The 55,052-nt window shown below is 74.5% G+C and carries 54 protein-coding genes and 4 pseudogenes (1 of these 58 running past the window's edge); 28 read left to right on the forward strand and 30 right to left on the reverse strand.

What is annotated here, in order from left to right:
* Positions 1–138: 138 nt before the first annotated feature.
* Genes BJF77_RS05995 through BJF77_RS06005 form a run of 3 tightly spaced genes read right to left on the reverse strand, consistent with a single transcriptional unit; the run spans position 139 to position 3,492 of the window.
* On the reverse strand, positions 139–837 hold the full coding sequence (locus tag BJF77_RS05995; RefSeq protein ID WP_075871586.1) for a glycosyltransferase family 2 protein: 699 nt from the start codon (positions 835–837) through the stop codon (positions 139–141).
* Entirely contained in the window at positions 834–2,471 is a 1,638-nt protein-coding gene (locus tag BJF77_RS22305; RefSeq protein WP_075871587.1) for a carbamoyltransferase C-terminal domain-containing protein, read from the reverse strand. The genes BJF77_RS05995 and BJF77_RS22305 overlap by 4 nt, the downstream gene beginning before the upstream one ends.
* A gap of 49 nt (positions 2,472–2,520) precedes the next feature.
* Entirely contained in the window at positions 2,521–3,492 is a 972-nt protein-coding gene (locus BJF77_RS06005) for a polysaccharide pyruvyl transferase family protein (RefSeq protein WP_075871588.1), read from the reverse strand.
* 172 nt (positions 3,493–3,664) lie between these two features.
* Here BJF77_RS06005 and BJF77_RS21455 point away from each other — a divergent pair, with 172 nt between their 5' ends.
* Both BJF77_RS21455 and BJF77_RS06010 read left to right on the forward strand, forming a co-directional pair.
* Positions 3,665–3,787, forward strand: coding sequence for a hypothetical protein (locus tag BJF77_RS21455; RefSeq protein WP_255396155.1), 123 nt, complete (start codon positions 3,665–3,667; stop codon positions 3,785–3,787).
* On the forward strand, positions 3,784–4,056 hold the full coding sequence (locus tag BJF77_RS06010) for a hypothetical protein (RefSeq protein ID WP_047801467.1): 273 nt from the start codon (positions 3,784–3,786) through the stop codon (positions 4,054–4,056). Before BJF77_RS21455 ends, BJF77_RS06010 begins: the two co-directional genes overlap by 4 nt.
* On the opposite strand, the gene BJF77_RS06015 is transcribed toward BJF77_RS06010, so the two are convergent.
* Together BJF77_RS06015 and BJF77_RS06020 are read right to left on the reverse strand one after the other, a co-directional pair.
* Positions 3,986–4,846, reverse strand: a complete 861-nt coding sequence (locus tag BJF77_RS06015; RefSeq protein WP_083664999.1) for a cytochrome c oxidase assembly protein — start codon at positions 4,844–4,846, stop codon at positions 3,986–3,988. The genes BJF77_RS06010 and BJF77_RS06015 overlap by 71 nt on opposite strands.
* Positions 4,843–5,268 (reverse strand): DUF2243 domain-containing protein, encoded by a 426-nt coding sequence (locus tag BJF77_RS06020; RefSeq protein WP_047801472.1) that lies wholly within the window; start codon positions 5,266–5,268, stop codon positions 4,843–4,845. The genes BJF77_RS06015 and BJF77_RS06020 overlap by 4 nt, the downstream gene beginning before the upstream one ends.
* 173 nt (positions 5,269–5,441) lie before the next feature.
* On the opposite strand from BJF77_RS06020, the pseudogene pepN reads away from it, so the two are divergent.
* A pseudogene (gene pepN, locus BJF77_RS06025) lies at positions 5,442–8,053 on the forward strand (aminopeptidase N).
* A 25-nt stretch (positions 8,054–8,078) separates the two neighbouring features.
* Here pepN and BJF77_RS06030 read toward each other — a convergent pair.
* Positions 8,079–8,282 carry a hypothetical protein gene (locus BJF77_RS06030; protein WP_047801466.1) on the reverse strand — a complete coding sequence of 68 codons (204 nt, stop codon included), beginning with the start codon at positions 8,280–8,282 and terminating at the stop codon, positions 8,079–8,081.
* A 66-nt stretch (positions 8,283–8,348) separates the two neighbouring features.
* Positions 8,349–9,767, reverse strand: a complete 1,419-nt coding sequence (locus tag BJF77_RS20465) for a hypothetical protein (RefSeq protein ID WP_075871590.1) — start codon at positions 9,765–9,767, stop codon at positions 8,349–8,351.
* Positions 9,768–9,992: 225 nt separating this feature from the next.
* Between BJF77_RS20465 and BJF77_RS06040 the strand changes: the two genes are divergently transcribed.
* The 4 genes from BJF77_RS06040 to BJF77_RS06055 all read left to right on the forward strand — a co-directional run bounded on the left by BJF77_RS06040 (position 9,993) and on the right by BJF77_RS06055 (position 14,781).
* A complete protein-coding gene (locus BJF77_RS06040) occupies positions 9,993–11,150 on the forward strand; it encodes a hypothetical protein (RefSeq protein WP_075871591.1) in 1,158 nt (385 codons plus the stop codon).
* Positions 11,147–12,829: an AarF/ABC1/UbiB kinase family protein gene (locus BJF77_RS06045; RefSeq protein ID WP_075871592.1), complete on the forward strand. Its 1,683-nt coding sequence runs from the start codon at positions 11,147–11,149 to the stop codon at positions 12,827–12,829. Before BJF77_RS06040 ends, BJF77_RS06045 begins: the two co-directional genes overlap by 4 nt.
* 262 nt (positions 12,830–13,091) lie before the next feature.
* Positions 13,092–13,907, forward strand: coding sequence for a carbohydrate-binding protein (locus tag BJF77_RS06050; RefSeq protein WP_139318459.1), 816 nt, complete (start codon positions 13,092–13,094; stop codon positions 13,905–13,907).
* A gap of 166 nt (positions 13,908–14,073) precedes the next feature.
* Positions 14,074–14,781 (forward strand): BTAD domain-containing putative transcriptional regulator, encoded by a 708-nt coding sequence (locus tag BJF77_RS06055; RefSeq protein ID WP_075871594.1) that lies wholly within the window; start codon positions 14,074–14,076, stop codon positions 14,779–14,781.
* An 86-nt stretch (positions 14,782–14,867) separates the two neighbouring features.
* Here the strand turns inward: BJF77_RS06055 and BJF77_RS06060 are convergent, their stop codons facing one another.
* Positions 14,868–16,262: an aldehyde dehydrogenase gene (locus BJF77_RS06060; protein ID WP_075871595.1), complete on the reverse strand. Its 1,395-nt coding sequence runs from the start codon at positions 16,260–16,262 to the stop codon at positions 14,868–14,870.
* Positions 16,263–16,482: 220 nt separating this feature from the next.
* Here BJF77_RS06060 and BJF77_RS06065 point away from each other — a divergent pair, with 220 nt between their 5' ends.
* From BJF77_RS06065 to BJF77_RS06090, 6 genes are all read left to right on the forward strand, one after another.
* The gene (locus tag BJF77_RS06065) at positions 16,483–17,184 is read left to right on the forward strand and encodes an SDR family oxidoreductase (protein ID WP_047802163.1); all 702 of its coding nucleotides are present in this window, start codon (positions 16,483–16,485) and stop codon (positions 17,182–17,184) included.
* A gap of 185 nt (positions 17,185–17,369) precedes the next feature.
* The gene (locus BJF77_RS06070; protein ID WP_075871596.1) at positions 17,370–18,044 is read left to right on the forward strand and encodes a hypothetical protein; all 675 of its coding nucleotides are present in this window, start codon (positions 17,370–17,372) and stop codon (positions 18,042–18,044) included.
* Between the two features lie 204 nt (positions 18,045–18,248).
* The gene (locus BJF77_RS06075) at positions 18,249–19,139 is read left to right on the forward strand and encodes an oxygenase MpaB family protein (RefSeq protein WP_075871618.1); all 891 of its coding nucleotides are present in this window, start codon (positions 18,249–18,251) and stop codon (positions 19,137–19,139) included.
* Between the two features lie 105 nt (positions 19,140–19,244).
* Positions 19,245–20,168 carry an ABC transporter permease gene (locus BJF77_RS06080; RefSeq protein ID WP_083665002.1) on the forward strand — a complete coding sequence of 308 codons (924 nt, stop codon included), beginning with the start codon at positions 19,245–19,247 and terminating at the stop codon, positions 20,166–20,168.
* 3 nt (positions 20,169–20,171) lie between these two features.
* Positions 20,172–21,236 carry a glycine betaine ABC transporter substrate-binding protein gene (locus BJF77_RS06085; RefSeq protein WP_083665003.1) on the forward strand — a complete coding sequence of 355 codons (1,065 nt, stop codon included), beginning with the start codon at positions 20,172–20,174 and terminating at the stop codon, positions 21,234–21,236.
* Complete coding sequence (locus BJF77_RS06090; RefSeq protein WP_083665004.1) at positions 21,233–22,087, forward strand: ABC transporter ATP-binding protein; 855 nt, start codon at positions 21,233–21,235, stop codon at positions 22,085–22,087. The genes BJF77_RS06085 and BJF77_RS06090 overlap by 4 nt, the downstream gene beginning before the upstream one ends.
* Before the next feature lie 109 nt (positions 22,088–22,196).
* Here BJF77_RS06090 and BJF77_RS06095 read toward each other — a convergent pair whose 3' ends face one another.
* The 11 genes and pseudogenes from BJF77_RS06095 to BJF77_RS06145 all read right to left on the reverse strand — a co-directional run bounded on the left by BJF77_RS06095 (position 22,197) and on the right by BJF77_RS06145 (position 33,826).
* On the reverse strand, positions 22,197–23,978 hold the full coding sequence (locus BJF77_RS06095; protein WP_075871597.1) for a glycosyltransferase family 4 protein: 1,782 nt from the start codon (positions 23,976–23,978) through the stop codon (positions 22,197–22,199).
* A gap of 81 nt (positions 23,979–24,059) precedes the next feature.
* The gene (locus BJF77_RS06100) at positions 24,060–25,091 is read right to left on the reverse strand and encodes an LCP family protein (protein WP_075871598.1); all 1,032 of its coding nucleotides are present in this window, start codon (positions 25,089–25,091) and stop codon (positions 24,060–24,062) included.
* A 122-nt stretch (positions 25,092–25,213) separates the two neighbouring features.
* A complete protein-coding gene (locus BJF77_RS06105) occupies positions 25,214–26,281 on the reverse strand; it encodes a biotin/lipoate A/B protein ligase family protein (protein WP_075871599.1) in 1,068 nt (355 codons plus the stop codon).
* A 160-nt stretch (positions 26,282–26,441) separates the two neighbouring features.
* Positions 26,442–26,702, reverse strand: a complete 261-nt coding sequence (locus tag BJF77_RS06110; protein WP_047802707.1) for a type B 50S ribosomal protein L31 — start codon at positions 26,700–26,702, stop codon at positions 26,442–26,444.
* Positions 26,703–26,894: 192 nt separating this feature from the next.
* A complete protein-coding gene (locus BJF77_RS06115) occupies positions 26,895–27,449 on the reverse strand; it encodes a hypothetical protein (protein ID WP_047802708.1) in 555 nt (184 codons plus the stop codon).
* 148 nt (positions 27,450–27,597) lie between these two features.
* Positions 27,598–28,419: an RNA methyltransferase gene (locus tag BJF77_RS06120; protein ID WP_075871600.1), complete on the reverse strand. Its 822-nt coding sequence runs from the start codon at positions 28,417–28,419 to the stop codon at positions 27,598–27,600.
* Positions 28,420–28,509: 90 nt separating this feature from the next.
* Complete coding sequence (locus tag BJF77_RS06125) at positions 28,510–29,376, reverse strand: sulfite exporter TauE/SafE family protein (protein ID WP_047802756.1); 867 nt, start codon at positions 29,374–29,376, stop codon at positions 28,510–28,512.
* A gap of 12 nt (positions 29,377–29,388) precedes the next feature.
* A complete protein-coding gene (locus tag BJF77_RS06130) occupies positions 29,389–30,174 on the reverse strand; it encodes an ABC transporter ATP-binding protein (protein ID WP_075871601.1) in 786 nt (261 codons plus the stop codon).
* Positions 30,175–30,234: 60 nt separating this feature from the next.
* On the reverse strand, positions 30,235–31,152 hold the full coding sequence (locus BJF77_RS06135; protein ID WP_075871602.1) for an enoyl-CoA hydratase/isomerase family protein: 918 nt from the start codon (positions 31,150–31,152) through the stop codon (positions 30,235–30,237).
* Complete coding sequence (locus BJF77_RS06140) at positions 31,149–32,384, reverse strand: CaiB/BaiF CoA-transferase family protein (RefSeq protein WP_075871603.1); 1,236 nt, start codon at positions 32,382–32,384, stop codon at positions 31,149–31,151. The genes BJF77_RS06135 and BJF77_RS06140 overlap by 4 nt, the downstream gene beginning before the upstream one ends.
* A gap of 57 nt (positions 32,385–32,441) precedes the next feature.
* A pseudogene (locus BJF77_RS06145) lies at positions 32,442–33,826 on the reverse strand (SLC13 family permease).
* Between the two features lie 208 nt (positions 33,827–34,034).
* Here BJF77_RS06145 and BJF77_RS06150 point away from each other — a divergent pair.
* The 5 genes from BJF77_RS06150 to BJF77_RS06170 all read left to right on the forward strand — a co-directional run bounded on the left by BJF77_RS06150 (position 34,035) and on the right by BJF77_RS06170 (position 38,904).
* The gene (locus tag BJF77_RS06150; protein WP_047802712.1) at positions 34,035–34,733 is read left to right on the forward strand and encodes a FadR/GntR family transcriptional regulator; all 699 of its coding nucleotides are present in this window, start codon (positions 34,035–34,037) and stop codon (positions 34,731–34,733) included.
* Positions 34,734–34,798: 65 nt separating this feature from the next.
* On the forward strand, positions 34,799–35,734 hold the full coding sequence (gene serB, locus BJF77_RS06155; protein WP_075871604.1) for a phosphoserine phosphatase SerB: 936 nt from the start codon (positions 34,799–34,801) through the stop codon (positions 35,732–35,734).
* A 137-nt stretch (positions 35,735–35,871) separates the two neighbouring features.
* A complete protein-coding gene (locus BJF77_RS06160) occupies positions 35,872–37,674 on the forward strand; it encodes an ATP-binding protein (protein ID WP_075871622.1) in 1,803 nt (600 codons plus the stop codon).
* A complete protein-coding gene (locus BJF77_RS06165; RefSeq protein WP_255396156.1) occupies positions 37,671–38,417 on the forward strand; it encodes a response regulator in 747 nt (248 codons plus the stop codon). Before BJF77_RS06160 ends, BJF77_RS06165 begins: the two co-directional genes overlap by 4 nt.
* 67 nt (positions 38,418–38,484) lie before the next feature.
* Complete coding sequence (locus BJF77_RS06170) at positions 38,485–38,904, forward strand: hypothetical protein (RefSeq protein ID WP_075871605.1); 420 nt, start codon at positions 38,485–38,487, stop codon at positions 38,902–38,904.
* Between the two features lie 36 nt (positions 38,905–38,940).
* Here BJF77_RS06170 and BJF77_RS06175 read toward each other — a convergent pair whose 3' ends face one another.
* On the reverse strand, positions 38,941–39,357 hold the full coding sequence (locus BJF77_RS06175; RefSeq protein ID WP_047802716.1) for a hypothetical protein: 417 nt from the start codon (positions 39,355–39,357) through the stop codon (positions 38,941–38,943).
* An 81-nt stretch (positions 39,358–39,438) separates the two neighbouring features.
* On the opposite strand from BJF77_RS06175, the gene BJF77_RS06180 reads away from it, so the two are divergent.
* Positions 39,439–40,197: an amidohydrolase gene (locus tag BJF77_RS06180; RefSeq protein ID WP_047802717.1), complete on the forward strand. Its 759-nt coding sequence runs from the start codon at positions 39,439–39,441 to the stop codon at positions 40,195–40,197.
* 49 nt (positions 40,198–40,246) lie between these two features.
* Here the strand turns inward: BJF77_RS06180 and BJF77_RS06185 are convergent, their stop codons facing one another.
* The gene (locus BJF77_RS06185) at positions 40,247–40,801 is read right to left on the reverse strand and encodes a dihydrofolate reductase family protein (protein WP_075871606.1); all 555 of its coding nucleotides are present in this window, start codon (positions 40,799–40,801) and stop codon (positions 40,247–40,249) included.
* Positions 40,802–40,939: 138 nt separating this feature from the next.
* Between BJF77_RS06185 and BJF77_RS06190 the strand changes: the two genes are divergently transcribed.
* Both BJF77_RS06190 and BJF77_RS06195 read left to right on the forward strand, forming a co-directional pair.
* Complete coding sequence (locus BJF77_RS06190) at positions 40,940–41,353, forward strand: VOC family protein (protein WP_047802719.1); 414 nt, start codon at positions 40,940–40,942, stop codon at positions 41,351–41,353.
* A 131-nt stretch (positions 41,354–41,484) separates the two neighbouring features.
* Positions 41,485–41,877 carry a VOC family protein gene (locus BJF77_RS06195; RefSeq protein WP_047802720.1) on the forward strand — a complete coding sequence of 131 codons (393 nt, stop codon included), beginning with the start codon at positions 41,485–41,487 and terminating at the stop codon, positions 41,875–41,877.
* 60 nt (positions 41,878–41,937) lie between these two features.
* Here the strand turns inward: BJF77_RS06195 and BJF77_RS06200 are convergent, their stop codons facing one another.
* The 6 genes from BJF77_RS06200 to BJF77_RS06225 form a co-directional block, all read right to left on the reverse strand.
* Positions 41,938–42,447, reverse strand: coding sequence for an SRPBCC domain-containing protein (locus BJF77_RS06200; protein ID WP_075871607.1), 510 nt, complete (start codon positions 42,445–42,447; stop codon positions 41,938–41,940).
* Positions 42,448–42,563: 116 nt separating this feature from the next.
* Positions 42,564–43,130, reverse strand: coding sequence for a class I SAM-dependent methyltransferase (locus BJF77_RS06205; RefSeq protein WP_158041195.1), 567 nt, complete (start codon positions 43,128–43,130; stop codon positions 42,564–42,566).
* A gap of 17 nt (positions 43,131–43,147) precedes the next feature.
* Complete coding sequence (locus tag BJF77_RS06210) at positions 43,148–43,984, reverse strand: ABC transporter permease (RefSeq protein ID WP_075871609.1); 837 nt, start codon at positions 43,982–43,984, stop codon at positions 43,148–43,150.
* The gene (locus BJF77_RS06215) at positions 43,981–45,006 is read right to left on the reverse strand and encodes an ATP-binding cassette domain-containing protein (protein WP_255396157.1); all 1,026 of its coding nucleotides are present in this window, start codon (positions 45,004–45,006) and stop codon (positions 43,981–43,983) included. Before BJF77_RS06215 ends, BJF77_RS06210 begins: the two co-directional genes overlap by 4 nt.
* A 207-nt stretch (positions 45,007–45,213) precedes the next feature.
* The gene (locus tag BJF77_RS06220; RefSeq protein WP_047802723.1) at positions 45,214–45,972 is read right to left on the reverse strand and encodes an SDR family oxidoreductase; all 759 of its coding nucleotides are present in this window, start codon (positions 45,970–45,972) and stop codon (positions 45,214–45,216) included.
* Positions 45,973–46,069: 97 nt separating this feature from the next.
* Positions 46,070–46,798, reverse strand: a complete 729-nt coding sequence (locus BJF77_RS06225; protein ID WP_047802724.1) for a beta-ketoacyl-ACP reductase — start codon at positions 46,796–46,798, stop codon at positions 46,070–46,072.
* Between the two features lie 175 nt (positions 46,799–46,973).
* On the opposite strand from BJF77_RS06225, the gene BJF77_RS06230 reads away from it, so the two are divergent.
* From BJF77_RS06230 to BJF77_RS06240, 3 genes and pseudogenes are all read left to right on the forward strand, one after another.
* Entirely contained in the window at positions 46,974–47,495 is a 522-nt protein-coding gene (locus BJF77_RS06230) for a DUF3099 domain-containing protein (RefSeq protein WP_075871610.1), read from the forward strand.
* Between the two features lie 80 nt (positions 47,496–47,575).
* Positions 47,576–47,829: pseudogene (locus BJF77_RS06235) on the forward strand (hypothetical protein).
* A complete protein-coding gene (locus BJF77_RS06240; RefSeq protein ID WP_075871612.1) occupies positions 47,826–48,818 on the forward strand; it encodes an SURF1 family protein in 993 nt (330 codons plus the stop codon). The pseudogene BJF77_RS06235 and the gene BJF77_RS06240 overlap by 4 nt, the downstream one beginning before the upstream one ends.
* Before the next feature lie 27 nt (positions 48,819–48,845).
* On the opposite strand, the gene mgtE is transcribed toward BJF77_RS06240, so the two are convergent.
* From mgtE to BJF77_RS06255, 3 genes are all read right to left on the reverse strand, one after another.
* Positions 48,846–50,183, reverse strand: coding sequence for a magnesium transporter (gene mgtE / locus BJF77_RS06245; RefSeq protein WP_075871613.1), 1,338 nt, complete (start codon positions 50,181–50,183; stop codon positions 48,846–48,848).
* 67 nt (positions 50,184–50,250) lie between these two features.
* Positions 50,251–51,849: an ABC-F family ATP-binding cassette domain-containing protein gene (locus BJF77_RS06250; RefSeq protein ID WP_047802727.1), complete on the reverse strand. Its 1,599-nt coding sequence runs from the start codon at positions 51,847–51,849 to the stop codon at positions 50,251–50,253.
* Positions 51,850–51,943: 94 nt separating this feature from the next.
* Positions 51,944–52,654 (reverse strand): histidine phosphatase family protein, encoded by a 711-nt coding sequence (locus BJF77_RS06255; RefSeq protein ID WP_075871614.1) that lies wholly within the window; start codon positions 52,652–52,654, stop codon positions 51,944–51,946.
* A 166-nt stretch (positions 52,655–52,820) separates the two neighbouring features.
* Here BJF77_RS06255 and BJF77_RS06260 point away from each other — a divergent pair, with 166 nt between their 5' ends.
* The 4 genes and pseudogenes from BJF77_RS06260 to BJF77_RS21465 form a co-directional block, all read left to right on the forward strand.
* A complete protein-coding gene (locus tag BJF77_RS06260; RefSeq protein ID WP_047802729.1) occupies positions 52,821–53,789 on the forward strand; it encodes a glucosyl-3-phosphoglycerate synthase in 969 nt (322 codons plus the stop codon).
* Positions 53,786–54,172, forward strand: a pseudogene (locus tag BJF77_RS22525) (glycosyltransferase); the annotation flags it as partial. The gene BJF77_RS06260 and the pseudogene BJF77_RS22525, both read left to right, overlap by 4 nt.
* A gap of 370 nt (positions 54,173–54,542) precedes the next feature.
* Positions 54,543–54,923 (forward strand): glycosyltransferase, encoded by a 381-nt coding sequence (locus BJF77_RS21460; RefSeq protein ID WP_255396158.1) that lies wholly within the window; start codon positions 54,543–54,545, stop codon positions 54,921–54,923.
* Positions 54,920–55,052, forward strand: the 5' portion of a protein-coding gene (locus BJF77_RS21465; RefSeq protein ID WP_255396159.1) for a Gfo/Idh/MocA family protein. It continues 383 nt past the right edge of the window; the window shows 133 of its 516 coding nt (coding positions 1–133); its start codon is at positions 54,920–54,922; its stop codon lies off the right edge, out of view. The genes BJF77_RS21460 and BJF77_RS21465 overlap by 4 nt, the downstream gene beginning before the upstream one ends.

The raw sequence follows: 55,052 nt of genomic DNA on the forward strand, positions 1-55,052 counted from the left end.
CCCAGGGCCGCGGCCCCGGCGGCCGCCGCGGCCCCGGCCCGCGGTGACCCCAGGGCGCCGACGGTGGCGGCGTGCCACGCGAAGCCGCCGCGGGCGCCTCCGCCGCGGCGCGCCAGTCCGGTCCGTGCAGCCGGCGCATCAGGCGTCGTCGGCGTTGCCGGCCTGCACGCGCAGGCTCACCAGGTCGTCGGCCGGGCGCACCGGGTGGGTGATCCGCCGTTCGCCGCGCACGAGCTGCCAGCCCGCCCGGCGCACGCGCAGGGCGAGGTCGGCGTCCTCGCGGTAGGCGCGCGGGAACCGCTCGTCGAAGCCGGCGACGGCCTCCAGGGCCGCCACGCGGTAGGCCATGTCGGCGGTGGCCCAGTCGGCGTCCTCGAGGGAGGCGGTGTTGCGCTCCCAGTCCGTGGGCCGGCGGGTGTCCGGCAGCGGGACGTCGATGCGGCCCTGGGTCGCGCCGGTCTCGGGCCCGCACGCGGCGAGGTCCTCGGCCAGCCGCTGCGCCCAGCCGGCGGGCAGCTCGACGTCGTCGTCGAGGAACGCGATCCACTCGGCGCCCGAGCGCCGGGCGGCGCGCCAGCCGCGGTTGCGGGCCGCGGCGGGTCCGCGCCCGTAGCCGCGCACGGTGCGCACGGTCCAGGCGACGGTGTCCGGGACGCTCAGCCGCAGCGGCGCCACGTCCCCGTGGCGGTCGTCGACCACGACGACCTCCAGGGGGCCGGGGTGACGGGCGTCGACGTCCTGGGCGGAGAGGGTGTCCAGCAGCCACTGCAGGGTGGGCCGGCCCACCGAGGGGATGACGACGGCGTAGGTGGCGGGCTCGGTGGACGCCGGCGTCATCGGGCCTCCTGGAAGAAGGAGGCGCGGCGGACCAGGTGCGGGCCCAGCACGAGCGCGGCCACGGGGGCCGAGCCGAAGAGCTCGAGGGCGTCGCGGGGGTCGTCGACCATGGGGCGGCCGGCGGTGTTGAGCGAGGTGTTCACGACGACGGGCACGCCCGTGCGCTCGTCGAAGGCCCGCAGCAGCGCCGCGATCCCGGCGTTGTCCTCGTCCGTGACGGTCTGGATGCGCGCGGTGCCGTCCACGTGGGTGACGGTGGGGATCCTCTCCCGCCACTGCGGGGCCACGTCGTGCACGAAGAGCATGAACGGGCTGGGCATCGGTCCGCCGCTGAAGATCTCGGCGGCGCGCTCCTCGAGGACCATGGGCGCCACGGGGCGGAACTGCTCCCGGCCCTTGACGTCGTTGAGCCGCTCGAGGTTCTCCTGGTGCATCGGGTTGGCGATCAGGGACCGGCGGCCCAGGGCACGGGGGCCGAACTCGCTGCGGCCGTCGAACCAGGCGACGACCCCGTTGTCCGCGAGGACGTCGGCGACCTCCCCGGCGAGGTCCTCGGGTGTGGTGAAGGGCACCTGGGCGGTGCGCAGCCACTGCGCGAGCTCCTCGTCGGACCAGCTGCGCCCGAGGGCGGCGGTGGGCTGCGGCTCCCCGAGGTCACCGGCCTCCTGGGCCAGGTGCAGGGCGGCGCCGAGGGCGGTGCCGGAGTCCCCGGAGGCGGGCTGGACCCAGACCTCCTCGAAGGGGGTCTCCCGCCAGATGCGGGAGTTGGCCACGCAGTTCAGGGCGGTGCCGCCGGCCATGGTCAGCACGCGGTCGCCGGTCTGGCCGTGCAGCCAGGTGGCGAGGTCCACCAGGACCTCCTCGACGACGGCCTGCACGGAGGCGGCGAGGTCGGCATGGTCGCCGCCCCAGGTGCCGTCGTCGATCCGGCGTGGGGCGAAGCGGGTCCAGTCCGGGGCCTGGGCGGTGAACCCGCCGTCGCCGGTGGCACGGACGATCTCGCGCAGCTCGGGCAGGAAGCGGGGCTCGCCGTAGGAGGCCAGGGCCATGACCTTGAACTCGTCGGAGGAGCGCAGGAAGCCGAGGTGGTCGGTGAGGGACTCGTAGAGCAGGCCCAGGGACTCCGGCAGGGCCTGGCGGTGCAGGATCTCCAGCTCGCCGTCGCGGTAGCGTCCGGCCAGGTGCGAGTGCGCCTCGCCGCGGCCGTCGACCACGAGCACGCTGCTGGTGCGGGAGGGGGCGGCCAGGCCCGCCGATGCCGCGTGCGCGACGTGGTGCTCGACGAAGCGGACCTTGTCCCGGTCCAGGCCGGGCAGGGCCTCGGCGAGAAAGCCCGGGGCCCGGCGGGCGTAGTCCACCCGCACCGGGTCGTACGGGTCGTCCGGCATCTCGGCGGCGATCGCCGGGTCGAAGGAGTAGCCGACGGCGTCCAGGTCCGCCGGGGTCAGCCCGGCCTCGGCGAGGCACCAGCGCATCGCCTGCTCGGGCAGCTCCCACGCGGAGAACGGCACGGGCCGCTTGCCGTGCTTGCGCCGGGAGAAGCGCTCCTCCTCCGCCGCCGCCACCACTCTGCCGTCCACGACGAGAGCCGCCGCGGGGTCGTGAAAAATCGCGTTGATGCCCAGGTAGTTCATAGAGCGGAGTATTACACAGACTGATCAGGCGGCTGATCTTGGGGGCGTGTCACCGCTGGTGCGCAGGGGTTCCGGCCCGCTCGAGGAGCCTGTCGCCGGTCTCGGCGCCGAGCGGGCCGGCGGTGCCGGGGCGGGGCGTGCCGCCCAGCTCCCGGACGAGGTCGTGGAGCTGCTCGGCCCCGCTGGGGTCCTTCACGGAGCGCGCCTGGGCGGCCTTCCGCCCGTCCTCCGACAGGCACCAGCGCAGCTGCTCCTCGAGCAGGTCGGCGCCGAGCTCCTCGGGCCCGACGACGGCCGGCCAGTCCCAGGCCCGTGCCTGGGCCGTGACCTTCCCGCCCCCGGCGACGGGGTCCACGGCCAGGACGGGGACCCCGGCCCGCAGGGCCAGGACGAGACCGTGCATGCGCATGGTCACGACGGCGTCGAGCCGGGCGATCACGGAGCCGACCTGCGCCGCGGTGGCGGGCAGCCGCCAGTCGCGCGGGTCCAGCCGGGTCTCCAGCGGCAGCCGGGCCGCGTCCAGCCCGCCGAGCCACGCCTCGAGCCCGGACCGCGTCGTCTCGTGCCGGCGTCGCGCACCGTACTCCTGCTGCCCGGAGGTGAGGTAGACGCCCAGCACGGGCACCGCCTGCGGCACCGGGCGGGCCGCCAGGTCCCGGTGCGCCCCGGCCCCGGGGCGGTCGCGGGCGATCACCCGGTGGAACCCGGCGGTCACCGGGTCGCCGGGGTCGAGCACGCTGACCCCCACCGCGATCCGGCGACAGTGGACGAAGCGCTCGTGCAGCTCGGCGATGGAGCGGCCGGTGGCCGGCCCGCAGACGAAGACGAGATCGGTGTACCGTCCGGGGTCGGCGTCGTCGAGGCGCAGCCCGCCGGGCGGGCACATCACCGCGCTCCAGGCGACGTCGTGCGGGACGCCGGCCGCGCCGAGGGCGTCGGCGACGGCGTCCATGGCCAGGACGTCACCGGCCGTCGCCTCTCCGTGCAGGACGCTGGACCAACCGACCACGAGTGTGCGCATGCCCCCGAGGCTACCGGTCGGCGGCCCGGGGTCCGGCGCACCGCACCGCGTCCGGGTCCCCGGCCCGGGCACGGCCGCGCGTCCCCCCTGGTGGCGGGCGGACTACCGGTCTAAGCTCGACCTCACGGGTCAAGCAGCCGGCCATGTCATCCCGTCGTGGAAGGAATCCTCCATGGACTCCCAGCTGACCGTCGTCGCGCGAATCGACCCGGTCGCCCGGTGCCGCACCGGTGCCGCCCCCGTCCCCGTCTCCCGGCCCTCCGGCAGCATCGATACCAAGGCCGTGGCGGCATGAGCGGCCTCGACACGGTCCCGTCCCCGGCCGGCCCCGCCGCCGGGGGAACGTCCGGCTGCGACACGTGCCTGGGCCCGGACTGCGCCTTCCCCGCCGAGCTCTCCGCCCTGTCCCTGGTGGAGCTGCAGGTGCTGCACAGCCGGGTGGTGTGCCAGCTCGAGCACGAGTACCTGACCGCTCCGGACGGCCCGCACCCCGTCACCCAGGACCGGCACGACGAGCTCGTCGCCGAGCTCGAGGCCCGGGGCGGCTCCGCGCCGGCGGCCTGAGCCCGGCCGTCCACGCCGCCGCCGGGGCGGCCCGCGTCCGGCCGGCGGCATACCACTGGGCGAAGAAGACCACGAGCAGGGCCACGTCCACGGCGTCCCCGCCGTAGTACATGATCCGGGACCCCAGCTGCGCGTCGGCGGTCCCCACCCCGGCGGGCGGGTCCCCGTAGAGCCGCTTCGCCAGCACCGCGTGCACGGTGAGATACCCCACCAGCACCGCCGCGCGCAGCCGGAGGGATCCTCGGTGCGGGTCGGTGTCCACCCCGACGACGGCCGCGGTGAAGAGGTACCCGGCGAGCAGGACGTGGGCGTGCACGGCGGCGTGCACCGGCGCAGAGGCGTCCATGGCGGCGTACAGGCCGGTGCTGTACAGCACCCAGAGGCCCCCGGCGTTCAGCGTTCCCGCCACCACCGGGTGGCTCAGCACCCGGACCGGACGGCTGCGCAGGAGCCGGGCCAGACACCGGGCGCCGGCCACCGGCAGCGCCCGCAGCGCCAGGGTCACGGGCGCGCCGAGCACGAGCAGCAGCGGCGCCGCCATCCCGAGCAGCAGGTGCACCACCATGTGGGCGGCGAAGCTGCCGTGGGCGGCGGCGGCCAGGGGGCCCAGCAGAGAAGCCCCCGCGCAGCCGAGCCCGGCGAACCACAGGACGGTCCGCCGGACCGGCCACGGACTGCGGTGCCGTGCCGCCCACAGCGCCGCGGCGTAGCCGGCCGCGCCCGCCGCCAGGGCGAGCACGGCCACGGCCTCCACGGCGGCCCAATCCGCACCGCCGTGGTGCGGGCTCACCGTCCGGCCCGGGCGGACCGGGCGCGGTGGAGCACCCCCAGCCCCACCGCGAGCGCGAGCACGGCCGTGCCGATCCAGGTGACGTCGTAGAGCAGCAGGTCCACGTCGTAGCGGACCTGGTGGATCCGGAGCACCTTGTGCAGCACCACGCCGTCGAAGAGCTGGAAGGCACCCAGGCCGGCCAGCAGCGCCCCGGCCCAGCGTCCCCAGGACAGGGCCCCGCGCCGCCGCACGTCCGCGAGCAGGAAGAGCGAGCCGACCGTCACGAACCAGCCGAAGGCGTGGAAGAGGCCGTCCGAGAACAGCGCGACGCCGGTGGTGGACAGGTCGTAGAAGTGGTGCCAGTGCAGGATGAGGTGGAACACGGCGAGGTCCACCACGGAGGCGGCGATGCCCGCGCCCAGCAGCGCGCCGGCGAGCACGGTGCGGCGGTCCTGCCCGGCGGGACCCGCCGGCTCGGGGCGCGCCCGCTGGGGGCGGCGGGGCGTCGGCCATGGGGGGCCTCCTGGGGTCGAGGGCGGCGGTCGCCTCCAGCCTAGGCACCGTCAGCCTGCTGTCCAGGGCGGGGCGGCGGCCCGAATGGTTCAATGGCACCGTGCGCAACGACAACCTGACCCGCCGCGAGGCCGCCGACCGCTCCGCGCTGATCACCGTGGAGGACTACGAGGTGGTGCTCGACCTCTCCGCCGCCGCCGATCCGGCCGAGGACTCGTTCGGGTCGGTGACCACGGTGCGCTTCCGCGCCGAGGAGGGCGCGCAGACGTTCCTGGACTTCATCGCGCACTCGGTGGAGTCGGTGGCGGTCAACGGCCTGGCCCTGGACCCGGACGACGTCGTGGAGGGCTCCCGGATCCGGCTGCCCTCGCTGGCGGCGGACAACGAGGTCACGGTGGCCGGCCGGGCCCACTACTCGCGCTCGGGCGAGGGCATGCACCGCTTCGTGGACCCGTCCGACGGGCGGACCTATCTCTACACGCAGTACGAGCCGGCGGACGCCCGCCGGGTCTTCGCCGGCTTCGAGCAGCCCGACCTCAAGGCGTCGTTCCGGTTCACGGTCCTGGCCCCGGAGGCTGGGAGGTCTCGTCCAACGGGGTGCGGATGGTGAGCTCCCCCGCCCCGGAGGCGGAGCGCGGCGGGGCGCTGCGGCACGAGTTCTCCGCCACCGAGCGGATCTCCACGTACATCACCACCGTCCTGGCCGGGCCCTACCACCGGGTGGCGAGCGAGTGGCGGCACTCCTTCGAGGACGGCAGCCGGATGACCGTGCCGCTGGCCCTGTACTGCCGGGCCTCGCTGGCCGAGCACCTCGACGCCCGTGAGCTGTTCGACCTCACCCGGCAGGGGCTGACGTTCTTCACCGAGCTCTTCGACCACCCGTACCCGTTCGGGAAGTACGAGCAGGCGTTCGTGCCGGAGTACAACCTGGGGGCGATGGAGAACCCGGGGCTGGTGACGTTCACCGAGGAGTACCTGTTCCCGGACGGGGCGACCCGTGCCCAGTACCAGGGCCGGGCGAACACGCTGCTGCACGAGATGTCCCACATGTGGTTCGGGGACCTGGTGACCATGAGCTGGTGGGACGACCTCTGGCTGAAGGAGTCCTTCGCGGAGTTCATGGGCGCCCACGCGTCGGTGCAGGCCACCGACTTCGAGGAGGCGTGGATCGCCTTCGCCGACCGGCGCAAGGCCTGGGCGTACCAGCAGGACCAGCTCCCGACCACGCACCCGGTGGTCGCCGACATCCCGGACCTCGAGGCCGCCCGGCAGAACTTCGACGGCATCACCTACGCCAAGGGCGCGGCGGTGCTCAAGCAGCTCGTCGCGTTCGTGGGCTACGGCCCGTTCGTCGACGCGTGCCGCTCCTACTTCCGCCGCCACGCCTACGGGTCCACCACGCTGGAGGACTTCCTGGCGGTGCTCGAGGAGGCCTCCGGGCGGGACGTGCGCGGGTGGGCGGACTCCTGGCTGGCCACCTCCGGGGTCGGCACCCTGAGCCTGGACCTCGCCCGGGACGACGACGGGGCGGTGACCTTCGCCGCGCTGCTGCAGGAGCCCGGCCCCGGGGTGCTGCGCCCGCACCGGCTGCTGCTCGGCGGCTACGAGCGCGGGCCCGGGGACGTGCTCGTGCGCACCGGCACGGTCAGCGTGGACCTGCCCGCGGCGGCCTGTGTGGAGGTCCCGGAGCTCGTGGGCTCCACCGCGCCGCTGCTGGTGGTCAACGACGAGGACCTGACCTACGCCAAGACCCGCCTGGACCCGCTGTCGCTGACCACGGCGCTGAGCTCGCTGTCCTCCGTGGAGGACGCCATGGCCCGGGCCCAGCTGTGGTCGGGGCTGTGGAATGCCGCCCGCGACGCCGAGCTGGACCCCGGGGACTGGGTGGGGGCCGTCCTGGACCACGGGTTCGCCGAGCCGCAGGCGGGGATGTTCGTCAACGCCGTGGAGCACGCCGTGCAGGCCGTGGAGCGCTACACCCCGCCGGCACGGCGGGACCGGCTGCGGGGGCGGCTGCTCGACGTCGCCGTGCGCGAGCTGCGCGGGGCGGACCCCGGCAGCGACCGCCAGCTCGCCCTCGCCCGGCAGACCGCGCGCCTGGCCCGGCGCGACCGCTCCCACGACGGCTGGCTGCGGGACCTGCTCACCGGGGCGGACGCCCTGCCGGGGCTGACGCTGGGCCCCGAGCTGCGCTGGGCGCTGTGGACGGCGCTGGTGGCCACCGCGCACGGCCCGGACCCGGAGCTGGAGGCCGCCGTGGAGCGGGAGCACGCCGCGGACCGCACCCGCACCGGGCAGATCGGGTGGGCCCGCACCCGCGCCGCCCGGCCCACTCCGGAGGCCAAGGCCGAGGCGTGGGAGGCGATCACCGGGGAGGGGCTGTCCAACGACCTGCTGACGGCCACGATCGCCGGGTTCCGGCTCGGCCCGGAGGAGCTCGTGGAGCCCTACCGGGAGCCCTACTTCGCCATGCTGGAGGAGGTCTGGGCGCGCCGGTCCATCGGGATGGCCACCCGCACGGTCGAGGGCCTCTACCCCTCGGACGCCGATCTGGAGCCGGGCCGCGACCCGCAGCACCACCCGGTGGTGGCGCGCACGGAGCTGTGGCTGAGCAACCACGCCGGGGCGCCGGCCGCGCTGCGCCGGATCCTGGCCGAGGAGCAGGACCACCTGCTGCGGGCCCTGCGCGCCCAGGCGGCGGCCCGCCCCTGACGGCGCGCCTCCGGGCGGCGTCGCCTCAGCCGGCGCGGCGGGCGGCCCGGCGCAGCACGCGCTCCACCGCGCGCTGGGCGTCCTCGTTGGACTTGAAGACCCGCCGGTCCAGACTCTGGCCCAGGGACATCGACGAGTTGCCCAGCTGCAGCACGTTCACCTTGGAGTCGTTCGGTCGCGTGCGGCGCGGCTGGGGCTCCTGCGGGCCGGTCCGTGCGTCATAGGCCATGGTGGATCCTTTCCGTGACCTCTCCAGTGTAGGAGGCCACCGTCCCACTGAACAGAGCGCCGCCGGTCACGGCCCGCGCCGTCGCGCCCGGGCGGTGTAGCGGCCGCGGTCCACGGCCCGGCGCACCCACCAGGTGCGCACGACCAGCACGAGGGACAGCGTGTGCAGGAGCAGCAGCAGGGCCCAGTAGGCCCCGGCGGCCCCCGGGGTGAAGGGCACCGACGCCGCGCCGGCGAGCATGAGCATGACGAACGCCTCCAGGTTCAGGGCGTAGCGCAGCGGGCGCATCACGCGCACCGAGAGGTCGTGCTCGGGCTGCCGGTTGATCCAGGAGAGCAGCACCGCGACCACGGACATCACGATCGACGCCGCCGCGGACGGCACCTGCCAGCCCGGCCCCAGCACCCGCTCGGGCGCGGCCGCCACGACACCCACGAGCAGCAGGACCGCGGTGATCAGGCTCACCGCCACGGACGCGAACGCCGTGATCCCCTGCCGGGCCGGCAGGATCACCATCTCGCAGAAGGCGTCGTCGAAACGGGACGTGGGCCGCAGGGCCAGGTGGCCGCGGACGGCACCGGGCCATCGCTGCACGATCCGGTCCTCGGCGAGGACGCGGTCCACCGCCCGGTCCGGGACCGTGCCGCTCCTGTCGTCCTCGGCGGAGAGGACCGTGAACTCGTGCAGCCGGACCTCCGCGGGCACCGTCAGCTCCAGGTGGAAGCTGCGGCAGGAGGCGAGGTCGTGCAGGCCCACCCGGCCGACCCAGGGCTTCCAGCAGTGCCGCAGCCGGTCCTGCGCCCGCGACCGGCGGCCGGCGGCGTACTGCTCGTCCATCGCGTACTTGAGCACGAGCCGCCGGCCCGCGAGCTCGGCGGGCAGCACGAAGGTCAGCAGGAACCCGCGCGCCAGCTGGTCGGCCACCGTGGTGAACAGGGCGAAGTCGCCGTCCCAGTTCTCGGCGTCCTCGGCCGAGAGCCGGCCCAGCGCGATCAGCTCGTGCACGACCGTGCGCAGGTGCTCGCAGTGGGCCCAGAACCGGTCGAGGGCGTCCTCCACGAGCAGCTCCGGCACGTGCACGATCGCGGGCACGTGCTGCTCGGCCAGCAGGGCGGCCTCGGCCAGCGGCAGCTGCTCCGGGATGAGTCCGCGCAGCAGCAGCTCGGCGAGCGCCCCGTTGTCCTCGGTGCCGAGCACGGGGGCGGGCTCCCCCTCGCAGACGGCGTCGAAGTTGCGCAGGGGCTGCTTGGCCTGGATGGTGACCGGCACCAGCAGCCGGCCGGCGGCGTCGGCCGGCCAGGGGTCGTGGGCGGCGAGGTCCACGTCGAGGGAGACCTTCCGCCGGGTGACGCCGTCGGGGCTCATCAGCACGGACTCCACGCGGCGGTGGATCCAGCCGGCGGGGCTGAGGAACAGCGTGCGGAGCACGTCGACGTCCACGGCCGTGCCGGCGGGCTCGGGCGGGGGGACCTGGCCCTGGGGCATCCGCGCCTCCTCTCCGGTCCCGGTCCGGCTCTCGTCCCGGGGCGGCCACCGGGGCCCGCCCGGTGTCCTGATCAGCGTCCTCATCGGTGTCCGCACGGGACTCCTGATCGGTGCTCATTGCACCAGTCGGCCCGGACACCGTAGGGGCCGGGGCTTGAACCGGCCGTTCCGGGAATCGTGAGAAGCTATTGACGACTTGCCGCCCCAGCTCCACCGAGGGAGACCATGACCGACTACGCGCTCAACGACCGCGGCTCTCTGGAGATCGTCACGGAGAACTTCTACGACACCGAGATCATGCGGGTGTTCGGCGGTCTGTCCTTCGGCAAGCTGCGGACCTGGACGGGCAACGCGGCGCTGGTGCCGGAGCCGGACAACCCCTTCGACCCGCACACGGTCTCGGTCCGGATCGGCCCCAACAAGATCGGCCACCTCGCCCAGCAGGACGCGCAGCGGTACTGGCCCTACCTGGCCCGGGTGATCGCCTCGGGCTTCACACCGGTGGCCCCGCTCAAGCTCGACGCCACCGTGCTGCGCCAGGACGGGCAGGCGGAGGTCGACGCGACGGCGCGGCTGTCCATCGCCGCCCCGGACCTGCTGTTCCCGCTCAACACGCCTCCGACCCACGCGACCGTGCTGCCGCAGGGGCCCTCGATCAAGGTCCTGGACGAGCAGGAGTTCGCCGAGTACCTGCACAGCGTGGTGCCGCCCTCCGGCGAGGGCCGGGTGATGCTGACCCTGGAGGCCAACAAGGTCAAGAACCACCACGGGCAGGTCGTGGACACCGTGGACGTGCTCTACGAGCGCCGGCAGGTGGGCCGGCTGTCGACCCAGATGTCCCAGCAGTTCATCCCGATCATCAACCACGCGTTCCAGCACGAGCTGCTCACCGCGGTGTGGGGCACGATCCGCGGCTCGGCCTTCGAGGTGTCGATGACCATCCAGGCCGCCCGCCCGGAGGAGATCCCGGCGGAGTGGTTCGAGCGGCTGCCCAACGACGTCCCCGAGCTGCTCCCGCCCACCGACGGCCACCCGGTGCCGGACGCCTACGTCCCCGCGGAGGCCGACCGCTCACGCAACGCCAAGAAGTGGCGCAAGGGCCTGACCGTGGCCGGTGCGGGGGCCGCCGGCGCCGAGCGCTCGGGGCCGGACGAGGACGTCTCCGCGCAGCGCTCCTCCGCCCGCCCCCGCGGCGGTGCCGCAGGGCGGGTCGGCGTGGCCGTGTGGGCGCTGCTGGCGGTGACCGTGCTGCTGGCCGGGGTCGGAGCGGTGTTCCTGGGGATCGAGCCGCTGGTCAGCGCGCTGTGCTTCATCGTGGCGGTGGCCACCGGCTTCATGTCCTTCTACCTGGCCCGGATGAGCACCGGAGTGGCCGGCCGATGATCAGCCGCCGCGAACGCTTCCTGCAGATCCTCGAGGTGCTCTCCAAGCACGGCTTCGGCTTCGCCCTCGGCGGGATCAAGGAGGAGTGGCGGGCGCCGCTGGCCCGGGTGCGCCTGATCGACCCGAACAAGCTCTACAGCCAGCCGGTGCACCTGCGGCAGGCCCTCGAGGAGCTCGGTCCCACCTTCGTGAAGCTGGGGCAGCTGGTCTCCACGCGACCGGACCTCCTGCCGCCGCGCTACGTGCAGGAGCTCACCCGGCTGCAGGACAACTCGCCGCCGGTGCCCCCGGAGCAGATCCGCGCGATGATCGAGTCCGAGCCGGACTCCGCCGCGGAGGAGATCCTCGCCCAGATCGACCCCACCCCGCTGGCCACCGGCTCGATCGGCCAGGCGCACGCGGCCGTCTACCACGGCGTCGACGTCGTCGTGAAGGTCCGCCGGCCGGGCGTCGTCGAGGAGGTCAACCGGGACCTGGAGATCCTCGCGGAGCTCGCCAAGCTGCTGTCCACCTACTGGCCGGCCGTGGAGCACTTCGACCTCGCGGGGCTCGCGGACGAGTTCGCCCAGTCCCTGCGCGATGAGCTGGACTACCTCACGGAGGCCCGCAACGCCCAGCGGATGGCGGAGAACTTCCGGGGTGACCCCCGGGTGCACATCCCGGAGATCTTCTGGGAGGCCTCCACCTCCCGGATCCTCACCATGGAGCGGGTGCGCGGGATCAAGATCAACGACTACCCCGCGCTCGAGGCCGCCGGGCTCGACCGGCACCTGCTGGCCGTGGAGTCCACCGAGGCCATCTGCCGGATGATCTTCGAGCACGGCTTCTTCCACGCCGACCCGCACCCGGGCAACCTCTTCGTGGAGACCGGCGGGCGGATCGGCATCATCGACTTCGGCATGATGGGCACCCTCACCGACGAGTTCCGCGACCACCTGGTCACCCTCATGCTCGGGGTGGTGCAGCAGAACCCCCGGCGCGCGGCGGCCGGGCTGCTCGGCATGACGTCCCAGGAGGAGGACGTCAACAAGCGGGAGCTGGACCGCGACGTGGGGATCATGCTGCGCCGCTACGCCAACAAGCCGCTGCAGGAGGTGCGGGTGGGCCACCTCATGGGCGACCTCATCGGCCTGCTCCGCCGCTACCGGATGCACCTGCCGCGCGAGTCCGCCCTGTTCCTGCGGATGCTCGTCACGGCCGAGTCCGTGGGCACGGGCCTGGACCCGGACTTCGACCTGGTCACCGTCCTCACCCCCTACGCCCAGCGCTTCGTCCTGCACCGGCTCTCCCCCGAGGTCCTGGTCAAGCGGCTGCGGGACGTCGTGGAGGACGCCGTGCAGATGGGCGTGGAGGCCCCGGAGTACCTGCGCCGGCTGATCGTGGTCCTGGAACGGGGCGGCTTCGACGTCCACCTGCGCGCCGACGAGTTCGAGCCGCTGCTCAAGCGCGGGGAGAAGATCGGCCACCAGGTGGTCGCCGGGGCGGTGATCGCCGCGTCCATCAACGGGATGGCGCACATCCTCGCCTCGGACCCGGAGCGGTGGCGCCGCTACCACACGCCGCTTATCGCCGGCGGGGCGACCACCGTGGGCACTCTCACGGGCTACCTGGTGCTCTCCACCAACGTGCCCAAGGTCCGGCGCCTGGCGAGCACCCTGCGGGTCCGGCGCCGCTTCTGAGCCCCGCCGGCCCGGCCGCCCGGTCATCGGGCCGCGCCGGGCCCCGGCGTCCCGCCCGGGCGCGCCCGGGGTGCCCGAAGTGCCCCGGAGGTAGTCATACCGGGATAACGCCGCAGGCCGGATCATGGCCGTGCGACCGGCGGACCGTGCCCGCACCACCCCGGACGGAGGGCGGGACGGCGCCGGCCCGGTCGCGGCCACCATCCACCGCGGCGGGAGCCCGTGCGACCGGCCGGTCCCGCCCCGCGTCGAGGAGCACACCATGACCACACGGGACCTTCCGCACGAGCGGACCGCCGCCGCCCCCGGCGGCATCTCACGCAGGAACCTCATCACGGCCGGCGCCGTGCTGGGCACAGGGGTGGCCCTGGGGTCCGCGCCGGCCGGCTCCGCCGCGCCCGTGACCACCACCGCCTGGTCGGGATGGGAGGACCTGGGCGGCGACTGCCGGTACGGCACCGGCGTGTCCTCCTGGGCACGGGGCCGGCTCGACACCTTCGTCGTCGGCACCGACGACGCGCTGTGGCACAAGTGGTACGAACGCGGCTGGAGCGAGTGGGAGAGCCTCGGCGGACGGCTGAAGTCCAATCCCGCGGCGGTCTCCTGGGACCGGGACCGGATCGACTGCTTCGGCATCGGCCGCGACGACGCCCTGTGGCACAAATGGTGGAACGGGCGCCGCTGGAGCGGCTGGGAGAGCCTGGGCGGCCGGTGCCGCGGCGGCGTGGGGGTCTCCTCCTGGGCGCGCAACCGGCTGGACTGCTTCGTGCTCGGCACGGACGACGCCCTGTGGCACAAGTGGTGGAACGGGCGCCGCTGGAGCGGCTGGGAGAGCCTCGGCGGGGTCTGCCGCGGCGGGACCGGCGCCTCGTCCTGGGCCAGGGGCCGGCTCGACTGCTTCGTGGTCGGCACCGACGACGCCGTGTGGCACAAGTGGTACGACCGCCGCTGGAGCGACTGGGAGAGCCTCGGTGGGCGGGTCAAGCACAACCCCTCGGCGGTCTCCTGGGCCCGCGACCGGGTCGACGTGTGCGCGATCGGCAGCGACGACCGCCTCTACCACAAGTGGTGGGACTGACCCCTCCCGAGCGCCCCGGCCCGGCCCCGTCACCGGGGTCCGGGCCGGGGCGGTCGCACTCGTCGCCGGGCGCGACATGTCGTTGACTTCCCCGGGGCCGCGGCCCAGCATGGCGGTGAGCGCACGGCGCGGACATCGTGCCTGGTCAGCCGGGGGGAGACAGCTCATGGGCGAGCGGGGGACGATCGCGCTGCGGCTGCTGGGGAGCTGGGACGCCACCGTGCGGGGCGCCCAGGTGCCGACGGGATCGCGGCAGCAGCGGCTGCTGGCGGCCCTGGCGATCCACGGCCCCCGGTCCCGGGCCTACCTCGCCGGGCTGCTGTGGCCGGAGGTCCCGGAGGACCACGCGCTGGGCAGCCTGCGGGCGGCCGTCTTCACGCTGTCCCGCCGCCTGCCGGGGGCGGTGGTGTGCCAGGGAGGCAGCCTGGCGCTGGCCGAGACGGTGGACGTGGACCTGCACCACCTGCTCGAGCTGGTGCGGCGGCCGGTGGCCTCCTGGTCCGCGGCACGGGACGACGCGTGGGTGCTGGACCGCCCCGGGGTGCAGCTGCTGCCGGGCTGGTACGACGACTGGGTCCTCGCCGAGCAGGCGCGGCTGCAGGAGCTCTACGTCAACGCCGTGGAGGAGCGGGCCGAGTTCTGCCTGGCGCACCGCGACGTCCACCGCGCCCTGGCCCTGGCCCGCACCGTCCAGGACGCCGCTCCCCTGCGGGAGAGCGCCGTGTGCCTGCTCATCCGCGCGCACCGGGGCCTGGGCAACGAGACCGAGGCGCGGCGGACGTTCGAGGGCTTCCGCGCGCTCGTGGCGCGGGAGCTGGGCGAGCAGCCCTCCGACCGCGTCCGCGGGCTGCTCCAGCCGCTGCCCGGGGCCTGACCCCCCGGCGCCCCGGGCACCGGTGTGCCCGGGGCGCCGTCCGCACCGGTCGTGCCGGACCAGGCCCGGGGGGCCGTCCGCGCGGCTCAGCCGCGGGCCGGGGGCATCTCGATGTGCACGACCTTCACCTGGGTCATCTCGTCCAGCAGCTCCGGCCCGTAGCCGAAGCCCGCGCCGCTGGCCCGCCGCGGCTGCGCCGCACCGCCCGGGGCGCCGCCGAACACGTTGTTGACCTTGAGCGTGCCGACGGGCAGCTCCGCCACGGCCTGCTGGGCATGGGCGATCCGGCCGGTCAGGACGGTCGCGGCCAGCCCGTAGCGGTCGGCCGCCGCCAGCCGCAGGCCCTCCGCGAAGCTGTCCACCACCTGGACGGGGGCCACGGGCCCGAAGGTCTCCTCCGCCATGACGGTCATCCCCGGGGCGCACTCGCCCAGCACGGTGGCGGGGTAGAAGGCGCCGGGTCCCTCGGGCACCCGCGCCCCCTCCAGCACGACGGCGCCCGCGGCGACGCTGTCGGCGACCTGGCGGTGGACCTCCTCCCGCATCCGCTCGTCGACCAGGGGCGCGAGCGCGCCCTCGGCGTTGCGCCGGCGCGCCAGCTCGGTGAGGGCCTCCAGGAACGGCTCGGCCACGGCGCGGTGGACGTAGATCCGCTCGACCGCCACGCAGATCTGCCCCACGTTGGCGAAGGCCCCGAGGGCCGCCTGCTCCGCCGCCCAGACCGGGTCGACGTCGTCGTCGATCACGAGGGCGTCGTTGCCGCCGTTCTCGCGGATCACGTGGGCACCGGTCCCCACGGCGGCGCGGGCGATGGCCTCGCCGGTGGCGGTGGAACCGACGTGGGCCAGGACGTCGACGCCGGGCAGCCCCGTGAGCAGCTCGCCGACGGCCGCCCCGCCGCTGACGGTGCCCAGCACGCCGGCGGGCAGGGCCTCGGCGAGGATCTCCCCGAGCCGGGCGCCGACGTGCGGGCAGCGCTCGCTGGGCTTGTGCACCACGGTGTTGCCCGAGACCAGGGCGGCCCCGAGCAGGCCCGCGGCCACGGCCACGGGGTCGTTCCAGGGGGTCAGGGCGACGACGACGCCGCGCGGCTCGGCCACGGTGTAGTCCGCCGCCAGCACGTCCCCGCGCAGACTGCGGCCCCGGTGCACGGGGCCGAGCTCGGCGTACTGGTAGAGGGTGCCGATCCCGGCCTCGACCCCGCCCAGGGCCTCCTCGAAGGGCTTGCCCGTCTCGCGGGTGTTGAGCTCGGCGAGCTCCCGGGCGTGCTCGGACAGGCGGTCCGCGGCCGCTCGCAGGGCCTTGCCGCGCTGTTCCGGGGCCGTGCGCGCCCAGTCCCGAGCGGCGGCGCGCGCGGCGGCGACCGCGGCGCGGACCTCGTCCTCGGTGGCCGCGGCCACGGTGCCCACCACGGACCCGTCCCGCGGGTCCAGCACGGTGAGCTCGGTGGTCGGGTCGGTGGTGGGTGCTGCGGTGGTCATGGATCTCCTGTTCCGTCGGGCGGACGCCCTCCGGCCGCGAAGGCGCCGGAGGGCCGGGGCTGTCCCGATGAGCATACTTACCGATGGCCCGGGACCGGTTACGGTAGCAGTGACCAGGCCGCCGCGTCCGCGGGGGCCTGCCCCTGTTCCGACGAGGAGCAGCACGTCCGCCCGCGGCCCCGTCCGCGGGCGGGGCCGTGCCCAGCAGAGAGGAAGTTGCATGAGTTTCCAGCCCACCAACCCCGGCCGCGTCCTGATCACCGGCGGGGCCTCCGGGCTCGGCGCCGCGGTGGCCGAGGCGGTCCGCGACAACGGCGGCACCCCCATCGTCCTGGACCGGGACATCAGCGCGCTGAACGGCGTGACCGCCTACCAGGTGGACGTCGCCGACACCGCCGCCGTCACCACGACGGTCCAGCGGGCCGTGCAGGAGGCCGGAGGGCTGGACGCGGTCGTCACCGCCGCCGGCATCGACCGCTGCGGCCGGCTCGAGGACGTGGAGACCGCCGAGTGGGAGAAGGTCGTCCAGGTCAACCTCTTCGGCACGGTCTCCACCGTGCGGGCGGCGCTGCCCGCGCTGCGGGAGTCGCGCGGACGGGTGATCACGGTCGCCTCGACCCTGGCGCTGAAGGGCGTCTCGGACGCCACCGCCTACTGCGCGTCCAAGTTCGGGGTGCTCGGCTTCAGCCAGGCCCTGGCCGCCGAGCTCAAGGGCGAGGTGGGTGTCACCCAGCTCATCCCGGGCGGCATGAAGACCCGGTTCTTCGACGACCGCGACGAGCAGTACAAGCCCCAGGACGACTCCCAGCTCAACGACCCGGAGAACGTGGCGAACGCGGTCCTGTTCGCCCTCGCCCAGCCCGCCGGCTGCGAGATCCGCGAGCTGTTCATCGCCCACGCCGAGGAGGGCTCCTGGCCGTGACCGGCTGAGCCGAGGCGGCGGCCGCCGGGGACGGGACGAGCGGCCCCGTCCCCGGCGGCCGCCGCGTCACCGCTGACGGGAGGGCTGTTGTCCCCACAACCGGCCACAGCAACCACGGTGCGGCGGATGCATGCGCATCTAGAATGGGAGGCATCCCGATCCCGGCAGAAAGGCGCGATCCCACCGTGGACACTCCCCTCGTCACCGCGGTGGCCGGCGTGCCGCGCGTCGTGCGCTGCCTCGACGCCCACGGGCGCCCCGTGAGCCTGTCCGGGCGCACCCTCAGCCGATCCTCCACCCAGCTGCAGGACCTGCTCCGCAGGGCCTACACGGGCGTTCGCCGCGACGCGCCCACCGAGGAGGTGACCGTGTCCTTCCTCGAGGAGCACGACGGAAGCCTGCAGCTGGAGTACCTGGTGGTGGACCGCACCCGGCCGCGCCGTGGGGTCCGCGGCCGGCGCCGCGCCCGGGAGCGCGCCCGGGACAGCCAGACCGCGCTGACGCAGGCGGCGCTCGTCGTGGCCGGCGCCGTGGACACCCTGGGCGTGCTCTCCTCCGCGACCGCCGTGCGCTGGACCGACAGCGACAACCCGGACTTCGCCGACGTCGTCCTCGACGGTGTGCGCACCGTGCGGGTGCCCGCCGCCGTGCGCACCCTGCTCCGGGACGAGACCGCGCTGGAGCTGCTGCGGGGAGTGCTGGCCATGTTCCTGGACGACGACGTGGACCGGCTCGTGATCGGCAGGGACCCGGAGCTGCTGGGCCGCTACCACGAGACGGTCGTCGCCCGCTCCCCCGCCCTGCTGCGCTTCCTGGAGGGCGCCCCGCCGGTCGCCGGGGTGGAGCCGGAGCGCAGCTGACGGTCCGCCCCGACCGCCGCACCGTCCCGGCGGGCCTCGATCACCGCGCGCCCGCACACCGCCGACGGGGCCGGACCCGTCGGTCGTGCGCCCCGTGCCGAGGCGCCCGCCCCGGAGTGCCCCCGGGTCCGGCGCACCGGGTGTCGGAGCCGGAGCGCATACTGGGGCCGAGGCACGGGACGGGAGGACGCGCACGTGGGACTGATGGCGCCGCTGCAGGATCGGCTGCGGACCACCTTCGCGGGCCAGGCGGACGGCATCCCCGCGTGGGAGCTGGCGCTGGCCGACGGCGAGGACGCCGGCCACTTCCGGCCGGGCTCGGCGGTGTGGGCCGTGCACGGCTCCATGGCCACCATCCCGGCCGGAGTGCGCGCGCTGCTCACCCAGGCCCTCCACCCGGGCGCGCTGGCGGGCGTGGTGGAGCACTCCGACTACCGGCGGGACCCGCTGGGACGACTGGCCGGGACCATCCGCTGGATCTTCACCGTCACGTACGGGGACACCGCCGCCGCGCAGCGCGCCTCCGCCCACGTGCGGAGACTGCACGAGAGCGTGCGCGGGACCTACACCGGGGCCGACGGCCTCCGGCGGCCCTACTGCGCCAACGACCCCGACCTCGCCGAGTGGGTGCACCTGGCGTTCACGGACGCGTTCCTGCGCTGCCACCAGCGGTGGGGCGGTCCGATCCCGGGCGGAGCGGACGCCTACGTCCGGGAGTGGGCCGTGGCCGGCCGGCTGATGGGAGTGGTGGACCCGCCGCGCTCCGAGGCCGGGCTCGAGGAGCGGATCCGGGCGTTCGGCCCCCAGCTCGCCGGCGGGCCGCGGGTGGACGACGTCGTGGGCTTCCTGCGCCGCCCGCCCCTGGACCCTCTGCTGCTGCCGGGCTACCGGGCGCTCTTCGCCGCCGTCGCCGACTCCCTGCCCGAGGAGCGGCTGGCCCTGCTGGGCCTGCGCCGCCCCCGGCTGGGACCCGTGCCCCTCCCCACCCGGGGCGCGGCCGGTCTCACCCTCGCCGTCGTGGGGCGGGCCCTCGGCGAGACCGGGCCCAGCGAGGCCGCCGCCCGCCGGCGGCTCGCGCGGCTGGGCGTGCTCTGACGGAACCGGTCAGCGGACATACCGGTAAGGTGGTGCGCCACAGCGCCTTCGCCTGAGGCAGGGCCGTTGCCGCGGAGCACCATCACCACGATCCGGAGAGCGCAGATGACGGAGAACGCGACGACCAGAGAGCCGCCCGTGCCGGGCGCCGCTCCCCTCCGGACCGACTCGTCCCGCGAGAGCTCGCAGGCCGTGGCCGCCGGGGCCCGCAGCGCCTCGCGGCGGACGCGGAGCCGGCGGCTGATCCTCCAGGTGGGCGTGCTGGTGGTGGTCGTGCTCCTGTGGTGGGTGGTCGCGGCGCTGCAGCTGGTCCCCGCCCTCTACCTGCCCTCCCCCGGGGCCGTGCTCAACGCGTTCGTGCAGGCCAACACCTGTCGGCCGGTCGCGGAGGGCCTGTCCCGGACCGTGTGCGGTGAGCAGAACTACTACCTGTGGGAGCACCTGGTGGCCTCCCTCCAGCGGATCGCCGTGGGCCTGGGCGCGGCGGTCGTCGTGGGCCTGGCGGTCGGCTTCCTCATGGGCTCGTCCCGATGGCTGCAGGTGGCCTTCGAGCCCTACCTCAACTTCCTGCGCGCCCTCCCGCCGCTGGGCTACATCGGCCTGCTGATCGTCTGGCTGGGCATCGGCGACGCCTCCAAGAACGTGCTGCTGTTCCTGGCGGCGTTCCCGCCGATCGTCATCGCCACCGTGCAGGGCGTGGCCGGTGTGCCCGCGGACCGGATCAACGCGGCGCTGTCCCTGGGGGCGTCCAAGGTGCAGAGCATCCGCTACGTGATCCTCCCCTCGTCCCTGCCGAGCATCCTCTCCGGCATCCGGCTGGCGGCCGGCTTCACCTGGACCACGGTCGTGGCCGCCGAGCTCAACAACGGCATCCCCGGCATCGGCGGACTGGCCTATCTCTCCGGCACCCAGCTCAACACCGCGCTGACGATCGCCTGCATCATCACGATCGGCATCGTCGCGGTGGCCCTCGACGTCCTCATCGTCCGGATCAGCCGCTGGCTGGTTCCCTGGCAGGGAAAGGCCTGACCCGTGCCCCACGCCTGGAAGCGCCCGGCCTGCCTGGCCGCCGTCCTCACCGCCGTCGCCACGACGACGGGCTGCGTCGAGTCCGGGCGCACCGTGCACCCGGACGCGGTGCAGGCCGCCGCGGTGTGCCCGGTCGAGCCCGACCCCTCGATCACCACCACGGCCCGGATCGCCTGGCAGGCGATCCCCAACGGGGACCTCGCGGTCAAGGACCTGCGGATGCTCGAGACGTGCATGCCCAACGCCGACATCACCTGGTCGAAGTTCGACTCCGGCGGGGACGTGGTGCAGGCCTTCGGCGCCGGGTCCGTGGACCTCGGCCTGGTGGGGTCGAGCCCCGCCGTGCGCGCCGTCTCCCCGCCCCTGGACATCGACCTGCGCGTGGTGTGGCTGCAGGACGTCATCGGCGCCGCCGAGTCCCTGGTGGTGCGCGACGAGTCCATCACCTCGGTCGAGGACCTGGCCGGCCGGACGGTGGCCGTGCCCTTCGGCTCCACCGCCCACTACTCCCTGCTCAGCGCCCTGCGCCGGGCCGGTGTCGACCGCCAGACCGAGCTGATCAACCTCGCGCCCGACAAGATGCTCGCCGCCTGGCAGCGCGGCGAGGTCGACGCCGCGTGGGTCTGGGACCCCACCCTCTCCGAGCTGCAGGCCGACGGCACCGTCATCCTCACCAGCGCGGAGACCGCCGAGGCCGGTCAGCCCACGTTCGACATGGGCGCGGCCACGGCCGACTTCGTCGAGCAGAACCCCGAGTTCATGCGCATGTGGACGGCCACCCAGGACTCCGCGGCCCGCCGGCTGGCCGCGGGGGACGACGCCGCGATCGAGTCCCTGGCCGTGCAGCTGGGCCTGTCCCCGGACATCGTGCGCAAGCAGACCGAGGGCCTCACCTACCTGAGCGCGCAGGAGCAGGCGGAGCAGTACTTCGACGGAACGCTCGGCCGCGTCCTGGCGGACACCGCCGAGTTCCTGGTGGACGCCCGGGAGATCGACACCACGGCACCCGCGGAGGTCTACCAGCAGATGCCGTACGCAGAGGCGATCGAGGAGGTGGCGGGACGATGAGCCAGCCGGTGGAGCACGGGAGCACGGCGGCGACGACAGCTGCGACGACGGCGGGAGCGGCGACGGGGCCGGGCACGGCCACCCGGCAGCTCGTCCTCGACGGGATCAGCCACCACTACGTGACCGACGCGGGCGATGTGGTGCACGCGGTGGCGGAGACCGACCTGCACGTCCCCGGCGGGCAGTTCGTCTGCGTGGTGGGCCCTTCCGGCTGCGGCAAGACCACGCTGCTCAAGGTGCTGGCCGGCTTCCTCCCGCCCTCCGCCGGCCAGGCCCGGTACGGGGAGCAGGTGATCACCGGCCCCTCCCCGGACCGGGGCGTGGTGTTCCAGCAGGCGAACCTCTACCCCTGGCTGTCCATCCGCGGCAACGTGGAGCTCGGGCCGAGGTTCCGGAAGGTGCCCGCGCGCGAGCGGACCGCCCGGGCCGACGAGCTGCTCGAGATGGTGGGGCTCGCGCAGTTCGGCGAGGCCAAGCCGTACGAGCTCTCGGGCGGCATGCAGCAGCGCGCCCAGATCGCCCGGGTGCTGGCCAACCAGCCCGAGGTCGTGCTGATGGACGAGCCCTTCGGCGCCCTGGACGCCCTGACCCGGGAGCGTCTGCAGGCTGACCTGCTGCGCATCCAGCGCAAGCGGCGGCAGACCGTCTTCTTCATCACCCACAGCGTCGAGGAGGCGGTGTTCCTCGGCGACCGGGTCCTGGTGATGAGCCCGCGCCCGGGACGGATCCTGCTCGACGAGCGGGTGGACCTCGCCTCCACGTACGGACCCGACGTGGGCCCCGAGATGAAGTCGACCCCCGAGTTCATCGAGCTGCGGGACCGCGTGGCCGCCGCCATCCAGGTGTCCTGAGCCCGCGCCGGCGCGGCGTGCACCACGGAGGCGACCGCGCGGCCCGGGCGGCCCGCCCGCACATCGGCGCTCACCGGAGCACCGGTCCGCAGCGGGTCCCCCCGCCGGCTCAGGCGGTGGCCTCCCGCGGACCGGCCCGGCCGGTCAGGTGGTCGTAGACCTCGGCGGCGTCGGCCGCCACGGCCTGCCAGGTCCGTGCCGGGACCGCCCGGCGCCGGGCCTCCCCGCCCAGGCACCGGCGCACCACCGGACACTCGAGCATCATCTGCAGGACGGTGGCGAGGGTCTCCGGGTCCTCCGCCGGGGTCAGCAGCCCGGTGATCCCGTCGGCCACCGTCTCGGCGAGCACCGGCAGCCGGGAGGCGACCACCGGGGTCCCGGTGGCCAGGGCCTCCACGGCCGCGGTCGGGACCGTGGAGCGGGTGACGGGCTCGTCCCGGCGCGGGACCACGAACACGTCGAAGGCCTGGTGGTGGAGCAGCACCTCCTCGTCGGTGAGCCGCCCGGCGAACCGCACCCACCCGGCCGGTCCCAGCCGCCGGGCCAGCGCCTCCAGCTCCGCCCGGGCGGGGCCGTCGCCGACGATCACCACGAGCAGCTCGGGGACCCGCTCGGCCACGAGCGCCGCGGCGCGCAGCAGGTCGTCGAGGCCCTCCCGCTCGAGCAGGTCCGCGACGGCGCCCACGACCGGGGCGGACTCGGGCAGCCCGAGGACCCTGCGGGCCTCCTGCCGGGGGCGAGGGTCGGCGAGGTAGGGTCCCTCCACGGCCGGGGGCGCGACACGGGCCGGCACCGGTCCGGTCGGCAGGGCGCGCGTGAGCTCCCGGAGCCGGTCCTGCATGGCCCGGCTCGGGGCGACCACGTCGTCCGCGGCGCTCAGGAGCTCGGCCTCCCGCGCGCAGCACATCCGGTAGCGCTCGCTCGCGGCGGCCTCGGCGGGGCGGGTGGCCGCCCACCGGTCGGCCGGCAGCTCCCCCACCTCGTACACCCACGGGATCCCGAGGGCCTGCGCGACCGCCCGGGTGACGAGGGCGTTGTCGCCGTGGCTGGTGGTGCGCAGCACCGCGGGCCGAGCCCGCAGCGCCAGCTCCAGCAGCGCCTGGGCCTCGTGCTGCAGCCGGGCCGTGGCCGTGCCCGTCCGCTCGGCCGGGGGGATGCGGTGGTAGGCGACGCCGTCCACGGTCCACGCGCCCGCGGGGCGCCGGGCCGGGGCGTCCGGGGACGGGCCGGGGCGGACGACGGCGGTCACGGTCCAGCCCGTGGCCGCGGTCGCGGAGAGCAGCGCGTGGACCCGCGGGGCACGGCGGCGCGGCCGGTCCCCGGTGAGCACGTGGAGCACCGAGGCGGGGTCCGGCCGGTAGCCGACCACCGGTGTCAGGGCGGGACGCCAGCCCGAGAGCAGCCGCAGCTCCTCCTCGTAGCGGTGCAGCTGCCGGCGTTCGCGCGGCGTGGCCAGGCCCGCGGACACCGCGCGGCGCAGCCCCACCACGGCCTCGGAGACCCGTCCCACGTGCCGGTGCCGCCGGGCCCGCGTCCCGGCCAGGCCCCGCGTACCGGGGGGCACCAGGGCGAGGTAGCGGTCCGCCTCGGCCACCCGGCCCGCCGCGAGGGCGAGCTCGGCGAGCTGGTGGGCCGAGCGGGGCGTGGGGCGCCCGCCCTCGGCGCGCCGCAACCGGGCGGCGAGGTGCCGGTCCATGCCCGGACCCGCGGCCGGGCCGCGTGCCACCGCGGCACCGGCCTCGGGCCAAGGGCTGCGCAGCAGCACCCGGGCGGCCGGGCGGGCGGCCAGGGCGGTCAGCAGGCGGGCGGCCGACAGCCGCGCGGGCGCGGTCCCGTCGTCCAGGGGGAAGGGGCGGGGGGTGTGCCGGCATGGCTCTCTCGGGGGGGTCAAGAGGGGCCGTCCCGGTCGATCACGGGGCGTGCTGCGGGCGGGGAGGGGAACCCGCCGGTGCGGGGGGCTTCCGGCGGGGCACTACTGATCGTCTGCGCTCAGCGTAGCAAGATATCCCCCCAGATTGTCCTCCGAAATGGCCTCGCCGAGGCCGGCCATCGCCTCGAGGTCCGGCACCACCACCGACTGCCCGTCCGGGGACCAGCCGAGGCCCTGCTGCGGCGCGGTGGCCAGGTGCAGGTTCCCGGCGGAGAGGCCGGCGAGGTCGGGGGCCAGCCCGGCGATCCACCCGGCGTCGAGGCCCTCGCTGACCACCAGGTAGGGCGAGAAGTCCTCGACCACGGCGTGCAGCCGGAACGGGTTGAGCAGCGTCTGCGGGGCCAGGGCCCGCTCCAGCGCCGCCCGGAGGTAGGTGCGCTGGTTGGCCACCCGCTGGAAGTCGCCGTCGGCGAAGGCCTTGCGCTCCCGGACGAACTCGAGGGCCCGCTCCCCGTCCATGTGCTCGGGGCCCTGCTCGAAGGTCATGCCCTCGTTCGAGACGAAGTCCTGGGGCACGTCGACCGTGACCCCGCCCAGGGCGTCGGTGAGCGCCTGGAAGCCGGCGAAGTCCACCTCGGCGACCTGGTCGATCCGGGTGCCGACGAGGTTCTCGACCGTCTCGACCATCAGGGGCACGCCGCCGAGGTCGAGGGCCGCGTTGATCTTGGCCTCCCCGACGCCGGGGATCGGCACCCAGGTGTCCCGCAGGATCGAGAGCACGTAGGCCTCGCCGCCGCCCTCGGGCAGGTGCACGAGCATGACGGTGTCCGCCCGCTGCCCTTCCACCCCCACGTCCGCGCGTCCGCCGGGCTGGGTGTCGGCGCCCAGCACCAGCACCGTGGTGCCGCGGTCCTGGGCCGAGCCCGCGGCCGGGCGGGCGGACTCGGCCGGGAAGGCGTCGTCCAGGACCTGCGTGCGGGCGTCGAAGGTCCGCCCGAGGGTCCAGAGGAACAGTGCGGCGGCCACGGCCAGCACGAGCACGAGGCCCAGCAGCACGAGCAGCACCCGCCGCACGGCGTGCCGGGGACGGGGCGGGACCGGCGCGGGGGCGCGGTCGTGGTCGGCGAGGGACATGGGGTGCTCCGGGGTCGGCGGGGACGGCGGGCGGGGGTGCCGCGCCGGGCGGCGCGCCTCCCCCGCGGGCCATGCTAGGCCTCCGCCGCTGCGGAATCCCTGGGAACGAGGACCACCCCGGCTCAGGGCACGCGGGTGAGCCACTCCCGGGTGCCGAACTTCGTGTCGACGAGCTCGCGGGCGGCGGCGAGCTCGTCCTCGCCGACCGCGCCGGGCACGGCCGCGTAGCGCCCGGTGAAGACCTCCAGCAGCTTGTCCACGACGTCGGCCCGCGCCATGCCGGTCTGGCGCCGCAGCGGGTCCACGCGCTTCTTGGCCGAGCGGTGTCCCTTGTCCGAGAGCTTCTCCCGGCCGATCCGCAGGACCTCGGTCATCTTCTGGGCGTCGATGTCGTAGCTCATCGTCACGTGGTGGACCATGCCGCCGCCGGCGAAGCGCTTCTGCGCCGCGCCGCCGATCTTGCCGTGCTCCGTGGCGATGTCGTTGAGCGGGACGTAGAAGGCCTCCAGGCCCATCTCCTGGAACGCCTGCATCACCCACTGGTCGAGGAACGGGTAGGACTCCGAGAAGCTGAGCCCGTCCACGAGCGTCTGCGGCAGGTAGAGGGAGTAGGTGATGCAGTTGCCGGCCTCCATGAACATGGCGCCGCCGCCGGACACGCGCCGCACCACGGAGATGCCGTGCCGCCGGGCCCCCTCCGCGTCCACCTCGTTGCGCAGGGACTGGAAGGAGCCGATCACCACGGACGGCTCGTCCCAGTCCCACAGCCGCAGGGCGGGCCGGCGCCGGCCGGCCCCCACCTCCCGGGCCAGCACCTCGTCCAGGGCCAGGTTCTCCACGGTCGGCCGCACCGTGGGCGGGATGACCTCCCACACGTGGTCGTCCCACGTCGTGGCCCGGGCCAGGGCGCGGCGCACCGCGGTGGCGATCGCCTCCGGGGAGAAGCCGAACAGGACGACGTCGTCCGCCAGGCCCGCCCGCACGGCTCCGGCGATCTGCTGGGGCGACGCGTCCTCCTCCAGCCCGGTGAGCGCCGCGTTGATGTCCTGGAGGGCCTCGTCGGGCTCCAGGAAGAAGTCCCCGTTGACGGAGACGTCGGCCAGGCGGCCGTCGACGACGCTCAGGTCGGCGACCACGAGCTTGCCGCCCACCACCTTGAACTCCCCGTGCCGCCGCTCGTGCTGGCCCATCCGTGCTCTCCCGTCCTGCGTGCCGCTGGTCCCGGGCCAGCCTACGCCCGGTGGCGCGCCGTGCGCCCGGAGCCCAGCGGCCCCGGGCACGACGCAGGCCCGGACCGATCCGGTCCGGGCCTGCGTGCGGCGCTGCGGGATCCCGCGGGCGGGACGGGCGTCAGCTGCCGGACTTGCCGAAGTTCTTGAAGCGGGCGTTGAAGCGCTCCACGCGGCCGGCGGAGTCCATGATGCGCTGCTTGCCCGTGTAGAACGGGTGGGACTCCGAGGAGATCTCGACCTCGATGATGGGGTACTCGTTGCCGTCCTCCCACGTCTCGGTCTTCTGCGAGGTGGCGGTGGAACGGGTCAGGATGGTCTTGCCGGAGGCCAGGTCGCGGAAGAGGACCGGGTGGTAGTCCGGGTGGATGTCAGTCTTCATGGGGTTCAAACCTTCTGTCGGTGCCTGGATTTTGCCAGGCACGGTTTCGCTCGGTGGACGGTGCGCCGTCGTCGTCCGGCCGCGGTCCCGTGGAACGGACGCGCGCGCGGTCCCGTGCGGGAGGCACCAGCGCTCCAGCCTACCGGATCCCTGCCCGGACTTCACGCCCCCGGGCGGGGAGGTCCGGACCGATCACCAGCGGTGGGCGACGTCGACCACGAGCCGCGAGCCGTCGCCCGGCCCGTCGAGGACGAACACGCGGAACGGCAGCCGGGCCCGGACCCCCAGGCCGACGGACGTCCGCGCCTCGAAGCTCCCGCCCCAGGCGACCTGCCGGAAGGTCCGGTAGCCGGCGACGTCCACGAGCTCGGAGCCGTTGCGGAACGTGTACGTGGCCTCGCCGCGGTCGTCGTAGGCCGGGGCGTGGGCGGTGATCACCAGGTCCCGTCCGCGCAGGGCGATCGGGTCTCCGGAGCCGATGCCCGTGAACGCCCGGTAGCGGACGTCGTAGCCCCGCAGCCGGCCGTCCAGGTCGATCACCAGCCGGTCGAAGCAGGCGTGCTCCCCCGCCCGGACGTCGGTGACGTGGGGGTAGCGCGGTGTGCTGGCCTCGCCGCTGCGGGCCTTCGCCCCGGATCCCCAGGTGATGCCGCAGTACGGGGCCGCGGCGTTCGCGCTGCCGGGGACGATGAGCCCCAGCCCCATGGCCAGCACCAGTGCCGCCAGCCATGAGATCAACTTCTTCATGACACACCTTCTCGGTCGTCCGCCCGCCGGCCGCCGGCTGGTGCCGCGGTTGTCGCAGCGACGGCGGACGCCTCCAGGATAGTCTTCGCAGATGCCAACGGCCCTGGTGAGAACGGGATCGACGCCCGAACCGTTACGATCGACGGCCTCAGCGACCGGGCCGGGTCTCCCAGAACGCCACGGCGGAGGCCGCGGCGACGTTGAGGGAGTCCACGCCGTGGGACATCGGGATCCGCACCGTGAGGTCCGCGTGGTGGACGGTGGCCGCCCTCAGTCCGTCCCCCTCGGTGCCCAGGACCAGGGCGAGCTTGCGGTCGCGGCGGGCGGAGAGCTCCTGCAGGGTGATCGAGTCGTCGCTCAGCGCGAGCGCCGCCGTGGTGAACCCCGCGTCCTTGACCCGCTGCAGGTCGGCGGTCCAGTGCTCCAGCCGCGCCCAGGGCACCTGGAACACGGTGCCCATGGACACCCGGATGGCCCGCCGGTACAGGGGGTCGGCGCACCGGGGGGTGACCAGCACGGCGTCGACGTCGAGCGCGGCGGCCGAGCGGAAGATCGCGCCCACGTTGGTGTGGTCCACGATGTCCTCCAGGATCGCCACCCGCGACGACGAGGCCAGCAGCTGTTCCAGCTCCACCGGTGCGGGGCGCTGCATGGCCGCGAGGGCGCCGCGGTGCAGGTGGAAGCCGGTGATCTGCTCGAGCACCTCGTCCGGGCCGACGTACAGGGGCACGTCCGGGTGGGCGGCGAGCACGTCGGCGAGGTCCTCCAGCCACTTCTCCGCCATGAAGAAGGACCGGGGCGAGTGCCCGGCGGCGAGCGCCCGGCGCAGCACCTTGGAGGACTCGGCGATGTACATGCCCCGCTCCGGTTCGAGCTTGCGCCGCAGCCTGACGTCGGTGAGCCGGGCGTAGTCGGCCACCCGGGGGTCGTCGGCGGACTCGAGGCGGTGGAGCTGGGGGAAGTCGGTCACGGGGTCTCTCGTCGGCGGCGGCGGGGGTCGATCCGATGGTAGCCCGAGCCGGGCCGGGTCCGGGCGCCCGCCCGGTGCCGGGCGGGGAGCTCAGAGCAGTTCGGCGACCAGGCTCACCAGGGCGACCACGCCCAGCACCACGATGACCGTGCGCAGCGCGACCGGGGAGAGCCGGCGGCCGATCTTGGCGCCGGCCCACGCCCCCACGGACGAGCTGAGGGCGATGAGCAGGACCGCCCACCAGTTGATCCGGTCGAACGCGAAGAGGATGTAGGAGGTCGCGGCCACGATGTTGACGACGGCCACGAGCACTACCTTCACCGCGTTGGCCGCCTGGAGGGACGCCAGCAGGAACACCCCGAGGACGCCGAGCAGGAGCACGCCCTGGGCGGCCACGAAGTAGCCGCCGTAGATCCCGGTCAGGAACACGAGCAGGTACAGGGAGGCCGGCTGCGCGGCGCGGTCCGGGTCGATGGGCCGCGGGGTCTCCCCCCGGGCCTCGGCGGCCGCGCGGGCGGCGGCCGACTGCGCGTCCTTGCGGCGGCGGACCACCGCCTGCAGGCGGGGCTGGAGCACCACGAAGCCGAGGGCGACGACGATCAGCACCGGCGCGGCGTAGCCGAACACCTCCTCGGGCAGGTGCAGCAGCAGCCACGCCCCGATCACCCCGCCCAGGGCCGAGGCGGGCACGAGCTTGAGCAGGGTCCGCTCCACCCCCCGGAGCTCGGCGCGGTAGTGCCACGCACCCGTGAGGTTGCCGGCGATCAGGCCCATGGCGTTGGACATGGAGGCGGTCACCGGAGGGACGCCCATGGTCACGAGCACGGGGAAGGTGACCAGGGTGCCCGAGCCGACGATCGTGTTGATCAGCCCGGCGGCCACCCCGGCGAGCAGGATGAGGGCGGCCTGCCACCACTCGAACGGGAAGCCGGCGGCGAGGTCGGTCAGCGTCTCCAGCACGACGGCCGGTCAGGGACGGCCGAAGGCGGCGTAGCGGTCGCCCACCTTCACCAGCTTCAGGGGCAGGCCGAACGTCTCGGAGAGGTTCTTCTGCGTCATCACGGTCCGGACCGGGCCCGCGGCCACCACCCGGCCCTCCCGCAGCAGGAGCGCGTGGGTGAAGGCGTCGGGCACCTCCTCGAGGTGGTGGGTGACCATGACGACGGCCGGGGACGACGCGTCGCGGGCGAGCTCGTCGAGCCGGGCCACGAGGTCCTCGCGCCCGCCGACGTCCAGGCCCGCCGCCGGCTCGTCGAGCAGCAGCAGCTCCGGGTCGGTCATCAGGGCGCGGGCGATGAGCACGCGCTTGCGCTCGCCCTCGGACAGGGTGCCGAAGCGGCGCTCGGCCAGCGGCTCGAGCCCCCACGCGGCCATGAGCTGCCGCGCCTGGGCCTCGTCGGCGTCGTCGTAGCTCTCGGTCCACCGCCCGGTCACGCCGTAGGCGGCGGTGACCACGCAGTTGAGCACGGTCTCGCCCTCCGGGATCTGGCCGGCGAGCACCGTGGAGCTCAGGCCGATCCGCGGCCGCAGCTCGAAGACGTCGACCGCGCCGAGGATCTCGTCGAGGATGTCGACCATGCCGCGGGTGGGGTGCAGGCGGGCCGCCGCGATGGACAGCAGCGTGGTCTTGCCGGCGCCGTTGGGGCCCAGGATGACCCACCGCTCGCCCTCGTTGACGACCCAGTCCACGGAATCCAGCAGGGTTTTCCGCCCGCGGACGACGCTGACGTCCACCATCTCCACCACAGCACTCATACCGGCCACTCTAGGACACGCGGTGCGCCGCCCCGGCGCACCGGCCCGGCGGAGGCGCCGTCAGGAGCGGGCGGCACGGCGCGGCCACCGACCCCGGACGATCGGGGCGCGGTGCTCCTTCCCGGGGCGGGCCGCGCCGCTGCGGGCGGCCCAGAACTCCTCGCCCGACCAGCGGAAGCGGGGTGGTCTCCTGGCCAGGAAGGCCTGCTGCCCGATGCGGGCGTCGGGACCGTCGAGGACCTGCCGGAACAGGGCCTCCGAGGTCCCGTCCGTCCCGAGGGTGCCGGGCACGGCGCCGGCGCTGAGCCGGACGAGGTGCTTGTGGGCCTGCGTGCTCAGCTGCGAGCGCTGCGCCAGGCCCGTGACCACCTCCGCGAGGACCCGGTCGAAGTCCTCCTCCGCGACCACGCGCGTGAGCATGCCCCACCGCTGGGCGTCGGAGGCGCTCACCGTGTCGCCGGTGAGCAGCAGGTAGGAGGCCGTGCCGGGGCCCACCAGCCGGACCAGCGCCTCGACGCCGGAGGCGGGGAAGACGATGCCGATGCGGGCCGGGGTCAGCCCGATCCGCAGGGACGCGGTGGCGATGCGCAGGTCACAGGCCCCGGCCAGCATCCAGGCCCCGCCCATGCAGTAGCCCTCCAGGGCGGCGACGGTGGGCTTGTGCACCGCCGCCAGGGCGGTCTCGGCCTCGGTGAGCAGCCCGCCGCGGGGCAGTCCGGTGCCGGGCTCGCCCAGGCACTCGAAGACCTCGGAGATGTCCGCCCCGGCGGAGAAGACGCCGCCGGCGCCGCGGAGCCCGATCACGCGGACGTCCGGGTCGGCGTCGAGCTCCTCCAGCAGACCGGGCAGGGCGGCCCACATGGCCGGGGACAGGGCGTTGCGCCGGTCGGTGCGGTCCAGGACCAGCCACGCCACGGGACCGTCGCGCCGCACGTGCACGGTGCCTGCCGGGACCTCCGGCACGGGCTGGGCGGTCATCGCCGGGCCTCCTTCGGCCGGGGGGTCGTGCCGGGCCCCGTGGTCCCCAGCCAGGCGCGCACGGACCCGCCGTGCTGGTCGAGGACGGGCGGGGCCGCGTGGGCGCGCCGGGTGGTCTCGTCCGCGTCGCCGGGGGCGAAGAACCGCACCGCGGGGCCGGGCAGCTCGACGGGCCCCAGGACCTCGTGCTCGACGCCGACGACCAGGCCCTGCGAGCGGACCTGCTCCCAGGCGTAGACCTCGTCCAGGGTGCGCACCTTCCCGGCGGGGATGCCGAGCTCGGCCAGGTGCTCCAGCAGCTCCTCGGGACCGTGCGCGGCGAAGACCTCCTCGACCGCCTCGATCACGGCCCCGCGGTTGCGCACGCGGTCGGCGTTGGTCGCGAATCCCGCCCGCTCCGGGTCGATCCCGAAGGCCTGCGCGAAGGTGCGCCACAGCTTCTCGCTGCCCACGCTGATCTGCACCTTCCCGCCGCGGCAGGAGAACAGGCCGTAGGGGGCGATCGAGGGGTGGTGGTTGCCCTGGGCCGCCGGCACCTCGTGGGCGACGGTGGCCCGGGTGCCCTGGAAGGCGTGCACCCCCACCACGGAGGACAGCAGGGAGGTCCGGACGACCTTGCCCTGCCCGGTGCGCTCGCGCTCGTGGAGGGCGGCCAGCGCCCCGTAGGCGCCGTTCATCCCCGCCAGCAGGTCGGCGATGGGCACGCCCACCCGCTGCGGGTCCTCGGGCCCGGAGCCGGTCAGCGACATCAGCCCGGCCTCGCCCTGCACGATTTGGTCGTAGCCGCTGCGCCGGGACTCCGGGCCGTCGTGGCCGAACCCGGTGATGGACAGGACGACCAGGCGGGGGTTGAGCCGGTGCAGCTCCTCGACGGAGAAGCCGAGCCGGTCCAGCACCCCGGGCCGGAAGTTCTCCACCAGGACGTCCGCGCGCTCCACGAGCGCCCGGAGCACCTGCACGCCGTCGTCGGACTTGAGGTCCAGGGCGACCGACTCCTTGTTGCGGTTGCAGGACAGGAAGTAGGTGGCCTGCGGGTTCTCGGCGGGGCCCACGAAGGGCGGGCCCCAGCCGCGGGTGTCGTCGCCCGTGCCGGGATTCTCGATCTTGATCACGCGGGCGCCGAGGTCGCCGAGCATCATGGCCGCGTGCGGACCGGCGAGGGCGCGGGAGAGGTCGACGACGAGGGTTCCGGCCAGCGGGCCCTCGAGGGTGTCGGTGGTGGTGTCGGGCATCGGGTGTTCCTCCGGGTCGGCTCGGGTCGGGCTGGGGTCGGGGCGGGCGCGTGGGGGCTACAGCCAGCCGGGGGCGACCATCACGCCCCAGACCAGCAGGGGGCCGATGACGACGACGCCCGTGGCGTAGACGAGGATCTTCTTGTAGAAGGCGTCGCGGTCCACGCCGGCGGGGGCGTTGGCGAGCACCAGGCGCCGTTGGTGGAGAACGGGGAGACGTCCACGATGGTCGAGGAGACCGCCAGGGCGCAGATCAGCCCGGTCGCCCCGACGTCCCCGGCCAGCAGGAAGGGCACGGCCAGCGGGATGAGCGCGGCCAGGATGGCGGTCGAGGACGCGAAGGCCGAGACGACGGCGCCGATGTAGCAGATCAGCAGCGCGGCCAGCAGCGGCATCCCCATGCCGGCCACCCCGTCCGAGACGTACTCGATGGTGCCGGCCTCCTGCAGCACCCCCACGAAGGTGAGCATGCCGCCGAGCAGCAGCACGGTGGACCAGTCGATCTTGTTGACCGCGCCCTTCTGGGCCTGCGGGGAGACCAGCGCCAGGACGACGGCCACGGTGATGGCCACGAAGCCGACGTCCACGCCGAAGCCCAGGGCGACGACGGCCAGGACGACCAGGCCGACGATGGTGGCGACCTGCGGCACGAGACTCTCCCGGCCCGCGCCGCCCGTGGCCGGCGGCGCGGAGGAGCCGGCCGGGTCGCGGGGACCGTACATGCCGGAGCCGAAGCCCTTGAACGCGACGTCCCTGTCCCCGGCGTGACCGGCGGCGACCTTGCTGCGGGACAGCCGCGCCTCGGCGGCGCGCTCCACGAAGTCCTCGGCGCGGGCGGAGACGAGGCCCCGGCCGCCGAGGGCGACGAACAGCACGACGGCGATGAGCAGGTTGAACACCAGGCTGGAGAGGAACACCGCGGTGGGGCTGACGTCCAGGCCGGCCTGGGCCACGATGCCGTTGACGGTCACGCCGTACACGGCGATGGGCGAGAACCCGCCGCCCTGGGCGCCGTGGATGACCATCATGCCCATCATCAACGGATTGATCCGGTACTTGGCGGCGAAGCTCAGCGCGATCGGGGCGATGATCGCCACGGCCGCCGGGGAGAGGGCTCCCACGGCGGTGATCACGGCGGTGATGAAGAACATGATCCACGGGATCAGCGCCACCCGGCTGCCCACGAGCTTCACGGCGCCCTGCACCAGCAAGTCCACGGTGCCGTTCTTCTGGGCGATCGCGAAGAGATAGGTGACGCCCACGATGGTCAGGAACAGGCCGCCGGGGAACGCCTCGAGGATCTGGTCGGTGTCCATGCCCAGCACGAGGACGCCCAGCACGAAGGCGCCCACGAAGGCCAGCGCCCCCATGTTGACGGGCAGGACGGTCGCCACGACGAACATCGCGGCGAGGATGATGATGGAGAGCACTTCAGGGCCCATGGGTCTGCTTTCTGACGGTGGCGGGGATCGTCCCCGCGGCGGTCCGCGGCCGTGATGTGATCAGGACCACAGGTTTTGGACTAGCCAATAGGACACCTGTCCGCTTGTCAACAGGGCGGGTACGATGAGGTGCAACGGTGCGGGGCCGCGGCGCCGCACGACGACGACCCGGGCGCTCCGCCCGGCGCAGAGCACGGGGAGGCCGGCGATGGCAGGGGCCCGGGGACTGGACCGCGTGGAGCGGCCGCGGCTGTACGAGCAGGTGGTCGAGCGGCTGCTGGACCACGTCATCGAGCAGCGGCTCCGGCCCGGCGACCGCCTGCCGCCCGAGCGCGATCTCGCCGAGCGGCTGGGAGTCTCCCGAGCCACCGTGGCGCAGGCCCTCGTGGCCCTCGAGGTGCTGGGGGTGATCGACGTCCAGCACGGCAACGGGGCGGTGCTGCGCTACCGGCCCAGCAGTGCGGCCGTGCTGCGCGGGCTGCGCGAGCACACCGACCGGCTGCCCGACATCGTCGACGCCCGCAGCGCCGTGGAGACCAAGATCGCGGAGCTGGCGGCGCTGCGGCGCACCCCCGAGGACCTGGCGGCCGTCGAGGAGGCCCTGGAGGTCATGGACCGCGACATCGCCCGGGGCGGACGCGGTCTGCAGGGCGACGAGCTGTTCCACGCCGCCGTCACCGCGGCCGCCCACTCCGCCGTGCTGGCCCGCCTCATGACGTTCATCTCCGACCTGGTCCGGGAGACCCGCATCGAGTCGCTGAGCCAGGAGGGCCGGCCCGAGCGGTCCCTCGAGTCGCACCGGGCCATCGCCCGGGCCGTCCGCGAGCAGGATCCCGAGGCGGCCGCCCGGGCGATGCTCGAGCACATCCGGCTGGTCTCCGACGTCGCGGTGCTCCGCCCCGAGTGAGCGCCCGGCCCGGGCGGGCGCCCGGTGCGGCAGGGGACGGCCGGGCACCCGGATACACTGACGGCATGACCACCGACCTCGCCGTGATCGCGTTCGCCCAGAATCCGGACCCGGAGGCCCGTGAGCGCATCCTCACCCTCGTGCGGGACGCCGGTGCCGAGATCGAGCGGTTCTCGACCGTGCGGGTGACCGGCCCCGGCTCCGCGGGCCCGGACGCGGAGGTGCCCGGCTACAACGCCTTCACCGCCCGCGTGCACGGCACCGAGGCGTCCGCCCTGCTCGCCGCGCTGCGCCCGGACCCGCTGTCCCCGCTGCTGCCCGGCGTGGACGTCAACGTCGTGCCCACCACGATGCTCGACCCGGAGCGCAAGAAGCTGCTGGTCATGGACGTCGACTCCACGCTCATCCAGCAGGAGGTCGTCGAGATGCTCGCCGCCCACGCCGGCCCGGAGGCCGAGGCCGAGGTCACGGCCGTGACCGAGGCGGCCATGCGCGGGGAGGTGGACTTCACCCAGTCCTTGGTCGCCCGGGTGGAGACCCTCGCCGGGCTGCCGGCGAGCGCGATCGACGAGGTCCGCGCCGCCGTGCGCCTGTCCCCCGGCGCCCACGTGCTGATCAAGGCCTTCCTGCGGGAGGGCCACGCCGTGGCGGCGGTGTCCGGGGGGTTCCTGGGCGTGCTCACCCCGCTCGCCGAGCAGCTGCAGCTCACCCGGCACGCCGCCAACCTGCTGGAGGTCGCCGACGGCCGGCTGACCGGCCGGATCGTCGGGGACGTGGTCGACTGCACGGCCAAGGAGCGCTTCCTGCGCACCTGGGCCGCCGAGCTGGACGTCGCCCTCGAGGACGTGATCGCCGTGGGCGACGGCGCCAACGACATCGACATGGTCACCGCCGCCGGCCTCGGCGTGGCGTACAACGCCAAGCCCGCCCTCCGCGCCGTCGCCGACGCCCAGATCAACCTGCCCAACCTGGACGCGGTCCGCTTCTTCGCCGACCTGTGAGCCGGGTGGCGGGCCGGCCGGCCCTCCCCCGGGTCACCCGCCCCCGGCGGCCCGCTGCGGACCGCCACCCGCACGACCGCCCGCCCGGAGGAGGGACCGTGACGACATCCCGCGCACGGCCGGGCTTCCTGGCCCGGATGCTGCTGCTCCACCTGGCCGTGGTCGCGGCCGTCGTGCTCCTGTGCGGCGGGGTCTACGGCTGGCTGACCTACGAGCGGCTGGGCCGCGACGCCGAGGCCCAGGCCCTGGCGATCGCCCGGGCGGTGGCCGCCGACGACGACGTCCGCGCCGGTGTGGCCGAGTTCGCCGACGCGGACCCCGACCGGCTCGTCCCGGAGGTGCTGGCTGCCGGGGCCCTGCAGGACTCCGCCGAGGACACCCGCCGGCGCACGGGCGCGCTCTTCGTGGTGATCTTCGACGAGGACGGGATCCGCCTGTCGCACCCGAACCCGGCGCGACTCGGCGAACGGGTCAGCACCGACCCGGGCGAGCCGTTGGCCGGACGGGAGTTCACCGGCCAGGCCCGGGGCACGCTCGGCCGCTCCGCGCGCGCCAAGGTGCCCGTGCTCGCCCCCGGATCGGCGACCGAGGTGATCGGCGGGGTCAACGTCGGGTTCTCCCGGGCCGACGTCCTGGCGAGCCTGGAGGAGGACATCGCCCCGGTGGCCACCACCGCGGCCCTCGCCCTGGGGCTCGGGGCGGCCGCCTCCACCGCGATCGCCCGCCGGCTCAAGCGGCTCACCCTGGGCCTGGAGCCGGAGGAGATCGCCACGCTCGCGCAGAACCAGGAGGCCGTGCTGCGCGGGGTGGACGAGGGCGTCATCGGGGTCTCCCCCGCGGGCCTCATCACCGTGGTGAACCAGGAGGCCGGGCGGCTGCTCGGCCTCGACGACCCGTCCCGGCTCGTGGGCACGCCCCTGGCCGAGGCCGGCCTGCCCGGCTCCTTCCCCGGCCTGCTCGCCGCGGCCACCCCCGCGTCCCCGGCGGTGGAGCAGGTCGTGGGCCCGCACGTGCTCATCCTCTCGGCCCGCGCCGTGCGGCCCGCGGGGCCGGGACTGCCCGGACTGGGCTGGGTGGTGCTCGTGCGGGACCGCACCGAGCTGCAGTCCCTGACCCGGCAGCTGGACGCCGTGGGCGCGCTCAGCACGGCGCTGCGCGCCCAGCGCCACGAGTTCGCCAACCGTCTGCACACCATCACCGGCCTGCTGGCCCTGGGCGACACGGACGAGGCCCGCCGCTACGTCGCCGAACTGACCGAGACCGGGCCCCTGACCTACCCCGCCGAGCAGGCCGAGCTGCTGCGGGACCCGTACCTGCAGGCCTTCCTCGGCGCCAAGAGCGTCGAGGCCGCCGAGCGGGGGGTGGTCCTGCGCATCGGCGAGGACACCCTCGTCCGCGGTCAGATCACCGACCCCCAGGACGTCACCACCGTGATCGGCAACCTCGTGGACAACGCCGTGCGCGCCGCCGTCCAGGGAGCCGCCGAGGACCGGTGGGTCGAGGTCGAGCTGCTGGACGAGTGGGCCGGCGGCACCGGCACGCTGCACCTGGTGGTCGCCGACTCCGGCGACGGTCTGCCGGTGGCGGACCCGGAGCCGGTCTTCGCCCAGGGCTGGTCCACTGCCGCACCCCCTGCGGGTGCTGCCCCGGACGGCGCCGTCGCGGCGCTGGGGCTGCCGGAGGCCCACGGGCAGGGCTTCGGCCTGCCGCTCAGCCGGGAACTGGCGCGGCGCCGGGGCGGGGACGTGTGGGTGGCCGCCCCGGGCCGGCCGGGCGGCCCCGGGGCCGTCTTCTGCGCGCGGCTGCCAGGGACCGTGGTCCCCCGAGCCGGGGGCACCGGGTCGGGGAGCACCGGAGTCCGTGCCGCCGTGCGGCGCGGCGCAGGGACCGACGGCGAGACACCCGGGGGAACAGCCGGAGGAACAGGAGGAGCGGGATGAGCGAGGACCTGGTGGTCCTGGTGGTCGACGACGACTTCCACGTGGGGCGGCTGCACGCCGGCTACGTGAACGCCGTGCCGGGCTTCACGGCCCTGCCCCCGGTGGGGACCGCCGAGCAGGCCATGCGCACCGTGCACGCGCACCAGCCCGATCTGGTGCTGCTGGACGTGTACCTGCCCGACGCCCTCGGCCTGGACCTGCTGCGCGCCCTGGACGTGGACGTCATCATGCTCACCGCGGCGGCCGATCCCGTCTCCGTCCGGACCGCCGTGCGCCGCGGCGCGCTCGCATACCTGATCAAGCCCTTCACCGGGCCCCGGCTCGCCCGGACCCTGCGCGCCTACGCCCGGTACCGCCGCCTGCTGGCCGACCGGGACGGGCTCACCCAGGAGGGCGTGGACCGCGCCCTGCACGCGCTGCACCCGGCCGAGGCGGCCCCCGGGGAGCGTCCGCGCTCCGCGACGGAGGCCTCGGTGCTGGCGGCCCTCGAGCCGGGGGCCCCGCTCTCGGCCGCGGAGATCGCCCGGAAGGTCGGCATCTCCCGCGCCACCGCCCAGCGCTACCTCTCCGCGCTGGCCGAGGACGGCTCCGTGGAGATCCAGCTTCGCTACGGCAGCACCGGCCGGCCCGAGCACCGGTACGGGCCCGCCGCCCCTGATCCCGCCCCCGATCCCGGCCCTGCGGCCCGCGGTCGCCCGTCACGAGGGGCGCCGGAGGCTCCCCAGCGCATAGGATCCCCGTGAGGGCACGAGCGACGGCACTCGCTCCGACGTCCGGCCACTCCTCCTCCACCGACAAGGACCCCACCTCATGCGCCGTTCCCCCGCCGCCGCGCTCGCCGCGACCGCCCTCGCCTCCGTGGCCCTCACCGGGTGCGGACTCACCACCGACTCGATCGCCGCCAGGATCCCCGCGGGCGGCGCCACCTTCGACGACGCCCTGGGACTGCGCGAGGCCGTCATCGACGCCGGTGTGGAGTGCCCCGGCGAGCAGCAGCTGCGCGGCACCCAGGGAGGCACGGGCAGCACCGTCCTGCCCTGCGACTACAACCTGCTGCTCGCCGTGGCGGACGGCGAGCAGATGACGCAGCAGCTGAGGGACAACCTCCAGGCGATCCCCGGGATCCACTACCTGCACGCGGGCAACTGGGTGGTGGCCTCGGACGACCGCGGACAGCTCGAGCGGGTCCAGGAGGAGCTCGGGGGCGAGATCAGCTCCACGGATTCCTGAGCGCCCGGCCGCCGCGGCCCGCCGGCGCGGACGGGCTCAGGCCCGGCGCAGGTCCAGCCAGTAGACGTCCTGCTCCGTGTCGTGGCGCAGCAGCTTCACCACCGGCCCCTCGTAGACCTCGAACGCCCGGACGACCAGCTCCCGGACGTCCCGGGTGGCCACGGTGACCGTTCCGCCCAGGTCGTCGTCGGCGGTCTCGCGCACCACCACGACCCGGCCCGGATCCACCCAGGAGGCCTCGCCCTCCGCGTCGCGCAGCACGTCCAGCGCGTACTCGAGCTCCTCCGCGCCGGTGTCCGCGAAGACGTCCAGGCGCACGGCCTCGGGATGCCGGCGGGTGAGCTCCTCGGCCACCAGGCGCAGCAGCTTCCGGGCATAGGTCCGCCGGGCACGCTCCAGGGCGTCCTCGGCGGCCCGCAGCGTCTCCTCGGGGGGCAGGGTGGTCGTGCTCATCGGCAGACAGCCTATGCGCGCCGGGGCCGGAACCCGCGCAGGGACCCGCGAGCCGACGGACGGGTCCGGCACAATGACAGGATGATCGACGCCCACCTGCACATCGTCGACCTGCGCTTCCCGCTCGAGCCCAACCAGGGCTACGTGCCGGCGGCGTTCACGGTCGCCGACTACATCCGGCGCACCCGCTCGCTGGGCGTGCAGGGCGGTGCCGTGGTCAGCGGCTCCTTCCAGGGCCACGACCAGAGCTATCTGGCGGCGGCGCTGACCGACCTGGGTCCCGGCTTCGCCGGGGTGACGCAGCTGCCGGCCTCGGTGCCGGACGAGCAGGTCCTGGCGCTGCACCGGATCGGGGTGCGGGCGATCCGGTTCAACCTCCGCCGGGGCGCGGACGCGGACCCGGCGCGGATCGAGCGGCTGGCCCGGCGGGTGCACGAGCTCGCCGGGTGGCACGCGGAGTTCTACCTCGACGGCTCCTCCCTGGAGGCCCTCGCCCCGGTGCTGCGCCGGCTGCCGCGGGCCTGCGTGGACCACCTGGGGATGACCGCCGACGCGCAGCCGCAGCTGCTGCCGCTCGTGGAGCGGGGCCTCAAGGTCAAGGCCACGGGCTTCGGCCGGGTGGAGCTGGACGTGCCCCGGGCGCTGCGGGAGATCCACGCCGCGGACCCCACCGCGCTGCTCTTCGGCACGGACCTGCCGAGCACCCGGGCGCGGCGGGCCTTCCGGGACGACGACGTGGACCTCGTCGCGGCCGTGCTCGGCGAGGACGCCGCGGCCGCGGTGCTGCACGACAACGCCGCGGCCTGGTACGGGCTCCCCCGCTCCGGCCCGCTGGACTGATCCCGCGGCTCGCACCGCCCTCCGTGCGACCGGCGCGGACCGGGGCGCGCTACTCCGGCCGGATCCGCCGCCCGGGGCCCTCCAGGGCGTAGCGCAGCTCCACCGCCCCGCCCTCGAAGTGCGTGGTGCGCTGCAGCCGCAGGTCGTGGGCCTCCTCCGTCGGGAGCACGGGGTGCCCGGCCCCCAGCGCGATCGGCATGCAGGTCAGCCACAGCTCGTCGAGCAGACCGGCGTCCGCGAACTGGGCCGCCAGCCGGCCGCCGCCCACCACCCACAGGTTGCGCCCGCCCGCGGAGTCCGTCACGGCGCGGGCGTGCACGTCCACCGGTCCGCTGACGAAGCGCAGGTCGGCCCCCGAAGCCCGGGGCAGGTCCCGGTGGGTGAACACCCACACCGGCAGGTCGCCGTAGGCCCAGCCGCCCTGCCCCAGGACGAACTCGTAGGTGCTCGCGCCCATCGCCAGCGCACCGACCTCGGCCAGGAACGCGTCGTAGTGCTCCTGGTACGCCTCGAAGCCGTACTGCAGCAACCAGTCCAGGTGGTTCTCGCGGTCGGCGATGTAGCCGTCCGCGCTGGCCGCCACGTAGTACTGCGTCCTGCCCATGGACACCAGGCTACGCGTGCTCGCCGGGCCCGGTCAGCGGGCCCGTAACGGATCCGGCGGCAGCCGCGCCGGTGTTCCGTCCCCGCCGGGCCGGGGCCATGATGGGGGCATCGACCCTTTCGACACGGAGGACGGCCCATGCCCGTGCAGCTCAACCCCTATCTCACGTTCCGGGACACGGCCGAGGAGGCCATGACCCACTACCGCTCCGTGTTCGGCGGGCAGCTGACGATCAGCCGGTTCGCCGAGTACGGCGCCGGTGACGGTCCGGCCGAGCAGCACAAGGTCATGCACGCGATGCTGACCACCGACCAGGGCGTGGTGCTCATGGCCTCCGACACCCCCGACAGCATGGACCTGACCGTCGGGGACAACATCTCGGTCTCCGTGGGCGGTGACGACGAGGCGGTGCTGCGCCGCTGGTGGGACGGGCTGAGCGACGGCGGGACGGTCACGATGCCCCTCGAGCCGGCTCCCTGGGGCGGCCTCTTCGGCATGTGCACCGACCGGTTCGGCGTCCACTGGATGATCAGCGTCGACGACGGCGCCTGACCCGCCCCGTCCTGTTCCACCACCTTCTGTTCGTCCACCTCCTGTTCGACCGGCTCCCGCCCCACCGTCTCCTGTTCCACCGTCTCCTGTTCGACCGGCTCCCGTTCCGCCGCACCGAGGAGGGCCGCCCCATGCGGATCACCCACACCCGAGTCCTCGTCGACGACCAGCAGCAGGCCCTGCTGTTCTACACCGGCAAGCTCGGGTTCATGGTCAAGCACGACCTCCACACGGGGAGCGGCCGCCGGCTCACGGTCGTCTCCCCCCAGGCGCCCGATGGAGTGGAGCTCGAGCTGGCGCCCGCCGACCACCCCGCGGCGGGTCCGTTCAGGGCCGCGCTCGTGGCCGACGGGATCCCGTTCACGAGCTTCGCCGTGCGGGACGTGCAGGCGGAGTACGAACGGCTCGTGGAGCGCGGCGTGCGCTTCGTCCAGCCGCCCACGACGACCGGCGCCACCACGGCCGCCGTGCTCGACGACACGTGCGGCAACCTCATCCGGATCGAGAGCGGCAGCCCTGCCTGACCGCCGTACCGGACGCCCCGCCCGGACGCCCGCTCGCCTCGCTCGGATCGGGAGCGGCGGTCAGCCCCGTGCGTGCAGCTCGTCGGCCAGCGCCCGGTAGTACTGGGCCATGGCGGGGTGGTAGTCCCGGGCGAAGTCCAGCTCGTCCGGGTCCCGGCCGCTCTCGGCGGCGACCATCCGGTCCAGGTAGTACTCCCAGCCGGGTCCGACGGAGTCGAGGTCCCCGGCCGCGGGGTACCGGTGCGTCAGCCGCACCACGGTGGTCCCGTCGCCGTCCTCGAGGTCGAGGTCCACCCGCCAGGCGTCGGCCGTCGTGCCGAGGGTGACGGCCAGGTGCCGCGGCGGTGCGCACCGGCGGAGCAGCACGGGTTCCGGCCGGTCGGCGCCCTCCGCGGTCATGAGCACCCCGACCCGCCCGGAGGAGGGGTCGCCGCTCCAGGTGCCGTACCAGCGGCCGAGCCGGCCGGGGTCGGTGACAGCGGCCCAGAGCTCCTCGAGCGGCGCCGGCAGGGTGCGCGACAGGACGAGGTGTCCGGCGGGGTCGAGGCGTCCGGTGGGCTGTGCGGTCATGGCTGCTCCTCGCTGGGCTCCGTGCCGGCGGGAACGTCCGGGGCGCGGGGCGGTCGGCTCACTGCCGGGTCCCCCATGGGTAGCACCTCCGGCCGGTACAGGGCGTCACAGAGCCGTCACCTTCGCCGGGCGGGATGAGCGCCGGGATGCGCGGCCGGGGGCGGGGCGGGCTCCCCGCCGGCCGGGGTGCCCGCCAGGACCCCGCTGCCCCGGTCCTCGACCAGTACGAGCGGAGCGACGAATCCGTGCGCGTCCACCGCGGCCCGCACCCGCCGCAGCACGTCGGCCTGCCGCCCCGGGCGCGGTCCCGGCCCGTAGGCGACGAGCAGCGTGCCGCCCGGTGCGAGGGCCTGCCGCAGCACGGACAGCTCGGCATCCGCCGGCGTGGTCCAGAAGAGGTTCACGTCCACCGCGAACGCGACGTCGAAGGAGGCCGCCGGAACCGACAGCTCTGCGAGGGCGACCTGCCGGACGGTGAGCACGCCGGCCCGCACCGCGCCGAGGTTGCGCTCGACGGTCCTGGTGACGGCGGTCGCGGAGCGGTCGAGCGCGAGCACGTGCCCCCCGCCGGTCCGCGCGCACACCAGCCCGGCGGCCGCGCCGGACCCGCAGCCCACCTCCAGCACCCGGCGCCCCGGCCGCAGCGGCAGCTGATCGACGGCCCACCGGACCCGCTCGGGCACCGTGCGCGGCGCCACGGCTAGCGCGAGCTCACGGTGGCGAACTTGCGCAGGCACAGCGGCACGAACACCACGAGCAGCAGCACGCTGCCGGCCACCACGGTCAGGACCGGGTGCTGCATCGGCCACACGTCGGGCACGGGGGCGGAGCCGGTGTTGCCGAACAGCTGACGGGCGGCCTGTACGAGGGCGGAGACGGGGTTCCAGTTGGCGAAGGTCTCGAGCGGGCCCGGGAGGTTCTGGGACTGCACGAACGCGTTGGAGATGAACGTCAGCGGGAACAGGATGATGAAGGAGGCGTTGTTCACGGTCTCCGGGCTGCGCACGCTCATCCCCACCAGCGCCATGACCCAGCTGAACGCGTAGCTGAACAGCAGCAGCAGGGCGATCCCGGCGAGGAACGACCCGACCGACGTGGTGAACCGCCAGCCGACCACGAAGCCCGTGCCGATCATGATCACCATGGACACGGCGTTGAGCACCAGGTCGCTGTTGGTGCGCCCCACCAGCACGGCCGAGGGGCTCATCGGCAGCGTCCGGAAGCGGTCCACGATCCCCTCCTTGAGGTCCTGGGCCATGCCCGCCCCGGAGAACGTGGAGCCGAAGGGCACGGTCTGCCCGAAGATCCCGGCCATCAGGTACTGGGTGTAGTCGGTCCCCTGCACCTGGATCGACCCCCCGTAGACCTGGCTGAACAGGAGCACGAACATCACCGGCTGGAGCACGGCGAAGACCAGCAGGTCCGGCGAGCGCCGCAGCCTGATCAGGTTGCGCTGGGTGACGGTCCAGCCGTCGGCGGCCCAGGTGCCCAGGCCGGCGCCCGGGCTGGTCGCCCCCGGCAGCGTGCGGGTGCTCACCGGTGCCGCCCGTCCCCGGACGCGGCCACGGCGGCGCCGGCGTCCTGTGCGTCCGGACCGGGTCCCACCGCGGTCGGGCGCCCGGTGAGGGAGAGGAACACGTCGTCGAGCGTGGGCCGGCGCATGCCGGCGTCGTGCAGGCGCACGCCGTCGGCGTCGAGGTCGGCGAGGATCCGCTGCAGCGCCGGCGGGCCCTCCCGGACGGCGACCTCCAGCTCCCGCCCCGGTTCGGCCGGCACGGGGGCGCCCTCCCCGTGCCGGGCGAGCACGGCCGCGGCCCGCCCGGCGTCGGCACCGTCCTGCAGCACGACCACGACGCGGTGCCCGCCCACCTGGGCCTTGAGCTCGTCCGGGGTACCCGCCGCGATGACGCTGCCGTCGTCGATGACGGAGATCTCGTCGGCGAGCTGGTCGGCCTCCTCGAGGTACTGGGTGGTCAGCAGCACCGTGGTGCCGTCCGCCACCAGCGAGCGGATCACCTCCCACAGGCCGATCCGGCTGCGCGGGTCGAGCCCGGTGGTCGGTTCGTCCAGGAACAGGACCCGGGGCCGGATGACCAGCGCCCCGGCGAGGTCGAGGCGGCGCCGCATGCCTCCCGAGTACCCCTTCACGGGCCGGTCCCCCGCCTCCTCGAGGCCGAACAGCTCCAGCAGCTCCGTGGCCCGGCGGCGGGCGGCGGCACCGCCCAGGTGGTAGAGCCGGCCCACCATCCGCAGGTTCTCGGTGCCGGTGAGGTTCTCGTCGACCGCGGCGTACTGGCCGGAGGCCCCGATCATCCGCCGGATCCATGCGGGCTCGGCGACCACGTCCACCCCGTCGATCCGCGCCGTGCCGGAGTCCGGGACGACGAGCGTGGTGAGCACCTTCACGACCGTGGTCTTCCCGGCGCCGTTCGGGCCCAGGAGTCCCTTGACGATGCCCTCCGGCACCGACAGGTCGAGACCGGCCAGGGCGTGGACGGTGCGCGTGCGCGACCGGTAGGCCTTGATGAGCCCCTCGACCTCGATGAGCGGACGGGTCACGGCGCGGCCCCCTTCCGGGGCGCACGGCCCCTGTCCCGGCCGGTCCCGCCCTGCTCCCGGGAACGGCCGCCGGATCGACGATGTGAGAAGCATCTCACCCGCCCCGGACAGCGCACCGCGCCGGGGACGGGAACGGCGCCACTCCGGCCGGGGACACCCGGGCGGAGCGGCGCCGCTGCCCCGTCGTACGCCGGGGGCCCGGCGGGGCTACTCCTGCCCGGCCTGGGCGAGGAAGTCGTCGGCCCCGCCGACGAGCTCCACGTGCCCGGTGGGGACCTCGGCCGTGACCATCCGCGCGATCTCCTCGGCGAACTCCCGCACGGAGTAGAGCTTGCCCGCGGCCTCGCGGCGCTGCTCGAGCGCGCCCGGCCGGGCCCGGTTGAGCAGGGTGGCGGTCACCGTGCCCTCGATCATGTCCCCGGAGACCACCACGAACGTGATGCCCTTCTCCGTCAGCTCGGGGATGCGGGCGGTGAGCGTGTCCTCGCCGGCGCGCTTGGACTTCGCGACCTGCACGTACTCGGGCATGGTCTCGACGTCGTTGATGAAGTGCGCCTGGTGGCTGGTGACGAAGACCACGCGCCCGCCCTCGGGCAGGTGCTCGAGCGCGGCGGTGAGGGTGTCGTCCTGGGCGTCCCGGTTGAGCCGGAGCGCGTAGTCCTCGCCGAGGTCCGACTCCATCCCGCCGGAGGCGTTGAGCACCAGCACGTCCACCCCGCCGAAGGCCTCCACGGCCCGGGCGAAGAGGCCGCGGACGTCCTCGGGGGCCGTCATGTCGGCCTGCACCGCGATCGCGTGGCCGCCGGCCTCCTCGATCTCCCGCACCACCTTGTTGGCGCGGGGCGCCTTCTGCCGGTAGTTGACGACGACGTTGGCGCCCTGGGCGGCCAGCAGCTTGGCGGTGTCGGCGCCGACGCCGCGCGAGGACCCGGTGACGACCGCGGTCTTGCCTGCGAGTGAACTCATGGTGCTCCTTCGGTGGAACGTGTGCGTGGAGGACGCGCGCGGGGAGCGCGCAGTGGACGGTGTGCGGTGGAACGTGCGGGAACGGGGTGGGCGGGGCTCAGTGGCCCATGCCCAGGCCGCCGTCCACGGGGATGACGGCGCCGGAGACGTACTTCGCCTCGTCGGAGGCGACCCAGCGCACGACCGCCGCGACCTCCTCGGGCTCGGCGAAGCGGCCGGCCGGGATGGAGGCGAGATAGTTCTGCTGGGTCTCCTCGGGCAGGGCCGCGGTCATCTCCGTGTTGATGAATCCGGGGGCCACGACGTTGGCGGTGACGTTGCGCCCGCCCAGCTCACGGGTGATCGAGCGGGCCATGCCGACCAGCCCGGCCTTGGAGGCGGCGTAGTTGACCTGGCCGGGCGAGCCGTAGAGCCCCACCACGGAGGAGATGAGCACCACGCGGCCCCGCTTGAGCCGCATGAAACCCTTCGCGGCGCGCTGGACCACCCGGAAGGCTCCGGTGAGGTTGGTGTCCACGACGTCCTGGAAGTCCTGCTCCTTCATCCGCAGCAGCAGGGTGTCGCGGGTGATCCCGGCGTTGGCGACGACCACCTCGACGGGGCCGAACTCGGCCTCGACGGCCTTGTACGCCGCGTCGATCGACGCGGCGTCCGTGACGTCGGCCTGCACCGCGAAGAAGCCCTCGGGGGCCTCCCCGGAGCGGTAGGTGACGGCCACGTTGTCCCCGCCGTCCCGGAAGGCCTGCGCGATGGCCCGTCCGATCCCGCGGTTGCCGCCGGTCACGAGGACGGTGCGGGGGGCCGGGCTGCGCTGCTCGTCTGCCATGGGGAACGGTGCCTTTCGGTCGGGGTGGCCGGGCCCGCCGTCCGCACAGGAGGCGGGGCCCGGGGAAGATCCCTCCGATCCTACCGGGCGACCCGGGCGACCGACCGGTAGCCTCCGGGAGGCCCTGCCGGATGTCGGACCCCGGTGAGAGAATGGAACGTCTGTTGGGAGGACCATGAGCAATCGCTATCTGACGACCGGCGAGACCGCCGGTCAGGACGACGTCCACTCCATCACGGCCACGGCCGGATCGCACACGCAGGACATGAACCACCGGATGAAGGTCTACAGCATCCAGATGGGCCTGCGGATCCTGTGCCTGCTCGTGTTCGTGGCGGTGGACAACATCTGGGTCCGCGGCGTCGCGATCCTCGGCGTCGCCATCCTGCCCTGGATGGCGGTGCTGCTGGCGAACAGCAACGACCGCTCCACGCGGACCAGCCACTACTTCGAGCCACCGGCGGCCCCGGCGCTGGCGGCCGCCCCCGAGCCGGCGCCGCGGGCGGCGCCGCCGGCGATCGACTTCGTGCTCGAGGGCGAGTTCACCACCGGCCACGCGGAGGACGAGGACCAGCACGGCACCGAGGGCCCGAGGACCGGGAGCACCGGGACGGGGCGCACCGCCGCTCCCAGCGGGGATCCGGCTTCCTCCGCTACTGTCGAGGACGACACCCCCCGGCGCCGCGGCGCGGCCTGAGCCCGCCGCCGGCTGCGCCGGGATTCCGACCGCAGACCCTGAGGAGCACGACCGCCGTGGAGTTCGACCTGCTCGGATCGCTGTCCCCGCGAGGGTCCGGCGCTCCCCCGGCCGGGCCCGACACCCCCCAGTGCTCCCGCAAGGCTGCCGCGCGGACGCCGCCTGGCAGATCCGCTGGAACAACCCCCGCATCCACACCCCGGAGCGCCGCAAGATCTGGCTGGCGTGCCCGGACCACCGCGAGGACCTCGAGCAGTTCCTGGGCGCCCGCGGCTTCTGGAAGGACACCGTCCCGCTCGGCCACGAGGGTCCGGCGGAGGAGGCCCGCCCGTGAGCGACTACCGGTTCCTGCTCAGCGGGAAGTGGCTCCTCTGGTTCCTGCTGGCCTGCGCCGCCGCGGCCTTGGCCGTGTACCTGGGCGGGTGGCAGATGGACCGCAACGACCACCTGGTCGGGGAGAACGCCAAGATCACGCAGAACTACCGGGCCGACCCGCTCACCGGGGACGAGGCGGCCGCCCAGTTCACCGCCCTCGACGAGCGGCTCACCTGGCACCCGGTGGCCCTCACCGGGCAGTACCTGCCCGAGGACGAGGTCCTCGTGCGCAACCGCCCCCAGGACGGACAGGTCGGCTACGAGGTCCTCGTCCCCTTCCGCACCCAGGACGGGGACGTGATCGTGCTGGACCGGGGCTGGATCCCCACCGGCTCGGCCGCCAACGGGATGCCCGACGAGGTCCCCGACCCGCCCGCCGGCGAGGTCACCGTCACCGCACGGCTGCAGCCCGGCGAGCCCGCCGTGGACCGCGGGGCCCCGGAGGGCCAGATCGCCACCATCGACCTCGAGGAGCTCCGGCAACGGTGGGGTCTGCCCATCGGCACGGCCGCCTTCGCGGAGGTCTTCGCCGAGGACCCGGCCCCGGCCGTGGCGCCGGTGCCGCCGCCCGAGCCCGAGATCGACTCCGGGCCGCACTTGTCCTACTCCCTGCAGTGGTACGCGTTCGCGGCCCTGTTCTTCGTGGCCTACGGCTACGCCGCCCGGCAGCAGGCCCGCAACGACGAGTGGGACCGCCAGTACGCCGCGGAGATGGAACGCCACCTCTCCCAGTTCTACGACGAGGACGGCACCTACATCGGCGAGGGCGACGAAGAGCTCGTCATCCGGCAGATGGAGATGGCCGACGACATGCCCCCGCACCTGAAGTCCCTGATGCGCCCGAAACCGCAGCGCCGGCGCGCCCGCCCCAGCTGGGAGGACGAGGAGGACGCCCTGCTGGACGCCCTCGAGCGCGACGCGGCCCGCGCCGGCCGCGAGGCCCGCTGACCGGGGGTCCCGTCCTCGCGCGTCCCGTCAGAGCCCGAGCACGGCGGTCGCGATGAGGAAGTACACGACCAGCCCGGAGGCGTCGACGAACGTGGTGATGAAGGGATTGGAGAACACCGCGGGGTCGACCTTGAGGGCTCGTGCCACCAGCGGCATGACCCCGCCCACGGTCGCGGCGAGCACGCACACGGACAGCAGCGTCAGGCCGATCACCGCCCCCACCGCCCAGCCGTAGAGCAGGCCCACGCCCAGGAGGCCGGCGGTGCCCAGCGCGGCGCCCAGCAGCGCACCGACCCGCACCTCGCGGAGGGCCACACGTCCGACGTCGCGCACCCGCACGTCCCCGAGCGCCACGGCCCGGGTGACCGTGGTCGCCGCCTGGTTGCCCGTGTTCCCGCCCGTGCCGATCAGCAGCGGGATGAACACGCTCAGCACCACCATCTGCTCCAGCGCGGCCTCGAACACCTCGAGCACCCGCACGGTGAGCGTCGCCCCGACCGCCAGGACCAGGAGCCACAGGACGCGTGAGCGGACGATGGCGCGCACCGGCGTCGACAGGTACGGGCGCCGCAGCGGTTCCGCCCCGCCCGACCGGGCGACGTCCTCGGACTCGGCCTCCTCGAGGACGTCCAGGGCGTCGTCGAAGGTGAGGATGCCGACCAGCCGGTCGGTGCCGTCGACCACGGGCAGGGCGAGCAGCTTTTCCTCCGCGCACCGCCGGGCGGCCTCCTCCGCCGGCGTGTGGGCCTCCACGGTCACCGCCTCGCGCAGGATCTGCCCGAGGGGCGCGGACCCGTCCGTGGCGAGGAGGCGCCGGAGCCCCACGATCCCGCACAGCCGCTGCTGCCCGTCCAGGACGGGCAGCGCGTACACGGTCTCGGCGTCGTGGATCCGCTCCAGCACCGCGGCCCGGGCCTGCTCCACCGTCATCTCCCGGTCCAGGGCCACGAACTCGGGGCTCATCCTGCGCCCCACGGAACCGGGGGGATAGCCCATGACCAGCCCGGTCGCGTCCTGCTCCTCCGGGGAGAGATCCACCAGCAGGGTGCGGGCCACGGTCACCGGGAGCTCGTCGAGGAGCTTGACCCGGTCGTCCGGGTCCAGCTCCGCCACGAGTCCGCTGACCTCTTCGGACTGCAGCGCCGTCAGCAGCTCACCCTGCAGCGGCGTGTCGAGGCGTCCGAAGGCCTGGAAGGCGGCCTCGCGCGGCAGCAGCCGGTAGACCACGGCACGCTCCGGCGCCGACAGGCGTTCGAGCAGCTCCACCTGCTCGGCCAGGTCCCACTGCAGCACCCGGTCACGGACCTCCTCGAGGTCGCGCTGGCGCAGTCCCGCGCGGATCCGGTCCGGGAGCGAGGTGTCCACGTCACGTCCTTCCGTGCCGGGCCGTCCCCGGCCCCTGTCGCGGCGGTCCCCGCCGGGCATCCGGGGATCAGGCCAGGGAGATGAGGTCCTGGTACTCCTGGCTCCACAGGTCCTCGGTGCCGTCGGGCAGGATCACCACGCGCTCGGGGTCCAGCGCCTCCACCGCGCCCTCGTCGTGGGAGACGAGCACGACCGCGCCCTCGTAGGTGCGCAGGGCGTTGAGGATCTCGCGGCGGGAGGCCGGGTCCAGGTTGTTCGTCGGCTCGTCGAGCAGCAGCACGTTCGCCGAGGACGCCACGAGCGTGGCCAGCGCCAGCCGGGTCTTCTCGCCGCCGGAGAGCACCCCGGCGGGCTTGGAGACGTCGTCGCCCTGGAAGAGGAACGAGCCCAGGACGTTGCGGACCTCCGTGTCGGCGAGGTCGGGGGCCGCGGAGCGCATGTTCTCCAGGACGGTGCGCTGCGGGTCCAGGGTGTCGTGCTCCTGGGCGAAGTAGCCGAGCTTGAGCCCGTGGCCGGGGATCACCTCACCGGTGTCGGGCTCGGCCTCCCCGGCGAGCATCCGCAGCAGCGTGGTCTTGCCGGCGCCGTTGAAGCCGAGGATGACCACGCGGGAGCCCTTGTCGATGGCGAGGTCCACGTCGTTGAAGATCTCCAGGGACCCGTAGGACTTCGACAGGTCCCGTGCGGTGAGCGGGGTCTTGCCGCAGTCGGCGGGCTTGGGGAAGCGGATGTTCGCGACCTTGTCGGCCTGGCGCTCGCCCTCCAGGCCCTGCATGAGCCGCTCGGCGCGCTTGATCATCTGCTGGGCGGCCACGGCCTTGCTGGCCTTGGCGCGCATCTTGTTCGCCTGGTCCATCAGCGCGGTGGCCTTCTTCTCCGCGTTGGCGTACTCGCGCTTGCGGCGGTGGGCGTCCTGCTCGCGCTGGAGCAGGTAGTTCTTCCAGCCCATGTTGTACAGGTCGATGACGCAGCGGTTGGCGTCCAGGTACAGGACCTTGTTGACCACCATCTCCATGAGCTCGACGTCGTGGGAGATCACGAGCAGCCCGCCCTGGAAGTTCTTCAGGAACTCCCGCAGCCAGACGACCGAGTCGGCGTCCAGGTGGTTGGTCGGCTCGTCCAGGAGCATGATGTCGGCGTCCGAGAACAGGATCCGCGCCAGCTCCACGCGGCGGCGCTGACCGCCGGAGAGGGTGCGCAGCGGCTGGCTCAGGATGCGCTCCGGCAGGTCGAGGTTGGAGGTGATCGTCGCCGCCTCGGACTCGGCCGCGTAGCCGCCGCCGGCGAGGAACTCCGCCTCGAGCCGGTCGTAGCCGCGCATCGCCCTGTCCCGCACGGCGTCGTCCTCGGAGGCCATGTCCTGCTCGGCCGCGCGCAGCCGGGCGACGACGCCCGCCAGATTGCGGGCGGAGAGGATCCGGTCCCGGGCGAGCTGCTCCATGTCCTCGACCTTGGGGTCCTGCGGGAGGTAGCCGATCGCCCCCGTGCGCGTGACGGTCCCGGCCGCGGGCAGGGTCTCCCCCGCGAGGACCTTCGTCATCGTCGTCTTGCCGGCGCCGTTGCGGCCGACGAGCCCGATCCTGTCCCCCCTGTCCACGCGGAAGTTGACCTCGTCCATGAGCAGCCGGGCACCGGCACGCAGTTCGAGGTTCTGGACAGTGATCACGGAGGAGACCTTTCGGCAGGGTGCGGGGCGGGGTCAGCGCCCGAACGGGCAACCCATCCATCCTACCGGCCCCCGTTCCCCGGCGGCACCCCGCTCAGCCGGCCGGGTCCGCGTTCTTGCTCACGTGGTGGGCCGGCATCTCGTCGGCCAGCGCCGACGACTCGCCCGGCAGGGTGCGCGCGTTGTAGTCGGCGACCTGCCAGCCCCGGTGCGGGTGCTCCTGCAGCACGGTCCAGGCGCAGTTGGCCATCCCCGCGAACATGTCCCGGAGCTCGGGCGGGGCCCCCAGGAAGGCCAGCAGCCCGCTGCGCAGGGCCGCGCCGTGGCCGACGAGCACCCCGGTGCGGCCCTCCTCGAGCGCGGCCGCGGCGTCGCCGAGCACGGCCGCCATCCGGGCGTCGACCTCCGAGGGCAGCTCCGCCCCGGGCACCCGGTAGTCGTTCTGGGTGAAGAACCGCTCGTAGACGTCGGGGTGGCTCTCGCGGAACTCGGCGAAGGTGGTGCCCTGCCGGATGCCCACGTCGTACTCGCGCAGCCGGGCGTCGAGCCGAAGCTCGAGGCCGGTGAGGGCCGCGAGCTCGCGGGCGGTGTGCCGGGCCCGCTGCAGGTCGCTCGACCACACGAACGCGGGCTCCATCGCCGCGAGCACCGGCGCCACGCTCCGGGCCTGCCGGCGCCCCACCGGGTCCAGCGGGATGTCGGCCTGCCCCTGGGCGCGCTTCTCGACGTTCCACGCGGTGCGCCCGTGACGCCACAGCACCAGACGCCGGCGCCCCGCTGCCGGATCGGTCCCCTGCTGGCTCATCCCTGCCTCTCGTCGGCGGCCCCGTGCCCGTCCCCACTTCCGCGCCGGCGACATAATCGTGCGGGTCTTCCCGGCGGGCGGGGGCGCTCGGTATCGTCCGACGGCAACTGGTCGGTCACCTGCCAGTATTCCCCATCGTCATTTCCCAGCGGCGGAAGCGGGCAACATGCGACAGGACGTCCAGCAGTGGTTCGGCACCCGCAGCTACCACGCCCGGCAGTGGTCCCCGGAGCAGCTCTGCGGCCGGAAGGCCGGCACGAGGGTCAGCGTGGTGCTGCCGGCCCGCGACGAGGCCGCGACGGTGGGCCGGATCGTCGCCGCGCTGCGGCGGGAGCTCATGGAGGACGTGGCGCTGATCGACGAACTGGTCGTGATCGACTCGGACTCCACGGACGCCACGGCGGCGGTCGCCGCGGCGGCCGGGGCCCGCGTGCACCGGCAGGCGGAGATCCTGCCCGCCCACGGCAACGTCCCCGGCAAGGGCGAGGCCTTGTGGAAGTCCCTGGCCGTGACCACCGGGGACGTTCTCGCGTTCGTCGACGCGGACCTGCGGGAGTTCGACACGCGCTTCGTCGTGGGCCTGCTGGGCCCGCTGCTGACCGAGCCGGGGGTGCAGTTCGTGAAGAGCTGCTACGACCGCCCGCTGCACGACGGCACCACCATCCTGCCCGCCGGCGGCGGGCGGGTCACGGAGCTGGTGGCCCGCCCGCTGCTCAACCTGTTCTGGCCGCAGCTGGCGGGTCTGGTCCAGCCGCTGGCCGGGGAGTACGCCGGGCGCCGGGCGCTGCTGGAGAGGGTGCCCTTCGTCTCCGGGTACGGGGTGGAGATCGCGATGCTCATCGACGTCCTGGAGGCCGTGGGCCTGGACGCCATGGCCCAGGTGGACCTGGGCGTGCGCTCGCACCGCAACTCCTCGGACGCGGCCCTGGCGCGGATGGCCGCCCAGATCCAGCTGACGGTCCAGGCGCGGCTGCGCTGCGAGGCCCCGGTGGCCGGCGAGCACGGTCAGCTCGTGCAGTTCCTGCGCCAGGGCGAGCGGTTCCTCGCCGAGACCCACGACGTCAGCGTCCGCGAGCGCCCGCCCATGGCGGGCGTCCCCGAGTACCGGGCCCGGTTCGTCGGCCGCGTCGCATGAGCGGGCTTCGGGTGCTCGTGAACGCGGGCCCCTGGCTGCCCGTGCCCCCGTCCGGCTACGGCGGGATCGAGACGGTGGTCGCCACCCTGGTGCCGGAGCTGCGGCGGGCGGGGGTGCACGTCACGCTGGCCACCGTGGGACCCAGCACGCTCGAGGCGGACGACCACCTGCGGCCGCTGCCGGAGCCGGCGTTCCGGTCCATCGCGATGCCCTACAACCGGGTCTCCGGCATCGCCCACGCCCACATGCAGGTCCTGGTGGAGGCCCTGCGGGACCGGGACCGCTGGGACGTGGTGCACGACCATCTGGAGGTCGTGGGCCCCTCCGTGCTCGCCGCCATGGGCAGGGCCGCCCCGCCGACCCTGCAGACCCTGCACTGGGACCTGCGCAAGCACGCGGAGTTCTACTCGGCGTTCGACGGCCGCGGACGGGTGCGCTTCGCCGCGGTCTCCGCCTCCCAGCTCGAGAGGGCGCCGGCGAACCTGCGCCGGCAGACGCTGGGCGTGGTGCCGCTGGCGGCCCCGCCGCCGCTCGAGGTGTCGGCGCCCCCCGGTGAACACGCGCTGGTGCTGGCGAGGATCACCGCCGACAAGGCCCAGGACGTGGCGGCGCGGATCTGCCGCCGGGCCGGGATGCCCCTCGTCCTGGCCGGCCCCGTGGCCGGGATCGACGACCCGGAGGAGCTGGAGCGCCGGCTCGCCGAGGGCGACGAGGCGCTGGGCGCCACCCGACGTCCGCTACTGGCTCGACGAGGTGCGGCCCCTGGTCGACGGCACCTCGGTGACCTGGGTGGGCGGTGTGGCCGGCGAGCGCAAGGAGCGGCTGCTGCGCTCCGCCCGGGCCCTGCTCAGCCCCATCCGCTGGGCCGAGCCCGGCGCCACCGGCGTGGTCGAGGCGCTGGCCCGGGGGGTGCCGGTGGTCGGGACGCCGCGCGGGGTGCTGCCCTCGCTCGTGGAGCACGGGCGGACCGGCTTCCTGGCCGCCGAGGAGGACGACCTCGTCCGGCACCTGCACCAGCTCGACACCCTGGACCCGCAGGCGTGCCGGGAGGCCGCCGAGCAGTGGACCCCGGCGGGCATGGCCCGGCGCTACCTGGACCTGTACCACCGGCTGCTGGAGGAGAACCCCGCATGACGCTCAGGATCGCCCTCGTCGGGGCCGGCTCCGTGGCCCGGCGCCACGTCGGGGTGCTGCACGGGCTGGGCGGGGCCAGCGTGGTCAGCGTGACCGACGCGCACCGTCCTGCCGCCGAGGCCCTCGCGG

It is taken from the genome of Kocuria sp. CNJ-770, assembly GCF_001942375.1.
GTDB classification, from domain to species: Bacteria; Actinomycetota; Actinomycetes; order Actinomycetales; family Micrococcaceae; genus Kocuria; species Kocuria oceani.

Bases quoted from the DNA above. Each gene is read 5' to 3' on its own strand.
- BJF77_RS06175 (WP_047802716.1), bottom strand. From the start codon at position 39,357: ATGAGCACGACCACCCTGCCCCCCGAGGAGACGCTGCGGGCCGCCGAG.
- BJF77_RS05995 (WP_075871586.1), bottom strand. From the start codon at position 837: ATGACGCCGGCGTCCACCGAGCCCGCCACCTACGCCGTCGTCATCCCC.
- BJF77_RS06220 (WP_047802723.1), bottom strand. From the start codon at position 45,972: ATGAGTTCACTCGCAGGCAAGACCGCGGTCGTCACCGGGTCCTCGCGC.
- BJF77_RS06165 (WP_255396156.1), top strand. From the start codon at position 37,671: ATGAGCGAGGACCTGGTGGTCCTGGTGGTCGACGACGACTTCCACGTG.
- BJF77_RS06045 (WP_075871592.1), top strand. From the start codon at position 11,147: ATGATCAGCCGCCGCGAACGCTTCCTGCAGATCCTCGAGGTGCTCTCC.
- BJF77_RS06140 (WP_075871603.1), bottom strand. From the start codon at position 32,384: ATGCCCGACACCACCACCGACACCCTCGAGGGCCCGCTGGCCGGAACC.
- BJF77_RS06075 (WP_075871618.1), top strand. From the start codon at position 18,249: ATGGCGCCGCTGCAGGATCGGCTGCGGACCACCTTCGCGGGCCAGGCG.
- BJF77_RS06090 (WP_083665004.1), top strand. From the start codon at position 21,233: ATGAGCCAGCCGGTGGAGCACGGGAGCACGGCGGCGACGACAGCTGCG.
- BJF77_RS06130 (WP_075871601.1), bottom strand. From the start codon at position 30,174: ATGAGTGCTGTGGTGGAGATGGTGGACGTCAGCGTCGTCCGCGGGCGG.
- BJF77_RS06225 (WP_047802724.1), bottom strand. From the start codon at position 46,798: ATGGCAGACGAGCAGCGCAGCCCGGCCCCCCGCACCGTCCTCGTGACC.
- BJF77_RS06185 (WP_075871606.1), bottom strand. From the start codon at position 40,801: ATGGGCAGGACGCAGTACTACGTGGCGGCCAGCGCGGACGGCTACATC.
- BJF77_RS06065 (WP_047802163.1), top strand. From the start codon at position 16,483: ATGAGTTTCCAGCCCACCAACCCCGGCCGCGTCCTGATCACCGGCGGG.
- BJF77_RS06055 (WP_075871594.1), top strand. From the start codon at position 14,074: ATGGGCGAGCGGGGGACGATCGCGCTGCGGCTGCTGGGGAGCTGGGAC.
- BJF77_RS06100 (WP_075871598.1), bottom strand. From the start codon at position 25,091: ATGTCCCTCGCCGACCACGACCGCGCCCCCGCGCCGGTCCCGCCCCGT.
- serB (WP_075871604.1), top strand. From the start codon at position 34,799: ATGACCACCGACCTCGCCGTGATCGCGTTCGCCCAGAATCCGGACCCG.
- BJF77_RS06230 (WP_075871610.1), top strand. From the start codon at position 46,974: ATGAGCAATCGCTATCTGACGACCGGCGAGACCGCCGGTCAGGACGAC.
- BJF77_RS06180 (WP_047802717.1), top strand. From the start codon at position 39,439: ATGATCGACGCCCACCTGCACATCGTCGACCTGCGCTTCCCGCTCGAG.
- BJF77_RS21455 (WP_255396155.1), top strand. From the start codon at position 3,665: ATGGACTCCCAGCTGACCGTCGTCGCGCGAATCGACCCGGTCGCCCGG.
- BJF77_RS06050 (WP_139318459.1), top strand. From the start codon at position 13,092: ATGACCACACGGGACCTTCCGCACGAGCGGACCGCCGCCGCCCCCGGC.
- BJF77_RS06260 (WP_047802729.1), top strand. From the start codon at position 52,821: ATGCGACAGGACGTCCAGCAGTGGTTCGGCACCCGCAGCTACCACGCC.
- BJF77_RS06030 (WP_047801466.1), bottom strand. From the start codon at position 8,282: ATGGCCTATGACGCACGGACCGGCCCGCAGGAGCCCCAGCCGCGCCGC.
- BJF77_RS06195 (WP_047802720.1), top strand. From the start codon at position 41,485: ATGCGGATCACCCACACCCGAGTCCTCGTCGACGACCAGCAGCAGGCC.
- BJF77_RS06080 (WP_083665002.1), top strand. From the start codon at position 19,245: ATGACGGAGAACGCGACGACCAGAGAGCCGCCCGTGCCGGGCGCCGCT.
- BJF77_RS06170 (WP_075871605.1), top strand. From the start codon at position 38,485: ATGCGCCGTTCCCCCGCCGCCGCGCTCGCCGCGACCGCCCTCGCCTCC.
- BJF77_RS06115 (WP_047802708.1), bottom strand. From the start codon at position 27,449: ATGAAGAAGTTGATCTCATGGCTGGCGGCACTGGTGCTGGCCATGGGG.
- BJF77_RS06255 (WP_075871614.1), bottom strand. From the start codon at position 52,654: ATGAGCCAGCAGGGGACCGATCCGGCAGCGGGGCGCCGGCGTCTGGTG.
- BJF77_RS06200 (WP_075871607.1), bottom strand. From the start codon at position 42,447: ATGACCGCACAGCCCACCGGACGCCTCGACCCCGCCGGACACCTCGTC.
- BJF77_RS06135 (WP_075871602.1), bottom strand. From the start codon at position 31,152: ATGACCGCCCAGCCCGTGCCGGAGGTCCCGGCAGGCACCGTGCACGTG.
- BJF77_RS06105 (WP_075871599.1), bottom strand. From the start codon at position 26,281: ATGGGCCAGCACGAGCGGCGGCACGGGGAGTTCAAGGTGGTGGGCGGC.
- BJF77_RS06060 (WP_075871595.1), bottom strand. From the start codon at position 16,262: ATGACCACCGCAGCACCCACCACCGACCCGACCACCGAGCTCACCGTG.
- BJF77_RS06040 (WP_075871591.1), top strand. From the start codon at position 9,993: ATGACCGACTACGCGCTCAACGACCGCGGCTCTCTGGAGATCGTCACG.
- BJF77_RS22305 (WP_075871587.1), bottom strand. From the start codon at position 2,471: ATGAACTACCTGGGCATCAACGCGATTTTTCACGACCCCGCGGCGGCT.
- BJF77_RS06190 (WP_047802719.1), top strand. From the start codon at position 40,940: ATGCCCGTGCAGCTCAACCCCTATCTCACGTTCCGGGACACGGCCGAG.
- BJF77_RS20465 (WP_075871590.1), bottom strand. From the start codon at position 9,767: ATGCCCCAGGGCCAGGTCCCCCCGCCCGAGCCCGCCGGCACGGCCGTG.
- BJF77_RS06110 (WP_047802707.1), bottom strand. From the start codon at position 26,702: ATGAAGACTGACATCCACCCGGACTACCACCCGGTCCTCTTCCGCGAC.
- BJF77_RS06160 (WP_075871622.1), top strand. From the start codon at position 35,872: ATGCTGCTGCTCCACCTGGCCGTGGTCGCGGCCGTCGTGCTCCTGTGC.
- BJF77_RS06010 (WP_047801467.1), top strand. From the start codon at position 3,784: ATGAGCGGCCTCGACACGGTCCCGTCCCCGGCCGGCCCCGCCGCCGGG.
- BJF77_RS06005 (WP_075871588.1), bottom strand. From the start codon at position 3,492: ATGCGCACACTCGTGGTCGGTTGGTCCAGCGTCCTGCACGGAGAGGCG.
- BJF77_RS06150 (WP_047802712.1), top strand. From the start codon at position 34,035: ATGGCAGGGGCCCGGGGACTGGACCGCGTGGAGCGGCCGCGGCTGTAC.